Genomic DNA, 50,572 nt, shown 5'->3' on the forward strand with positions numbered 1-50,572 from the left:
TCGACCTGGCACCGCGCGATCACGAGACGCACCCGAGGAGGGTAGGACAGGGTCGGTGATACTGGGCGCGTGGACCCCATTCAGCGTGTCGCGTCCCGCGAGGTGTACCGGAACAACTGGATGACCGTGCGGGAGGACGAAATCCGCCGCCTCGACGGCTCGGCGGGCATCTACGGCGTGATCGACAAGCCGACCTACGCGCTGGTCATCGCCCGGGACGGCGACCGGTTCCGGCTGGTCGAGCAGTTCCGCTACCCGCTCGGGCAGCGGCGCTGGGAGTTCCCGCAGGGCACCGCGCCGGACCTGGCCGACGTGCCGCCGGGCGAGCTCGCCGCGCGGGAACTGCGCGAGGAGACAGGCCTGCGCGCGGGCTCGATGGTCCCGCTCGGCAAGCTCGACGTCGCGGCCGGCATGAGCAGCCAGCGCGGCTGGGTGTTCCTCGCCACGGACATCACCGAAGGCGAGCCGGAGCGCGAGCACGAAGAGCAGGACATGCGCAGCGCGTGGTTCGCGCGCGAGGACATCGACAAGATGATCGTCACCGGCGAAATCACCGACGCGCAGTCGATCGCCGCGTGGATGCAGCTCATGCTGGCCGAGCGGCACCGGCCTTGAGCATCCCCCGGATCACCAGGTGGTGGAACGGCTTGATCAGCGCGAAGTAGGCCGGGCCGACGCGGTTGTGGAAGTGCACGATCGTGCCGAGCCGGAAGCCGCGCGGCACCGCCTCCACCGTCAGGTACCCGGTCAGGTGGCTGTCGTCCACACCGGCCACCAGGTAGCGCTCCGGATCGCCGTCCCGGACGGTGAAGAACGCCACGCGGTCGCCGGGCGCGAAACCGACGTCCTCGGGCCGGAGCCGGCCGGTGCGCGGAACGGCCGCGGTGTCCAGCCGCAGCGCCTTGGCGAGCACGTACCGGACACCGAACAGGGCTTTCACCCAGGCCGGCGACCACCCGAACACGCCGGCGACGAATTCGCGCAGGCTGTTCTCGCTCTCGATCTCCTTGAATTCGACGTAGTCGGCTCCGTCGGCGTACGGCTCGGTCATTTCCGTCTCCCCAGTACGAGTTCCAAAGCGTTCTTGAGCTCGCGGCCGGTCAGCGGCGGCACGACCTGCCCGGCGCCGACGACGACGAGGTACAGCGCCTGCGCGAGAGCGGCGTCGCCGCTGATCTCCGTCAGGTAGGCGACGCGGGTGGCGTCGACGCGCGCCTGGACCGCCCTCGCTCCGGCGTCCTGCAGCGCCCACGCCCGGACGGCGATCTCCAGCTCCGGTCCCGGTCCCGGCGCGAGAACCAGCCTCAGCAACGCGTCCAGCCGGTCACCCTCGGCCGCTTCGGCCTGCTCCACGAACCGCGTGGTGCGTTCGGTCTCGAAGTGCTCCAGCAGCGCCGTGCGGTAGCCGCCCATGCCCTTGAAGTGGTGGTAGAACGAGCCTTTCGACAGCCCGAGCCGCTCGGCCAGCCGCTCGATCGTCACCGCCGGCGCACCCTGCTCCGCCAGCAGCACCAACCCCGCGTCCAGCCAGTCCCGCTTGCCCGCCATGGCCATACCATACCGTATGGTACGGTCCACGGCCACGACGAAACCCCACCGGCGCGGAAGGGCTCAGTCCGGCCAGGAAGGCTTGCGTTTTTCCAGGAAGGCCGCCATGCCTTCGCGGGCGCCGGGCAGCTGGGACGCCGCGGCCATGACCTCCAGCGCGATCGCGTACGCGTCGGCCTCGGGCCGGTCGAGCTGGGCGTAGAGCGTCACCTTGCCCATCGACTTGCTCGCCCGGCTGCCCCGCGTCGCCCGCGCCAGCAGCTCCGCGACGGCGTCGTCGAGCCGGTCGTCGGGCACGACCCGGTTGACCAGGCCCCAGTCGAGCGCCGTCGCCGCGTCGATGACGTCACCGGTCAGCGCCAGCTCCATCAGCCGCTTGCGGCCGATCGAGCGCGCCACCGGCACCGCCGGCGTGTGGCAGAACCAGCCGCCCTTGCCACCCGGCAGGGCGAACCCCGCCGACTCGGCGGCCACCGCCAGGTCGCAGGAGGCCACCAGCTGGCAGCCCGCCGCGGTGGCCAGGCCGTGCACCCGCGCGATGACGACCTGCGGGATCGACTGCATCGTGTGCATGAGCTCCGTGCACAGCGTCAGCAGCTCGCGCACGCCCATCAGGTCGCGGGCGGCGACGTCGCCGAAGTCGTGCCCGGCGGAGAACACCGGGCCGTCGCCGGCCAGCACGACGCCGGTCGCGTCGGACGTCCCGGCCTCGCGGAAGGCCGCGAGCAGCTCGGCGAGGTGGTCCGCGGACAGCGAATTGCGCCGCGCCGCCCGGTTCATGGTGATCGTGACGGTGTCGCCGTCGCGCTTCACGAGGAGGTGCTGGTACATGCTTCGACGGTAGCCCCTCGGAATGTGCGCCGATAGCTGTCCGGGCCGACGCCGACTTCGGCGCGCATCCGCCGCCGCAGGTTGGCCGCCGTGCCCAGCCCGGAGCGCTCGGCGACGCGGTCGACGGGCAGCGACGTCGTCTCCAGCAGCCGCTGCGCGTACCGGACGCGCTGGACGCGCAGCCAGCGGCCCGGTGTCACGCCGGTGGCTGCGGCGAACTCGCGGTGGAACGTCCGCTCGCTCATCCGCGCGTGCCCGACCAGGTCCTCGACGCCGATCCCGGTGGCCAGCCTGCCCAGCGCCCAGTCCATTGTGGACGCCAGGCCGGGCTGCGCCGACGGCGGCGGCAGCGGGTTCTCGACGTACTGCCGCTGCCCGCCCTCGCGCGCCGGCGGCATCACGAGCCGGCGGGCCAGCGCGGCGGCGACGTCGGCGCCGTGGTCGCGCCGGACCAGGTAGAGGCAGAGGTCGAGGCCGCCGACGACGCCCGCGGACGTCAGGACACCGCCGTCGTCGGTGTAGAGCACGTCCCGCTGCAGGTCCGCGCGCGGCGCGGCGAGCGCGAGGGCGTCGAGGTCACGCCAGTGCGTGGTCGCCGGGCGGCCGTCGAGCAGCCCGGCGGCGGCCAGCGTGAACGCGCCGGAGCACAGCCCCGCGACGGTCGCCCCGGCCCGGTGCGCCCGGCGCAGCGCCGCGACGGCGGCCGGCGCGACCGGGGCCAGGGGGTCGTCGCGGCCCGGGGCCAGCACGAGGTCGCAGCCGCCGAGGCCGGCGAGCCCGTGCGTGGCCGCGACGTCGCCGAACGGCGACAGGGGCGTGCGCACCCGGCCGGGGCTGCACAGCCGGACCGTGAACGGGCCGATTCCGCTGTCGGTCCGGTCCTGGCCCCAGACCTCGCCGAGCACCGCGAGGTCGAACGTCCGGGTACCCGGCAGCAGCAGGACGCCGATCGTGCGCATGGCAGAAAAGTACCGCATCGCGCACCCTCTGCCACTCCCCTCCAGCGTCCCCGGGCCGCGAAACTCGACGGATGACGGAAACGGCACTCATCCTGATCGACGTCCAGCGCGGGTTCGACGAGCCGGGGTTCTGGGGTCCGCGCAACAACCCGGGCGCGGAAGCGAACATGAAGGCCCTGCTCGACGCGTGGCAGGAACGACGGCTCCCGGTGGTGCTCGTGCACCACGACTCCCGGGAACCGGGCTCGCCGCTGCGGCCCGGTCAGCCGGGCAACGACTTCAAGCCCGAACTCGACGGCGCGCGACCGGACCTGGTGTTCGGCAAGCAGGTCAACTCGGCCTTCATCGGCGACGTCGACCTCGACGCGTGGCTGCGCAAGCGCGGCATCACGAGCTTCGTCCTGGGCGGCATCCAGACCAATTTCTGCTGCGAAACCACCGCGCGGATGGGCGGGAACCTCGGCTACGACGTGACTTTCGCCCTCGACGCGACCTTCACGTTCGACCTGCCGGGCGTCGACGGCGACGTCGTGACGGCGGACGAGCTCTCCCGCGTCACGGCGGCGAACCTGGCGAACCAGTTCGCCACCGTGAAGTCCACAAAGGACATCCTGGCCGGGCTCAGCTGAGCTCGTGCCGCTCCCGGACCAGGTCCACGATGCCGGCCATGATCCCGGTGAGCTCGTAGTCCTTGGGCGTGAACACCCGGGCGACGCCGCGTTCGAGCAGCAGCGCGGCGTCGTCCGGCGGGATGATGCCGCCGACGATCACCGGCACGTCGCCCGCGCCCGCGGCCCGCAGGCCGTTGACGACCTGCGGAACGACTTCGAGGTGCGAACCGGAGAGCACCGACAGCCCGACGACGTGCACGCCCTCCTGCACGGCGGCCGCGACGATCTGCTCCGGCGTCAGCCGGATGCCCTGGTAGACGACCTCGAAGCCGGCGTCGCGCGCCCGGACGGCGACCTGCTCGGCGCCGTTGGAGTGCCCGTCGAGGCCCGGCTTGCCGACCAGGATCCGCAGCCGCTCGCCCAGTTCCGCCTCGGTTTCCCGGACCCGCGTGCGCACCCGCTCCAGCTCGGCGTCGCCCGTGCCCGCGACCGCGGAGGCGGAAACGCCGGTGGGCGCCCGGTATTCGCCGAACACCTCGCGCAGCGCACCGGCCCACTCGCCGGTGGTGACACCGGCCCGCGCACAGTCCACAGTGGCCTCGAACAGGTTCTCCGCCGTCTGCGCGCGTTCCCGCAGCGTGGCCAGGGAGCGCTCGACGGCGTCGTTGTCGCGCTGTTCGCGCCATTCCTCGATGGCCTGGATGGCGGCCTTCTCGGCGGCCGGGTCGACCGTCTCGATCGCCTTCGCGCCCTCGGCCTGCAGCGGCGACGGCTCGGTCGTCTCGAACTTGTTGACCCCGACCAGCACGCGCTCGCCGTGTTCCATCCCGCGGCGGTACTCGGCCAGTGACGCGACGAGCTGCGACTTCATGTAGCCGCTCTCGACCGCGGCGACCGCGCCGCCGAGGTCCTGCACGCGGGCGATCTCCTCGCGGGCGCCGGCCATGATCTCGTCGACCTTGGCCTGGATGACGTGCGAGCCGTCGAAGATGTCCTCGTACTCCAGCAGGTCCGTCTCGAACGCGAGCACCTGCTGCATCCGCAGCGCCCACTGCTGGTCCCACGGCCGGGGCAGGCCGAGGGCCTCGTTCCACGCGGGCAGCTGGATCGCGCGGGCGCGGGCGCCGCGCGAGAGCGACACCGCGAGCATCTCCAGCACGATCCGCTGGACGTTGTTCTCCGGCTGGGCCTCGGTCAGCCCGAGCGAGTTGACCTGGACGCCGTAGCGCAGGCGGCGGGCCTTGGGGTCCGTCACGCCGTAGCGGTCACGGGTGATTTCGTCCCAGAGCGCGGTGAACGCGCGCATCTTGGACATCTCCTCGACGAACCGGACACCGGCGTTGACGAAGAAGGAGATCCGCGCGACGACCTTCGCCATGTCGGCCTGGTCGACCTGCCCGGAGTCGCGGACGGCGTCGAGCACGGCGATCGCGGTGCACAGCGCGTACGCGACCTCCTGCGTCGGCGTCGCGCCGGCTTCCTGCAGGTGGTAGCTGCAGATGTTGATCGGGTTCCACTGCGGGACGTGGTGCACGGTCCACGCGATGACGTCGGTGATCAGCCGCAGGCTCGGTCCCGGCGGGAAGATGTAGGTCCCGCGGGAGAGGTACTCCTTGATGATGTCGTTCTGCGTGGTGCCGGCGAGCTTGGCGAGGACCTCGTCGACGTCACGCCCTTCGGCCTCGGCCTGCTCGCGCGCCACGGAGACGTACAGCGCGAGCAGCCACATGGCCGGCGCGTTGATGGTCATCGACGTGTTCGCCTCGGCGAGCGGGATGCCGTCGAAGAGCTGCCGCATGTCGCCGATGTGCGACACCGGCACGCCGACCTTGCCGACCTCGCCGCGCGAGAGCTGGTGGTCCGGGTCGTAGCCGGTCTGCGTGGGCAGGTCGAAGGCCACCGAAAGGCCGGTCTGCCCCTTCGCGAGGTTGCGCCGGTAGAGCTCGTTCGACGCGGCCGCGGAGGAGTGCCCCGCGTACGTCCGCATCACCCACGGGCGATCTCGTTCTCGATCCGTTGGGTACGGCACGGTGCACCTCCGGCGGTGGGCGATCCGTCGAGTGTACCCGTCGGTAACATAGCTGGGCAGTGGAATCGGACACGTCCGGGTGACGACCGGCGCTCACCCCCGGGCCTGTTCCGCCTCGATCAGCCCGCAGAGCCGGGCGGCGTCCGGCACGGTGAACAGCTCGATCGGAAGCCACTCCTTCCGTGACCCCACCGGCGCGCGGAAGAAGTTCGCGGACGCGTCCCACCGCTTCAGCGTCAACGTGCCGGTGCCGTCCTGGCCGGGCCGGAGGACCGGCCGCTCCAGGTCGATCAGGTACTCCTCGCGGGTGCGGCCCGAGACGCGGTCGGCGACCAGGACCCGCCGGTCGGTCACCGCGTACACCGCGCGGCGCGTCGACCGGAGCCGCCAGAGCACGGGTCCCCAGGCGAGGACGAGCCCGAAGACCGCGACGACCACAGCCATGACCGGGAACCCGCCGTCCGGCTCCGGCAGCCCGGCGGCAAGGGGCCCCGACACCAGGATCGCGCCCACGGCCAGGCGGAACCACTCGCGGCCGACCGGAGCGACGCGACGGGACCGTCCCGACCACAGCAGGCGCTCACCCGGCAACAGGACGACGATCGGCTCCTCCACGGCGGCCTCCCCGGCGCTCTTTGCCGGGTGACGCTCCGGAAGGCCGCGCGGGTTGCCCGCTCAGGCGGCCGAGCTGCCCGGTTCCGGCGGTGCCTGGCGCGCGGTCGCCTCGTCGATGGCCTTGACCAGCAGGTCGCGGACGCGCTTGGGTTCGCCGACGCCCATCAGCGTCACCGCGCCCGGGCCGAAGCCGATGGTCCCGGTGCGCGACGGCCCCGGCTTGAGGACCGGGGCCGGCAGCCCGGCGAGTTCGCTGGCGCGTTCCTTCTGCCGGAACAGGCCCGAGCGCGCGATGATCCGGCTGTCCGTCACGGCGTAGGTCGTGCGCCCGAGCGCGAGGTACCGGACGACGGACCGCCCGACGGCCCCGTAGCAGCCGACGACCAGGACCACCACCGCCGCGATCATCGCCGGGCCGCTGGGTGCCTTCACCAGCAGGAACCAGAGCGCGGCGGCCGCGAGGACGAGTCCGGCCGGGGCGATCACCCCGTCCGCGGCGACGTAGAGCGGGCGCTGCACCGGCTCTCCCGCCCAGAGCACGCGCTCACCGGGCAGAAGCTCGATTTCCCCTGCTGACATGGCCGAACACTACTCTGCCGGCACCCCGTCCGCCGAGCACCGCGGCGGTGTGACCGAAATCCGCGAGACCGGGCGGCCACCGGTCGATTAGCGTGGGCAGCCGTGACGTGGAGTGCCTACGGGAGTTACCTGGTCATCGTGGTCCTGATCGTGCTGGCGCCGGGCCCCGACACGATGGTGATGCTGAAGAACGCGCTGTCCGGCGGGTTCCGGGGCGGCCTGCTCGCGTCGCTGGGCATCTTCACCGGCAACGCGGTGCAGGGCAGCGCCGCCGCGCTCGGCCTCGGCGTCCTGATCGCCCGTTCGCAGCCGGTGTTCCTGGCCCTGAAGTGGGCCGGCGCGGCCTACCTCGTCTTCCTCGGCTTCCAGGCGCTGCGCGGGGCGTTCCGCGGGAACTACGACGTCGTCGAGCAGGCTCAGCGCCGCCGCGGCGGCGGGTTCCGCCGGTTCCGCGAAGGGTTCCTCTCCAACATCACCAATCCGAAGGTGCTGGTGCTGTACCTGTCGGTGCTGCCCCAGTTCCTCGACCCGGCCCGCACGACGACCTGGGACGCGCTGGCGCTGGCGTACACGGTCGCCGTGCTCGGCGTGGTGTGGCTGCTGGTGCTGCTGGTGTTCGTGCACCGCGTGCGGGCGTGGCTGGAGCGCCGCCGGGTCCGCCGCGCCCTCGACGGCGTGACCGGCACGGCCCTGCTCGGCTTCGGCGCCGCCTTGGCCCTGGAGTCCTGATGACGTGGAGCACGTACGCGGGATTCACCGCGATGATGGCGTTCCTGGCGATGATGCCCGGCCCGGACACGATGATCGTGCTGAAGAACGCCCTGACGGGCGGCCCCCGCGGCGGCGCGTGGGCGTGCGCGGGCATCACGGTGGCGAACTTCCTCCAGGGCACGGCGGCGGCCCTCGGCCTGGGCGCGGTGCTCACCCGGTCGCAGCCGGTGTTCCTCACGCTCAAGTGGGCCGGCGCCGCATACCTGGTGTTCCTGGGCGTCCAGGCGCTGCGCGGAGCTTGGCGCGGTTCCTACGACGCCTTGGACGACGTCCGCCGCGCCCGTGCCACCCGCGGCCGGCGGTTCCGCGAGGGGTTCCTCTCCAACATCACGAACCCGAAGGTGATCGTGCTGTACCTGTCGGTGCTGCCGCAGTTCCTGACGCCGGGGGTGACGGACCAGGGTGACGCGCTGCTGCTGGCGTACACGGTCGCGGCGCTGGGCGTGCTGTGGCAGGTGCTGCTGCTGTTCTTCGTGCACCGCGTACGCGGCTGGCTGGGACGGCGCCGGGTCCGCCGCGTGATGGACGGCGCAACCGGCACCGCGCTGGTCGGCTTCGGCGCCGCCCTCGCGCTCGAAGGCTAGAGCGTCCGGTCCAGCCAGTCGTAGATCCGGCCCGTCGCGAGGCGCTGGGCGCCGACGTGGCAGTGCGCGTCCGCGCCCTCCTCCGCCGTGAACGTCAGCAGCGTCTTCGGTGCCTCCAGGTGCGCGTACAGCCTCCGCGGCTCGGTTTCCCGGTCGCCGCCGAAGAACAGGTCGTCCGCCGCTTCGCACACCAGGACCGGGCACGTGATCTTCTCCGCCACGCCGCCCTCCAGCGTGTACTCCAGGTACTTCGCGATGAACTCGCGGTCGGACGCCGCGCCCAGCACGTACCGGCCGTGGTCGCACGCCCAGCGCAGCGTCGGGCTCGCCTGCCGTCCCGCGGTGAGCAGGGCGTCGAACTCCTCGTCCTGCCCGGCGTTCGCCCGGCGGACGATCTCCTCGCGCGGCCACGGCAGCATCGACGTCACCGCCGCACCCGCGTCGTACACGCCGTCCACCGCGACGACCGCGGCCAGCCGGTCCTCGAACGCCGCCGCGCGCGGGGCCAGCATCCCGCCCAGGCTCACGCCGAGCAGGGCGATCCGCGCCGGGTCGACGCCGTCGAGCGTCAGCGCGAAGTCGACCACCGGCGTGACGACGTGCTCCCAGTCCGGGCGGAACACGAGCCCGGCCCGCCGGACCGCGCTCGGCTGGCCCGGGCCGTCGAACGTCAGCACGTGGTAGCCGCGCTCGGCGCCGGCTGCCGCGCCCATGTAGTGCAGTTCTTCGGCACTGCCGTCGAATCCGTTGTGCATGATCAGCAGCGGCTTCGGTCCCTCGCCGGGCGCGCGGTAGAAGTAGCCGCTGAGAACCGTTGTGCCGTAAGGGATTTCTACCGGCTCCGCGACACCCGCGCGCCGGAAGCACTCGACGCTCCGGTCGTACGCCGCCGCGATCCGCGGGTCCGCCGGGTTGCCGTGCAGGAAGAACTCCGACGAGAAGTAGTACGTCGACGCGCGCAGCAGGAGGTCCCGCGCCGTCACCGGGCCCGCGTCGGCCGCTTCGGCGTACAGCCGATCGGCCAGGGCGCGGTAGGCGTCGTGCCAGCTGTCGTAGTCGCCCGCCGTCACGGTCGAGGCCGCGGCGACGACCTCGCCGAAGTCCGAGCCGCCGTAGGCCGCGTGGCCGAACAGGCGCAGGGTCTCGAACCAGAACTGCGCGTCCTCTTCGAACATCAGCTGCTTCATCGGATCTCCTCCTGGACAAAGGTGGCGAACGGGCGGGCGGGCCGGCCGGCGATCTGCTCGACGGTCCGGGTGACACGGTCTTCGGCGCCGCGGCGGATGTCGTCGTCGAGAGCGGCGAGCACGCGGGCGAACTCGGCGGGGATCCCGGCGGCGGTCAGCCGCGCGGCGAACTCCGCAGCCGGGACGGGACGGTGCCGTACCGTCCTGCCGAGGTGGGCGGAGACGATCGCGGCCGCTTCGACGTAGCTGAGGGCAGCGGGGCCAGTCAGGACGTGCTCGGCGTTGTGCGGCACGGCGTCGGTCAGCGCACGGACGGCGACCGCGGCGATGTCGCCGGCGTCGACGAAGGCGACCCGCGCATCGCCCGTGGCGGTGACGATCTCGCCGTCCCGGACGCCCTGGGCGACCAGGTGTTCGCCGGTGAAGTTCTGCATGAACCACGACGGCTTCAGCACGGCCCACTCCGGCGCCGCGCGCACCAGCCGCTGCAGGTCACCGAGGCCCGGGCTGTCCGCGGTGACGGCCGACGAGCCGAGCAGCACGACCCGCCGGACGCCGGCGGCCAGCGCGTCACCGAGGAACGGTTCCACCAGCCGCGCGGGCTCGGCCTCGCCGATCGGCGGCAGCAGGTACACCGCCGACACCCCACGCAGCGCGTCCGCGTGAGTGGCGCGGTCGGCCCAGTCGAACCGGACCTGGCCGGGTTCGCCCGGCTTGCGGGTAGCCGCCCGCGCGGTGACACCGTTCGCGCGCAGGCCCGCCACGACCCGGCGGCCGGTCGTGCCGGTGCCGCCGAGGACCAAAGTTTCAGTCACTGAACGCCGCCGTCAGCTCGTCGGCGCCGCCGAGGATGTCGGCCGCGGCCTGCGGGCTCCAGTAGTCGCGATAGCTGCGGATCTCGCCGTCCTCGACCGTGATCACGGCGATGTACGACAGCTCGTACGGCCGCTGCGTGGCCACCACGACCCCGGCGACGGTGAACTCCGCGACGACCACGCCCGGCTCGGTCGTCTCGTGCACGGTCTTGGCCGTGACCTCGCGGATGTCGAGCAGGTTCGGGTAGTCCCGCAGGTACTCGCGGATCGCATCGCGTCCTTCGACACGCTTCGGGTAGCCGGGGCCGGCGAACGGGAACTCGAGGACGCCGTCCTCGGCCCAGAGGCCGGCGAACCCGGCCATGTCGTGCCTGAGCAGCAGTTCGAGCGCGTGCTCGACGAAGTCGCGCATCGCAGCCTCCTTCGACGTTTGGACGGGACGGTACCGTCCCGACGTCACCACCATAGACGGGACGGTACCGTCCCGTCCACCCGCTACACTGCGCCCATGGCACGCACCCCGACCGGCGCCGCGGTCCTCCAGCCCGAGGTCACGCAGGCGATCACCGACGCTGTCATGTGGGAACTCGCCGAGCAGGGCTACGGGCGGCTGTCGATGGAAGCGGTGGCGAAACGCGCCGGCGTCGGCAAGAGCGCGCTGTACCGGCGGTGGGTGTCGAAGGACCACATGATCGCCTCCGTGGTGACGGAGTTCAGCGTGACCCGCGCGGCCGATGTGAACACCGGTTCACTGCGCGGCGACCTGCGCGAAACGATGCAGGCCCTGATCGACTGGCTCACGCACCCGCTGTTCTCGCGGATCCTGCCGGACCTGGTCGCGGAGGACGCGCGCCACCCGGGCTACGGCGACGGCCTGCGCGGAGCCATCGGCGGTCCGCGGCGCGAAGTGGGCGAGACGATGCTGCGCCGCGCCATCGCGCGCGGCGAACTCCCGGAGGACCTGGACATGGAGCTGGCGCTCGACGTCCTGGCGGCGCCGATCTACTGGCGCCTGGTGGTCCGGCAGGCCGAAGCGGAACCGGACTACGCGGACCGGCTGGTGGAGTACGCCCTGCGCGCGCTCGGCGCGCAGGGCGCTTGAGTTGACGACGGCTCACGTGAACCGCCGTTAACTCACTTCCGGTCGGGCTCGCCGGCGACGCGCTTGATGTTCGCGCCCAGGCGGTTGAGGTTCTCGACGAAGTGCGGGTAGCCGCGGTCGATGTGGAAGACGTCCCAGACCTCGGTGACGCCGTCCGCGCACAGGCCGGCGAGCACCAGGCCCGCACCCGCGCGGATGTCCGACGCCCAGACCGGCGCGCTCGACAGCTTCTCGACGCCGCGGACCACCGCGTGGTGGCCGTCCGTGCGGGCGTCGCCCGACAGCCTGACCATCTCCTCGATGAAGCGGAAGCGCGCCTCGTAGACGTTCTCCGTAATCATCGACGTGCCTTCCGACACCGCCGACAGCGCCACCGCGAACGGCTGCAGGTCCGTGGCGAAGCCCGGGTACGGCAGCGTCACCCAGTCGACCGCCTTCGGGCGCTCCGGCTGGACCACGCGGAAGCCCTTGTCGCCGAACGTCTCGACGTCCGCGCCGGCCAGCTGCAGCTTGTTCAGCACCAGGTCGAGGTGGTGCGGGTTGACCCCGCGCACGGTGATGTCGCCGCGCGTCATCGACGCGGCGAACGCCCAGGTCGCGCCCACGATCCGGTCGCCGATCACGCTGTGCGTCGTCGGGTGCAGCTGCTCCACGCCGTGCACGGTCAGCGTCGACGTCCCGGCACCTTCGATCTTCGCGCCCATCTCGGTGAGCATCGTGCAGATGTCGACGATCTCCGGCTCGCGCGCGCAGTTGTCGATGACCGTGGTGCCCTCGGCCAGCACGGCCGCCATCAGGATGTTCTCGGTCGCGCCGACGCTCGGGAAGTCCAGCCAGATCTGCGCGCCGACCAGCGTCTCGGCCTTCGCGACGACGCAGCCGTGCTCGATCGTGCTCGTCGCGCCCAGCTTGCGCAGGCCGTTCTGGTGCATGTCCAGCGGGCGCGAGCCGATCGCGTCGCCGCCCGGCAGCGCCACGACGGCCTGCTTCAGCCGGCCGACCAGCGGCCCCAGCACGCAGACGGACGCGCGCAGCTTGCCCATCGCCGCGGAGTCCGCGCGGTGCGACAGCTCGGCCGGCGTCGTGATGGTGGCCGTGTCGCCCTCGATGACGACCTCGCAGCCGACGCTCCGCAGCACGTCGCCCATCAGCGGGACGTCCAGGATCTGCGGGCAGTTCGTGATGGTCGTGGTGCCCTCCGCGAGGAGGGCCGCGGCCATCAGCTTCAGCACGCTGTTCTTGGCGCCGACCACGTCGACCTCGCCGACCAGCCGGGCTCCGCCATGCACGTCGAAGTGCTCGCTCATGGCCGCCAATCATGCCCTCTCGCCCGGATTCGGCCCGGGCGGGGGCCGCTATGGTGGGTTCATGGTCGTTCGCATCAACCGCGTCTACACGAAGGTCGGCGACAGCGGCACAACCGCGCTCGGCGACGGGTCCCGCGTACCCAAGACGTCCCCGCGCCTGGGCGCGTACGCGGACACGGACGAGACGAACTCGGTCCTCGGCCTGGCGATCGCGGTCGGCGCGCTGCCGGCCGAAGTGACGGACGTGCTGCGCACGATCCAGAACGATCTCTTCGACGTCGGCGCGGACCTGTGCCTGCCGATCTCCGACGACCCGCCGTACCCGCCGCTGCGGATCACCGAGAAGTACGTCGAGCGCCTGGAAGGCTGGTGCGACGAGTTCAACGAGCGCCTGCCGAAGCTGACGTCGTTCATCCTGCCGGGCGGCACGCCGGGAGCGGCGTTCCTGCACCAGGCGCGCACGGTGGCGCGCCGGGCGGAGCGGTCGGCCTGGGCCCTGCACGAGGCGGAGCCCGAAGTGACCAACCCGATCGCGGTGAAGTACCTGAACCGGCTCTCGGACCTGCTGTTCATCCTCGCCCGGCTGGCGAACCCCGAGGGTGACGTGCTCTGGCAGCCGGGCGGGCAGCCCTAGATCCCCCAGCTCTCCCGCAGCGCGCCCAGCGCCCGGTGGAAGCCGGGGAAGGTCTTCTTCACGCAGTCCGGGTCGTCCAGGGTCACGTCGTCGACCAGCAGGCCCGTGATGCTGAACGCCATCGCGATCCGGTGGTCGCGGCGGCAGGTCACCAGGGTGCCCGTCGGCTGCCCCGGCCGGATCTCGATCCAGTCGCGGCCCGTCTCGACCTCGATGCCCATCGCGCGCAGGTTCTCCTCGCACGCGTCGAGCCGGTCGCACTCCTTGATGCGCGTGTTGTAGACGTCCTCGATGCGCACCGGGCCGGTGGCGAACGGCGCGATCGCCGCCAGCGTCGGGACCGTGTCCGAGATGTCGCGCATATTGACCGTGATGCCGCGCAGGCCGTCGGACGGCCCCGCGACCGTCACCGAGTCCGGCGTCAGCTCCACGTGCGCGCCCATCTCACGCAGCACGTCGGCGAACTTCACGTCCCCCTGCAGAGCGTCGGAACCGAGGCCCGGGATGGTCACCGTGCGGCCGGTGACCGCCGCCGCGGCCAGGAAGTAGCTCGCCGTCGACGCGTCCGGCTCCACCGGGTACTCGCACGCCCGGTACGGCTGCGCCGGGACCACGAACGTCTGCCCCTCCCGGCGGACGTCGACGCCGAAACGGCGCATCATCTCCAGCGTGATCTCGACGTACGGCACCGACACGAGGTCGGTGACCGTGATCCGCAGCCCCTCCGCGGTCAGCGGCCCGAGCAGCAGCAACGCCGTCAGGAACTGTGACGACAGGCCCGCGTCCAGGGTCAGCTCGCCGCCCTTGACGCCGTTCGCGCGGACCGTCAGCGGGTGGTGCCCCGGCTCGCCGCGGAACTCGAGGTCGACGCCCAGCTCCTGCAGGGCGTCGGTCAGCGGCCCGAGCGGGCGGCGGCGCATCTGGTCGGACGCGTCGAAGCGGAACGTCCCGGTGCCGGCCGCGGCCAGCGCGGGCAGGAACCGGGCCGTCGTGGCGCCGTCGCGGCAGAAGACGTCGGCCTCGGCGACGCCCGGGCCCGACGGGCGGCCCTCGATGGTCCACGCGTCCGGCTGCCGGTCGACCCGGTAGCCGAGCTCGGCCAGGCCCTCGGCGAAGCCCTCGGTGTCGTCGGAGTGCAGCGGGCGGCCGAGCGTGGTCGTGCCGTGCGCGGCGGCGGCCAGGAACAGGCCGCGGGCGGTGACGGACTTGGAGCCGGGGATCTCGACGAGGGTCACACAGCGAGTTTAGTGCGGTGAAATTTCGGCCATCGGGCCCCAGTCGGAGGCGTCCTGGACGTTGATGATCCGCGGGTTGTCGGAGATGTACTCACCCAGCGTCGCCACCGCCGTCTTGAAGTGCTCCGAGCTGACGTGCGCGACCGCGGCGTCCTGCCCTTCGAAGCCCTCGACCAGCACGTACGTGTTCTTGTCGTCGACGCTGCGGGACCACTCGAAGAACTTGTTGCCCGCTTCGGCCCGCGTGCCGCGGGTGAAGTCCCCGACGATGTCGAGCCAGGATTCCGCGTACTCGGGCTTCACCGGCCACTTGACCACGATGAGAATCATGGCCTCCACGGTAAGCCCGCGAGGCGCCGGTAGCTGTCTCGGAATGAGACAGCTACGAGGCGCGCGGGAGGCGTCGCCCGGGCGGGGCGGATTCGAGCCACGACAGGAAGCCCGTCAACGCGCCGGGCCCCATGGCGATCTCGATCGCCTCCTGGGTCTCGGACTCGCACCGCAGCACGGTCGAGCCCTCCGGGACGGCGTAGGCCTCGGTGCCGGACGGGTCGCGACGGTCCGCGATCTGCATGCTTTCCCGCTGGAAGACGCGGTCGGCGCCGGTCCGCAGGCTCCACACCCGGTACCAGACGAACTCGTCGCCCTCGTAGCGGCCCAGCCCCAGGTGCCAGCTGGACCGCGGGTTGTCCGGACGCCACCGCAGCGCGACGCTCACGCCCCCGCCGCGGCGCATCCGGATCCACCGCTGGCCGTACCAGGCGGCCAGCACCGCGAGCACGATCAGGAGCCCTGCTACGACCACGGTGATCTTCACGGCCCGGCTCCTGCCCGTCTCGCGCTCAGGCCGACTGACCCGCTGCGCGGAGCTGGGCCGAGGCCCTCGCCCGCTCGGTCTCGTCGTCCCCGGTCAGGGCCGCCTTGGCCGCCTCGACGTCGATCTCGTCGGAAAGCTCGGCGCTTTCGGCGAGGATGCTCACCCCGGTGCCGGTGACGGAGAGGAATCCGCCGTGCACGGCCGCGCAGACCGTCTCACCGTCCGTGGTCGTCACCTTGACCACGCCGCCCTCGACCAGCTGCCCGAGCACGGGTTCGTGACCGGCCATGATGCCGATCTCGCCCTCGGTGGTCTGGGCCACCACGAAAGTGGCGGTACCCGACCAGAGACGGCGCTCGACGGCCACCAGCTCCACGGACATCTCGGCCACGTAGCACTCCTTAACTCGGGGTGTTGCCACCGAGTGTAATAGGTCTGTCTGCAGCTATGAGAACGGCGGGGGCCCGAGTCCACAATGGACACTGCCCCCGCCGTCCCCGGGAACTCACTTCTTGGTGATTTCCTTGTACTTCTTTTCGAGGTCCTCGAGGCCACCGATGCCCAGGAACGCCTGCTCCGGGTAGTGGTCGAAGTCACCCTTGGCGATGCGGTCGAACGACTCGATGGTCTCCGACAGCGGCACCGTCGAGCCCGGGATCTGCGTGAACGCCTCGGCGACCAGCATGTTCTGCGACAGGAACCGCTCGATGCGGCGCGCGCGCTGAACGGTCAGCTTGTCCTCTTCCGAGAGCTCGTCCATACCGAGGATCGCGATGATGTCCTGCAGCTCCTTGTACTTCTGCAGGATCCGGATGACCTCGGAGGCGACGCGGTAGTGGTCCTCACCGACGATGGCCGGGTCGAGGATCGTCGACGTCGACGCCAGCGGGTCCACCGCCGGGAAGATGCCCTTCTGGAACACCGACCGGGAGAGCTCGGTGGTGGCGTCCAGGTGGGCGAACGTCGCGGCCGGGGCCGGGTCGGTGTAGTCGTCCGCGGGGACGTAGATCGCCTGCATCGAGGTGATCGAACGACCACGCGTCGAGGTGATCCGCTCCTGCAGCTGCCCCATCTCGTCGGCCAGCGTCGGCTGGTAACCCACGGCGGACGGCATGCGGCCCAGCAGGGTCGACACCTCCGAGCCGGCCTGGGTGAACCGGAAGATGTTGTCGATGAACAGCAGCACGTCCTGGTTCTGGACGTCGCGGAAGTACTCCGCCATGGTCAGCGCCGACAGGGCGACGCGCATACGCGTGCCCGGCGGCTCGTCCATCTGGCCGAAGATGAGGGCGGTGTCGTTGATGACGCCGTCCTCGGACATCTCCAGGAAGAGGTCGTTGCCCTCACGGGTGCGCTCGCCGACCCCGGCGAACACCGACGTACCACCGAAGTTCCGGGCGACGCGGGTGATCATCTCCTTGATGAGCACCGTCTTGCCGACACCGGCACCGCCGAACAGGCCGATCTTGCCACCCTGGACGTACGGGGTGAGCAGGTCGACGACCTTGAGGCCGGTCTCCAGCATCTCGGTCTTGCCCTCGAGCTGGTCGAAGGACGGAGCGCTGCGGTGGATGCCCCAGCGCTCGAGGTCCTCGCCGTAGCCGGGCTCGTCGAGGCACTCGCCGAGGGCGTTGTAGACGTGGCCCTTGACCTTGTCGCCGACCGGGACGGTGATCGGGCCGCCGGTGTCGGTGACCTCGGCGCCGCGCACCAGGCCGTCCTGCGGCTGCAGGGAGATGGTGCGGACGAGGTTGTCGCCCAGGTGGCTGGCGACCTCGAGGGTCACCGTCTTGCGCAGCTGCTCGAACTCGATCTCGACCTTGAGGGCGTTGAACTGGTCGGGCACGGAACCGCGCGGGAACTCGACGTCGACGACCGGACCGGTCACCGACACGATGCGCCCCTTGGCGCGCGGGGCTTCAGTACTGGTCATCAATCATCACTTCCTGCTGCGGTGAGCGCGTTCGCGCCACCGACGATTTCGGAGATCTCCTGGGTGATCTGCGCCTGGCGGGCCTGGTTCATCTCCCGCGTCAGGTTGCCGACCAGCTCGTTCGCGTTGTCCGACGCGGCCTTCATCGCCGTCCGGCGGGCGGCCAGCTCGGACGCCGCGGACTCGAGGAGGGCCGCGTAGAGCCGCGTGTTGATGTACTTCGGCAGAAGCGCGTCCAGCAGCTTGTCGGCGCTCGGCTCGAACTCGTAGCTGGGGAGCAGCCCGGCGGGCTTCTCCTCTTCTCCCTCGGAGTACTCGACCTCGAGCGGCGCGACGCGCTTGGCGGTCGGCCGCTGGGTCAGCATCGACACGAACTCGGTGTAGACGATGTGGATCTCGTCGACACCCGTGATGCCGTCGGCGTTGCCGTGCTCGTCGTCGACACCGCGCATGAACGACTCGACCAGAGCGTCGCCGGCCGCGACCGCGTTCGCGTAGCCCGGCTGGTCGGAGAAGCCCGTCCAGCCGTCCACGACCTCGCGGCCCCGGAACCGGTAGTAGTTCAGCCCCTTGTTGCCGGTGACGTAGACCTGCGGCTCCTTGCCCTCCTCGCGGAGGAGGGCAAGCAGCTCTTCGGTCGCGCGCAGCACGTTGGAGTTGTACCCACCGCACTGGCCCTTGTCACTGGTCACGACCAGGACGGCGGCCCGCTTCGGGTTCGGGCGCTCGACCAGCATGGGGTGGTCGAGCGTGGTGGCCGCGCCGGCCAGCGCCGAGAGCACCTTGGTGATCTCGTCCGCGTACGGCCGGGAAGCGGCGACCCGAGCCCGCGCCTTGGTGATGCGCGCGGTGGCGATGAGCTCCATCGCCTTGGTGATCTTGCCGATCGACTTGGTCGCCTTGATGCGCGACCGGAGTTCCCGGAGTTGTGCGGCCATGAGCTACCAGCTCACTTCTTCGGGGCGGGCTTGTTGACCTTGACGGTCTCCTGCCCGACCTTGTCGGCGTCCATCGCGTCGGCGTCCGCCTCGGCCAGGGACTTGCCCTCGGATGTGGTGAACTCCTTCTTGAACTCGTTCACCGCGGCGACCAGCTTGTCGGCCGTCTCGTTCTCGAACTTCCCGGAGTCGCGGATCGCGCCCAGGACGTCGTCGTGCTTGCGGCGGGCCGAGTCGAGGAACTCGTGGTTGAAGCGGCGCACGTCCTCGGTCGGGACCGAGTCGTAGTGGCCGTTCGTGCCCAGCCACACCGTGCAGACCTGCTCCTCGACCGGGATCGGCGAGTACTGCGGCTGCTTGAGCACCTCGTACAGGCGGGCACCGCGCTCGAGCTGCGCCTTCGACGCGTCGTCGAGGTCCGAGGCGAAGGCCGCGAAGGCCTCCAGCTCGCGGTACTGCGACAGGTCGATGCGGAGCGAGCCGGAGACCGACTTCATCGCCTTGACCTGCGCGGCACCACCCACGCGGGAGACCGAGATGCCCACATCGATGGCCGGGCGCTGGCCGGCGTTGAACAGGTCCGACTGGAAGAAGCACTGGCCGTCGGTGATCGAGATGACGTTGGTCGGGATGTAGGCCGACACGTCGTTCGCCTTGGTCTCGATGATCGGGAGACCGGTCAGCGAGCCGGCACCCAGCTCGTCCGACAGCTTCGCGCAACGCTCCAGCAGGCGGGAGTGCAAGTAGAAGACGTCGCCGGGGAACGCCTCGCGGCCCGGCGGGCGGCGCAGCAGCAGCGAGATCGCGCGGTAGGCGTCGGCCTGCTTGGTCAGGTCGTCGAACACGATGAGGACGTGCTTGCCCTCGTACATCCAGTGCTGGCCGATGGCCGAGCCGGTGTACGGCGCGATCCACTTGAAGCCGGCCGAGTCGGACGCGGGGGCCGCGACGATGGTGGTGTACTCCAGCGCGCCGGCGTCCTCGAGGGACTTCTTCACGGCGGCGATCGTGGAGCCCTTCTGGCCGATCGCGACGTAGATGCAGCGGACCTGCTGCTTCGGGTCGCCGGTCTCCCAGTTGGCCTTCTGGTTGATGATCGTGTCCACGGCGACGGCGGTCTTGCCCGTCTTGCGGTCACCGATGATCAGCTGGCGCTGGCCGCGGCCGATCGGCGTCATCGCGTCGATGGCGGTGATGCCGGTCTGCAGCGGCTCCGACACCGGCTGGCGCTCGACCACCGAGGCGGCCTTCAGCTCCAGCGCGCGGCGCTCGGTGGTCTCGATGTCGCCGAGACCGTCGATCGCCTGGCCCAGCGGGTTGACGACGCGGCCGAGGTAGCCGTCACCGACCGGCACCGACAGGACCTGGCCGGTGCGCTTGACCTGCTGGCCCTCTTCGATGCTTTCGAAGTCACCGAGGATCGCGGCACCGATGGAGCGCGCGTCCAGGTTCAGGGCGACGCCCAGGACGCCGCCGGGGAACTCGAGCAGCTCGTTGGCCATGGCCGAGGGCAGGCCCTCGACGTGGGCGATGCCGTCGCCGGCGTCCACCACGGTGCCAACTTCTTCCCGGCTCACGTCCGGGGCGTAACTCGAGACGTAGTTCTCGATCGCGCTACGGATCTCATCCGAGGAGATCGTCAGCTCGGCCATGTCTTTCCCGCTCTCGCTTCGTTCTTGCCAGTATGCAAAGTCTTGTGTGACCGGGGGCTATGCCCGGGCCAGCCGCCTGCGCAGAGCCGCCAGCTGTCCCGCCGCGCTCCCGTCGATGACCTCGTCGCCGACGCGGACGACGAGCCCGCCGCCGAGCCGGGGGTCGACCTCGACGTGCAGCGCGATCGGCCGCCCGTAGATGTCGTCGAGCTTCGCGCTCAGCTGCGCGACCTGCTCGTCGGACAGGGCGTTCGCGCTGGTCACGTAGGCGACCGAGCGCTCACGGCGTTCCGCGGCCAGCTTGACCAGCTTGTCGAGCCCGACGCCGACGCCGCGGCCCTTGGCCCGGCGGACGACCTGCTCGACGAGGGTCTCGGTGACCACGTCCACCTTGTCGGCGAACAGCCCGCGCACGAGCGTGCGCTTGGCGTCGGCCGAACCGGTCAGGTCCGACAGCGCGGCCTCGAGCTCCGGGTGGTTGGCCACGACCCGCGCGACCTGGAAGAGCTGGGATTCGACGGTGTCGACGTTCCCGGTCTTCTCCGCCGAGGTGAGCAGGGCCGAGCGCCCGAGCGACTCGAGCCCGTCGGTCAGCTCGCGGGGGCTGGACCAGCGGCTGCCCGCCACGGCGTCGAGCACCTTGAGGGCCGGTTCGGACAGCTTGCCGTCGAACAGCCGGCGCACCAGCGCGGTGCGCGACTCCGGCGTCGCCGAGGCGTCGCTCACCGCCCGGCGCAGGCCGATCTCCCGGTCCAGCAGGTCGACGACCGAGAGCAGCTCGTCGCCGACCGTGGCGGCATCGGCTCCCGCGTCGGCCAGAACCTCGCCGAGGCGTTCCTCGGCGAGGCCGAGCGCTTCACGGCTCGCAGCATGCAGCGTCATTCCGGTTACTTCCCCGCTCCGTTGGAGGCACCGGCGGTCTCCAGCTCCGCGAGGAACCGGTCGACGGTGCCACGGCGGCGCACCTCGTCCTCGAGCGACTCGCCGACGATCCGGCTGGCCAGCTCGACGGCGTTGCGGCCCATGTCGGCCCGCAGCTCGGCGATGATCTGCGCCTTCTGGGCCTGCAGCTGGGCCTGGCCCTGGGCGACGATGCGCTGGGACTCGGCCTCGGCCTCGGCCCGCAGCTCCGCCTTGATCTGCTCGGCTTCGAGCCGGGCGTCGTCGCGGATCTTCGCGGCTTCGGTACGGGCCTCCCTGAGCTGCGCCTGGTACTTCGCCAGCGCCTCCTCGGCCTCGGCCTGGGCCTTTTCCGCCTTCTCGATGCCGCCTTCGATCATCTGGGCGCGCTCTTCGTACGCCGCTTCGAAGCGCGGAACGACGTACTTCTTGAGGACGAACAGCAGGATGAGGAAGGCGACGAGCCCGAGGATGACCTCGGGAATGTGCGGGATGATCGGGTTGGGCGCCGCTTCGGCGGCCAACACCAGGTCCGTCTTCAGCACAACGTCTCCTTAAGCGATGAGCTAACCGAACTCAGGCGGCGGAGGCGATGAAGTAGATGACGATGCCGATCAGGGCGAGGACCTCGGTCAGAACGAAGGTCGAGAAGCCGATGCCCTGCAGCTTGCCCTGCGCCTCCGGCTGACGCGCGGTGCCGTTGATGACGGCGGCGAAGATCAGACCCACACCGATGCCCGGGCCGATCGCGCCCAGGCCGTAACCGATGGCGGCGAGGCCGGGGTTGATGTTGACGGCCTGCTCCGCGGCCTGGGCCAGAACGATGTTGCTCACGTGCGTTTCCCTTCACTTCGGTCCACGCGCTCGCGTGGATCGGGGGCTTGTGTTCTCAGTGCTCCGACGCCAGCGCGGCGCCGATGTACCCGGCCGACAGCAGGGCGAAGATGAAGGCCTGCAGCACCTGGATGAAGGCCTCGAGGAAGGTCATCAGGATGGCGAAGATGAACGCCACCGGCGAAACCAGCTTCAGCCCGAAGCCGTCGGTCTCGTTCAGCAGGAAGCTGCCGCCGAGCGTGAACACCATGATGATGAGGTGCCCGGCGAACATCGCGGAAAAGACACGGATGGCGAGCGTGGCCGGCGCGATGAAGAACTTCTGCGCGAACTCGATGGTCGAGTAGAGCGGCAGCACGAAGCCGGGGATGCCCGGCGGCGCCAGTTCCTTCTTCAGGTAGTGCCCGAGGCCGTGGCGCTTGATGCCGACGTAGTGGTACACCGGATAAACGACCAGGACGGACAGCGCGAGCGGGAACCCGATCCGCGCCATCGTCGGGAACTGGAAGAACGGGATGATCCCGAACAGGTTGTTCACCAGCACGAAGACGAACAGGCCGAGCACCAGCGGGATGAACGGCTTGAAGTCCTTCGAGCCGATCTGCTCCCGCGCGATGTTGTTGCGGCCGAAGTTGTAGATCGATTCGGCGATGAACTGTCCCTTGCCGGGGACGACCTTCAGCTTCCGGGACGCCAGCATGAAGTAGGCGACGATGATGACCAGGGAGATCACCACGAGCAGCATCGGCTTGGTGAAGCTGCCCCAGTACCCGGAGCCGAAGAGAGGCGGCAGGTTGAAGTCCGCCACACCGGGGGGCGTGAAAGTGCCACCCTCGGTCAGTACCAGCGCGCCCACTGGGCTCCTTCCGGTTCTCCCGGCCGGCGTTCACTCCGCCGGGGGAATCGTCACGATCTGGACTTAACGTACCCGATACGTATCGGGACGCCGGAGGCGGCTACCCCACAGTTCGCAGAACACACCTTCACGTTCTGCACACGGGGTTTTCTCGCGTGAACACTGCCCTGCGGTCTACTCCGGACCAGCTGCACGGGGCGGAACCCGTCGGTCGCCACACTGCTGATCGCGGTTCGTCCAAGGGAGCGCGCGGCCGAGGCCGCCACCCTTGACGCGGACCATACCAGCAGGTCAATCGGTGCCGTACAGCCGTACTCCATCCCCACCGATCAGCCCAGGACTTAGGTCCCGGGTCGACCCGGGACCCAGGTCCGGCGCGGGCCGGGACCGGCGCCGGATCACCGCAGGCGAGGGGTCCCGGTCACCGTCCGCAGTCCGCACGAAAGCGCACTTTGGTGACGCCGGTCACACTCGGGCGGCCGCAGGCGGGTGCACGAAGAGTAACGGAAGTCCGCGGCAAAACGGACAGCGTCAGGAGGGGATGATCGTCGGGATCTTGGTCTTGCGGAACGCGGCGAACTCGGCCGCGGCGGCGAGCAGGATGGCGACGATCATGGTGATGCCGAGCGACATCGGGTGCAGCGCGGTGACGCCCTTCAGCAGGGTCAGCGCGCCGAAGAGCAGGACGACCTTGACGACGTACCCGCCGAGCGCGATGACCATCACGAACATCGGGTCCTGGCCGGCGCTGAACTTCATCATGCCCAGCGTGGACAGCGACGCCAGCATCGCGAGCACGCCGCCGACCAGCGAGCCCAGGAACCCGGGCAGGCCGTTGAGGATGCTGAACAGCGCGATGCAGACGATCACCGCGGGCGGGGTCACCAGCAGCGAAGCCTTGGTCATCGCGCGGGCGGCCCGCAGCACCACCTCGGCGTGCGGGTTCTCCTGCTCGGGCGTTTCGGTTTCGCTCACACTGGCTCCCTGCTCGGTTCGCCACCGAGTGTAGAGAACCCCGCCGGTCAGGTTCCGGGCTGGTTGCGCGAGCGCAGCCGCGGGACGATCGAGACCGCCACCGCGAACAGCAGGCCGACCCCGATGATCCAGAGCGCCGCGGCGTCGTCGAACAGCGTCACCGACACCGCGCCGAAGGCGAGGATCCCGGCCCACAGGTAGATGAGCAGGACCGCGCGCCGCTGGGAGTGGCCGATCTCCAGCAGCCGGTGGTGCAGGTGCATCTTGTCGGCGGCGAACGGGCTTTCGCCGCGGCGGGTCCGCCGGACGACCGCCATGATCAGGTCCAGCATCGGCACGAACAGCACCGCCGCGACGACCACCAGCGGCGAGAGCAGCGCGATCGCGTCCTTGCCGCTGAACTGCGGGTACGGCACGCGGCCGGACGCCGACGTCGTCGCGCCCGCGAGCATCAGGCCGATCATCATCGAGCCGGAGTCGCCCATGAATATCTTGGCGGGCTGGAAGTTGTAGGGCAGGAAGCCCAGACAGGCGCCGGCGAGGGTGGCCGCGATCAGCGCGGGCGGGTAGGTGCCGACGTCACCGCCGGAGCTGTCGAGCAGCCCGAGCGAGAACGCGCAGGTGGCGGCGGCCGCGATGAAGCCGAGGCCGCCGGCCAGCCCGTCGAGGCCGTCGACGAAGTTCATCGCGTTGACCATCACCACGACCATGACGACGGTGAGCAGTGCGCCCTGGTTCTTGTCGAGCACCAGCACCGAGCCGAACGAAGCGCCCGTGCCGCCCCACGGCACCCAGAACGACACCCACTGCACGCCGAAGATGACGAGGATCCCGGCGCACATGACCTGGCCGGCGAGCTTCGTCCAGGCGTCGAGCTCGAACCGGTCGTCGAGCGCGCCGATCAGCGAAATGACGCCGGCCGCCAGCAGCACGCCGACCGAGTCGAAGGAGGCGTCGAAGCCGTGCGACAGCGCGGGCAGCTGGTGGGCCAGGCCCATCGCGGCGGCGACGCCGAGGTAGATGCCGACGCCGCCCATCCGCGGGATCGGGGCGACGTGCACGTCGCGGGCGCGCGGGTTGGCGATCGCGCCGACCCGGATCGCGAGCCGGCGCACGACACCGGTGAGCAGGTAGGTCACGGCCGTCGCGGTCAGCGCGACGAGGATGTACTCGCGGATGGGGAGGAGACCGGATGTGGGCGGCACGGGTGCGTCACGCTCGCGGGGTCGGGGTCACCCGCGACACGCTATCGTGCCGCGGAATTCCGCTCGATCCGGCTTCAGGCCAACGATTCCGCGGGCACACCCAGCACCTCCGCGATGGCTTCCTTGCCCACGGCGCCCTCGCGCAGCACGACCGGTTCGGTGCCGGTGAGGTCCACGATGCTCGACGCGACGGCCGCGCCGCTCGACCCGCCGTCGAGGTACACCGCGACCGAGTCGCCGAGCTGCTCCTGCGCCTCCTGCGCGGTGCTGGCGGGCGGCCGCCCGGAGACGTTCGCGCTCGAGACGGCCATCGGGCCGACGTCGCGCAGCAGTTCCAGCGCCACCGGGTGCAGCGGCATCCGGAGCATCACGGTGCCGCGGGCGTCGCCGAGGTTCCACTGCAGGCTCGGCGCGTGCGGCAGCACGATGGACAGGTCGCCGGGCCAGAAGGCTTCGATGAGCGCGCGCGCCTGCGGCGGCACGCCGAGCACCAGTCCGTCCACAGTGGACCACGAGCCGACGAGCACGCCGACCGGCATGTCCGGGCCGCGGTTCTTGGCGCGCAGCAGTGCCTGCACGGCACCGGCGTCGAAGGCGTCGGCACCGATGCCGTAGACGGTGTCGGTCGGCAGGACGACCAGCCGGCTCGACCGGACGGCCCCGGCCGCGGCGGCCAGCCCGTCGGCCCGGGTCTCCCGCTTGCTGCAGTCGTAGACCACGCTCATGGGCGCCAAGCGTAGTCCGGCCGGTCGCGAGGGCGTTCGCCGCGTCACACCCGCCGCAGCCGGCCGGTCGAGGATGTTTCTCTATCGGCGATAGGGAGACACAACGCGCGACGCGGGCGGACGCATACTTGCAGCGAGGACATCTCCCTATCACCGATAGAGACGCCCTCGCGCGCACTCCCCCGCGGCAACCCGGCAGCGAGGACATCACTCGATCACCGATAGAGAGACACTCCGGCGCGCCACACCGCGCGCCAGACTTTCGTCGTGCGGCAAGCGGGTAAACCTCGCCGCCGGGCAGAACCACGACAGCCGGGCTCAATACGGTCGATCTTCGGGATCCACCACCCCCGTGGGTTCCCAGCGAAGGAGCCGCAGATGCGCCCCAGAACCCCGAAAGCGCTCGCCCTGCTCGCCGCGGTCGCCGTCCTGACCGGGCTCGGCGCGGGCACGGCCGCGGCGGAGCCGCTCACCCGTGGCTGGCCCGCCCCGATCGACGCCGCGCACTGGGAGAACCAGGACCACATGACGTGGTCCGACTACCGCAAGATCCCCGGCACGAACTGGGCCGACCCGAGCCTGCAGCCGACCCAGCGCACCTTCAAGGGCGCCGTCGTCCTCGCCGACTACCCGGACCAGGACTTCGTCGTCACCAAGCCGGCGAAGTCGACCATCTTCGGCAACCCCGGCCCCGCCGCCGCGAACATCCCGCGGGCCGGCGTCGCGCAGTACTACCAGGACTTCCTCAACAAGCCCGAGGCCCTCAACAACGGCCACACGATCAACGAGTACTGGATGGAGGACTCCGGCGGCCGGTTCGGCGTGCAGCTGACCGCGTTCGGGGCCTACCGGATGCCCGGCAAGTCCTACGAGTACGGCATGGAGTTCCAGCCGAGCGCGTGCCCGCCCGGCGCGAACTGCAGCCGTGACCTCCGCAAGGACGCCGGCGACGCCTGGCGCGCCGACGTCGGCGACACCGCGAAGCAGTTCGACTTCGTCTTCTACCTCTCCGCCGGCCAGGACGAGAGCTCGACCTGGCAGGAGTTCGGCGAGATGAAGTTCGGCACGAAGGAGAACGTGCCCGACAGCTTCGGGCCGCCGAACCACGACCTGCCCAACTACGCGGCGACGCGGTACGTGCCGTGGACGTCGTGGGCGTCGGCCGCCAGCATCTGGCCGAACGCGCAGGACGGCAGCTCGGTGCAGGCGGAAAGCTCCGGGCAGTCGACCTACGCCCACGAGTTCAGCCACATCCTCGGCATCGGCGACAACTACAACAACCCGTTCGGGGTGCCGCCGTCCCGCAGCTACAGCGGGCCGTGGGACATGCTGTCGCGCGGGACGTTCAACGGACCGGGCGGCCCGCACACGCGCTGGCAGATCCCGGCGACGCAGGGCAGTTCGATGGGCGCGCAGCACCAGCTGCGCAACAAGCTGAAGCTCGGCATCGTCGACCCGGCGGACGTCCTGCAGCTGGACCGCAACCAGCTGGCGGCGACCGGCCCGGTTTCGGCCCGCCTGACCGCGCGCGAAACCGAAGCGCAGCCCGGCGCGTTCACCGGCCTGAACATCAAGCTGACGGGCGGCGACAAGGCGCCGAAGTGCGACCGGGCGAAGGACCCGTTCTGCGACGGCGGCGGCTACGACAACTACACGGTCGAGGTGGTCGACCGGATGGGCGCGGACTCGTTCGCGCCGGACTCCGGCGTGCTGATCACGAAGACCAAGAACAAGGACAACGCGCCCTTCGACTGGGTGATCGACGCGAACCCGCAGGACATCGGCATCACCGACTACACCAAGCCGGACGGCACGCCGGTGAAGATCACCATCGGCGACTACCGGCAGCTCAACGACGCCCTGTTCAAGGCGGGCACGGAGGCGGCGAGCCCGTACGAGTACACGGACCAGGCCAACCGCCTGCACTTCCTGATCACGGACCTGGCCCGCGACCGCCACGGAGTCCTGTCGTACACGGTGACGGTGGCCTCCCTGGACGGCGCAGGCACCCAGCCCCGCGGCGCGGCGCTGACACCGGCCCTGCCGACGTTCGCCCGCGGCGGCTTGGCCACGTGCGACTTCGGCCTGCACAACACGGGCGCGGCGCGCGGAGCCCAGGCCCCGTACGACACGGACACGTACCGGCTCAGCGTGTCGACGGACGCCCGCGGTTGGGAGGTCCGCCTGCCGAACGAGCTGGCAACGGCCAAGTTCGGCACCCACGTGAAGGTCCCGGCGTACGCGAAGCGAGGCCAGGGCGGCGACTTCGCGGCACGGGTGAAGCTGACGGCAACATCGGTGAGCGACCCGTCGAAGACGGCAACGGCAAGCTGCACGGCATTCGGCTTCTGAGGCGACACCGCTGGAGGCGGCAGCCGCCTCCAGCGGTGTTGTCCCCAGGCCGGCCGTGATGTGGACAGCACGGCCCCGACGAGGGCTTTTCCGGCTTTTCGTCCGAGGGGGCCGATAGACTGGACTCGGGCACGCCCCCCAGGGAGTGGCGGGGGATGTTCGGCGGGGGATGTTCGGCGGGGGATGTTCGGCGGGGGATGTTCGGCGGGCGGAAGCTCAGCCCAGCCGGCGTGCCGTGACGAACCGGGCCCGGCCCGTCAGATCCGTGTGGCCCTCCACCCCGGTCAGCACCCGCCGGGCCCGGACCAGGGCCGGGACTGCCGAGCCGTGTGTGTCGTCGTGCTCGATGGCCAGGCCGCCGCCGGGGCGCAGGAGCCTTGCTCCGGCGGCGATCGCGTGGCGGATCACCGCCAGGCCGCTCTCCTCCGCGAACACCGCTCGGGGAGGGTCGTGCTCCGCGACCTCCGGGGGCACCGGGGTGCCCTCCGGGACGTACGGGGGGTTGCACAGCACCAGGTCCACCAGGCCGTCGAGCTCCGCGAACATCGTCGGGTCGCCGATGTCGCCCGAGTACAGGCGGATCGGGGTGCGGCCCGCGTCCGCGTGGACGTCCGCGTTGTGGCGGGCCCAGGCCAGGGCCTGCGGGTCGATGTCCACCGCGTAGACCACCGCGTCCGGCCGCGCGTGCGCGACCGCCAAGGCCAGCGCTCCGGACCCCGTGCACAGGTCCACCACCACCGGGAACTCGCGGCCCTGCAGGAACTTGACGCCCCACTCGAGCAGGAGCTCGGTTTCCGGGCGCGGGACGAACACGCCCGCGCCGACCGCGACCGTGATGTCGCCGAGGGCCGCCCAGCCGGTCAGGTACTGCAGCGGGATCCGCTTCGCGCGCTGCTGGACGAGCTGGCCGATTGCCTCGATCACCGGCGGGTCGACCAGCGGCACCATCGGCAGCCGGCCGCGTTCGACCCCGAGCACGTGCGCGGCGATCACCTCGGCGTCGAACCGCGGCGAGGCGACGCCCGCCCGTTCGAGGATGCGGGTGGCCTCGATGATGGCCAGGCGCAGCGGCTGCCGGTTCACTCGTCGTCCTTCACCTCGTCAAGCCTGGCACACCAGGCGGAACTCCCCCGTGAGGACACGCGCCGGTCCCTCGCCGTCCAGCGTATCGAGGCACCCTCACCCCCGGCGGACAAGTACCCGGCCAGGGCGCTGCGCCGCCGCCGGGCTCGAAACCGCCGTGGCGCGATTCCGCGCGTATATCCTGGCGGGGGCGGACGCGGTGGCCGTCCACTTCGGCCCCCAGGCCCCTCGACGCCGACCTCCGGGAGCGCCCGTGCCGTCCGAGCCGACCACGCGCCGCCGGGTCGCGTTCGTCTTCCCCATCTACAACGAGGAAGCGAACATCGACCTGCTGCACACCACCGTCGACGAGGTCACCGCGCCCCACGCCGGGCGCTACGACTTCAGCTTCCTCTACGTCGACGACGGCAGCCGGGACGGCTCCCTGGCCAAGCTCACCGAGCTCGGCGCCCGCGACCCGCGGGTCACCGTCATCGAGCTCTCCCGCAACTTCGGGCACCAGATGGCCGTCACCGCGGGACTCGACCTGGTCGACGCCGACGCCGTCGTCATCATGGACAGCGACCTCCAGGACCCGCCGCGGGTGGCGCTCGAGCTGCTCGAAAAGTGGGAGGAGGGTTACGACGTCGTCTACGCGCAGCGCCGGTCGCGGCAGGATTCGCCGTTCAAGCGGTTCACCGCGACCGCGTTCTACTGGTTCCTTCGGCGGATGGCCGCGGTCGACATCCCGAAGAACACCGGCGACTTCCGGCTGATCGACCGCAAAGTGGTCGACGAGCTGCGCAAGTACCGCGAACGCGACCGGTTCCTGCGCGGCCTGGTGAGCTACGTCGGGTTCAAGCAGACCGCGGTGCTGTTCGACCGCGACAAGCGCCACGCGGGCGTCACCGGCTACCCCCTGACGAAGATGCTGCGCTTCGCCGCCGACGGCATCCTCGGGTTCTCGACCACGCCGCTGCGGATGATCACGCGGATGGGGTCGCTGATCTCGGCGCTGAGCTTCCTCGGCGTGCTCTACGTCGTCGGCGTGAAGCTGTTCGCGCCGGAGACGGCGGTGCCCGGCTGGGCGTTCATCACCATCGCGATGTTCTTCCTCGGCGGCATCCAGATCATCATGCTCGGCGTCCTCGGAAGTTACATCGGCAGAACTTATTCGCAGGTGCAGAACCGGCCGCTCTACACAGTCGCGTCGGTACGCACCGGCGTCACCGAGGCCGCCGGGGACCGCCGGAGCGCCGCCCGATGAGGCTCGTCACGGCCACGCAGGTGCGCTTCGGGATCGTCGGGATCGGCAACACCCTGGTCGACGCGCTGGGCTACGCGCTGCTGGTGACGCTCGGCCTGCCGACGTTCGTCGCCAACCTGATCTCGACGACGGCGGGCATGCTGCTGTCGTTCGCGCTGAACCGGAACTTCACCTTCCGCGCGAAGGACGGCGACGTCCGCCGCCAGGCCCTGCTGTTCTTCGGGGTCACCGCGTTCGGGCTGTGGGTGATCCAGTTCGGCGTCATCTCCCTGGTCGGCCACCTGTTCCCGGGGATCAACCTGCTGGTGCCGAAGGGCGCGGCGATCGTGGTCGGGCTGGTCTGGAACTACCTGCTCTACCACTACGTCGTGTTCCGGCACCGGCCGGTGAGCCCGGTGCCCGGTGCAGCACCAGCCGACTCAGCGTGATCTCGTACGCTGGTCCGGGTGCGATCCCGTGAACTGCGCTTCGGCCTGGGCGTTTTCGGCCTTTCCCTGGGCGTGCTGCTGGTCCGGTTCCTCGTGCCCCGGCCGGTCGGGATGGCCGACAACGGCGACGGCTGGCGGCTGCTGTGCGATCTCGGCGGCCGGCACCCGGAACTGAAGTCCGAGTACTACGTCCACTTCAGCTACGGGCCGGGCGTGGCCTGCAAAAGCGACTACATCTCCAGCCAGGCGTGGCTCGACTGGCTCGCGAGCAGGCTCGGCACGCTGCTCGGCTCGTCGGCGCAGCTCAACCTGCTGGTCCTCGGCGCGATCACCGGCGTGCTGATCGCCGTGGGCGTCACGGCGACGGTCCTCGCGCTGGACCTGAGCGTCCGCAACCGCGTCATCGCCACTGTGCTCCTGCTGCTCGTGATGGCCGATTCGGCGTTCTTCGGCTACTTCGCGTCGGTGCTCAGCGAGGGCGCCGGCTTCCTGGGGATGCTGCTGACCGCGGGCGGGCTGCTGCTCATGCACCGCACCGGCGCCTGGCGCTACTGGGGCGCCGCGCTGACCGTGGTGGGCGCCATGATCGGCCTCAACGCGAAGTCGCAGACGCTGCTGCTGATCCCGCTGTTCCTGCTGGCGCTGGCCCTGGTCCGGCCGCTGGGCAAGCGGGGCTGGGCGCGGTGGGCGCTGCCCTTGGGTGTGCTGGTGCTCGTGGGCGCGGGGACGGCGGTGGTGCAGTCGCAGGGCGACCCGGCCAACACCGAGTACCGCGAAGCGAACATGTTCCACGTCGTGTTCGACAGCATCGTCGACGGCAAGCACGACACCGACGCCGACCTCGCCGCGCTGGGCCTGCCGCCGAGCGCGAAGAAGTTCGTCGGCAAGGGCTGGTGGGAAGCACGCCCCTGGACCGACGCCGACTACAACGGCTACTCCGACCGGATCAGCCGCCGGAACGTGCTCCAGTACTACGCCGGGCACCCGGAGCGCACGCTGCAGATCCTCCAGCAGGGCGCGGTCGACACGCTGACGGCCCGCCCCGCGCGGCTCGGCAGCTTCTCGGAGACGTCCGGGCTGCCGCCGATGGCGCAGGAGTACCGCGTGCCGGTGTTCTCCGGGCTGTCCGCGCCGGCCGCGCCGCTGGGGCTGTTCGTGCTGGGCCCGGTGTGGCTGCTGATCGCCTGGGCCGGGATCCGCGCGTTCCGCCGCCGCGCGCGCGAGTACGGGATCGTGGTGTTCTTCCTGCTGCTGTTCGCGGTGGGCCAGTTCGGGCTGTCGGCGCTGGGCGAGGGCGTCGAGGGCGTGAAGCACCAGCTGCTGACGCTGTTCCCGACGTGCCTGGCCTTCGTGTTCGCGGCGCTGAGCCTGCTGCCGCGGCCGGCCCCGCCGGTCGAGGAGGAAGCCGAGGAGGAGCCGGTCACCGAGGTGTTCGACGCCTTCCGCGAGCCGGAGCGGACGGCGTTCCGGTGAGGCCGTCCGACGCGGGTTAACCAGGGTTAACCGGGGGTCTCTCGGCAGGGCGTCCCGTCCCGTCTCCTAGGATGCCGGGCACCGGGTTCGAGGAAAATCTTCACCTGATCGAGCACCGCCCGGGCCGTTTCGCACCGAACTCCGGGGAGTCCCGCAGTGCCGACCAAGCCGACCACCCGCCGGGTGGCGTTCGTCTTCCCGATCTACAACGAGGAAGCGAACATCGACCTGCTGCACAAGACCGTCGACGAGGTCACCGAGCCGCTGGCGGAGCGCTACGACTTCAGCTTCCTCTACGTCGACGACGGCAGCCGGGACGGCTCCCTGGCCAAGCTCACCGAACTGGCGGAGCGCGACAAGCGCGTCACGGTCATCGAACTCTCCCGCAACTTCGGGCACCAGATGGCCGTCACCGCCGGGCTCGACCTGGTCGACGCCGACGCCGTCATCATCATGGACAGCGACCTGCAGGACCCGCCCCGCGTCGCGCTGGAACTGCTCGAGAAATGGGAAGAGGGCTACGACGTCGTCTACGCCCAGCGCCGTTCCCGCCAGGATTCCGCGTTCAAGAAGCTCACCGCCGGGGCGTTCTACTGGTCGCTCCGGAAAATGGCCGCGGTCGACATCCCGAAGAACACCGGCGACTTCCGGCTGATCGACCGCAAGGTCGTGGACGAGCTCCGCAAGTACCGCGAACGCGACCGGTTCCTGCGCGGCCTCGTCAGCTACATCGGCTTCAAGCAGACCGCCGTGTTGTTCGACCGCGACAAGCGCCACGCCGGCGTCACCGGCTACCCGCTGCGCAAGATGCTCCGGTTCGCCGCCGACGGCATCCTCGGCTTCTCGACCACCCCGCTGCGGATGATCACGCGGATGGGGTACCTGATCTCGGCGCTGAGCTTCCTCGGCGTGCTCTACGTCGTCGGCGTCAAACTCTTCGCCCCCGAAACCGCCGTCCCCGGCTGGGCGTTCATCACCATCGCGATGTTCTTCCTCGGCGGCATCCAGATCATCATGCTCGGCGTCCTCGGAAGTTACATCGGCAGAACTTATTCCCAGGTGCAGAACCGGCCGCTGTACGGCGTCGCGTCGGTACGGACCCGTCCCGGCGACCCGGTCGCCGCCCCCGAGAGCGCCGACGCGGGAAGAGGTACCCGGTGAAGCTGATCACGTCGACCCAGCTGCGCTTCGGCCTGGTCGGGGTGGCGAACACCCTCGTCGACGCCCTCGGCTACGCGCTGCTGGTCACGGTGGGCGTCCCGCTGTTCGCGGCGAACTTCGCCTCGACGACCACGGGCATGCTGCTCAGTTTCACCCTGAACCGCAACTTCACCTTCCGCGCGAAGGACGGCGACGTCCGCCGCCAGGCCCTGCTGTTCTTCGGGGTCACCGCGTTCGGGCTCTGGGTGATCCAGGCGCTGGTCATCCTCGGCGTCACGAAGGCGTTCCCCGGGGTGCACGTGCTGATCCCGAAGTTCGCCGGGATCGCGGTCGGCCTGGTCTGGAACTACCTGCTCTACCACAAGGTCGTCTTCCGGCCACGGCCCGTGACGGCCGCCGCGCCGGTCCCGGAGGTTTCCCATGACTAGCACGGCCGTCCCGTCCCGGGTCGCCGACCAGGCCGAGCCGAAGCAGCCGGAAGCCGACAGACCCGGCCGCTGGGCGTGGCTGAACGGCGACTACGCCCGCGTCTTCGCCGTGGTCCTGGCCTGGAACGTGGTGCTGATCGCCGTCGCGTACCTGTTCGGGCCGTCCAGCCCGACCAGCGAGGGCATCCCGAAGACCGGCATCGGCTCGACGGCGAGCCTGCTGGCCCACACCTACCGCTGGGACGCCGGCAACTACGGCGAGATCGCGGTGCACGCCTACACCGGCAGCTACGCCCCGACGCGGGCGTTCTACCCGGTGTTCCCGATCCTGGTCTGGCTGGTGCAGACGGTCAGCTTCGGCACGATCGGCCTGCTCCTCGCCGGGTTCCTGGTCAACCTGGTGGCGACCTGGCTGGCCGCGGTCGCGCTGCTGAAGATCGGCCGCCACTTCTTCGACGGCGAGCGGGCCCCGTGGCTGGTCGTCGCGGCGTTCCTGACCGCGCCCGCCGCGTTCTTCCTGCACGCGTTCTACAGCGAAGCGGTGTTCTGCGCGCTGGGCTTCTGGGCCTACCTGTTCGCGCTGCGCCGCCAGTGGCTGTGGATGGGCCTGACGCTCATCCCGCTGACGGCGTCCCGCATCACGGCGGCGGTGTTCGTCGGCCTGTGCTTCCTGGAGTTCTGGCGCTCGAAGGACTGGAAGCTGCGCGGCCTGCTGTCGTGGAACCTGCTGTGGTTCCCGGCGGCCTTCCTCGGCCTCGGCGGCGTGCTGCTCTACATGAAGCTCCAGACCGGCGACGCGTTCGCCAGCTTCAACGCGCTGAAGGGCGTGAAGAGCTGGTCGTACCACAAGTTCGACCCGAACATCCTCGGGACGCTCTGGGGCGAAGCCAAGCTCACCGCGCACGCGCTGCTCGGGGACGTCCCGATGGACTCGTGGACGCTGATGAGCCACGTGCTGCCGATGATCGGCCTGGCGCTGCTGTTCGCGTCTTCGGTGTACGTCCTGGTCGCGCTGCGCGCGAAGGGCGTCCCGCTGGCGCTGTTCGGCTTCGCGTCGATCGTGATGCTGACGATGAACAGCAACGTCGTGTCGGTGCACCGGTACCTGCTGCCGTGCCTGGTGATGTACGTGGCGCTGGTGCTGTTCGGCGAGCGCCGCCCGCAGCTGCGCGGCGCGGTGCACGTGGTGCTGTACGCGAACGCGCTGGTCTGCGGAACGATCTACATCCGCTTCATCACCGGCTTCTGGGCCGGCTGAGGACCGGCGTGCCCGATATGGACGCCGTGGTCGCCGAGGCGCGGCGGATGATCGAGGACCGGCGGAGCGTGTTCGACCTGCTCGGATTCCTGCGGGGCGAAGAGTCCTTCCCCGGCACGCCGTTCACGTTCCTGCGGGTCCTCCACGAGGCCGGCGGGTTCTCCCTGGTCGACTCGCGGGAGCTGCTGTCGATGTTCGAGCTCGACTGGCGGCCGGGTGCTCCGGCCGCCGAGATCGAACGGCAGTGGGCCGCGATGCTCGACAGCCGGAGCTGACACTCCGTCAGCCGGACTGGGACGCCAGGCGCTCTTCGCGGTCCGCCGTCGCCAGGGCGTCCAGAACGCCGTCCAGCTCGCCGTCCAGGACCTGGTCCAGGTTGTACGCCTTGTAGTTCACCCGGTGGTCCGAAATGCGGTTCTCCGGGAAGTTGTACGTCCGGATCCGCTCGGACCGGTCGACCGTGCGGACCTGCGACTTGCGCGCGTCCGACGCCTTCGCCGCCGCCTCTTCCTCCGCGATCGCCTGCAGCCGGGCCTGCAGCACCTGCAACGCCCGCGCGCGGTTCTGGATCTGGGACTTCTCGTTCTGGCACGACACCACGATGCCCGTCGGCAGGTGCGTGATCCGGACCGCCGAGTCCGTCGTGTTGACGCTCTGGCCGCCCGGGCCCGAGGACCGGAACACGTCGATGCGCAGGTCGTTCGGGTCGATCTCGACCTCGACCTCCTCCGGCTCGGGGTAGATGAGCACCCCGGACGCCGACGTGTGGATGCGGCCCTGGGACTCGGTCGCCGGCACGCGCTGGACGCGGTGGACGCCGCCCTCGAACTTCAGGCGGGACCACACCCCGTCGACGACCGCCGACTTCGTCTTGATCGACAGCGTGACGTCCTTGAAGCCGCCCAGGTCGGAGTCGACCGAGTCGAGGACCTCCGCCTTCCAGCCGTGGCGCTCGGCGTAGCGCAGGTACATCCGCAGCAGGTCGCCGGCGAACAGGGCCGACTCCTCGCCGCCCTCGCCGGACTTGATCTCCATCACGACGTCGGAGCCGTCGTACGGGTCGCGCGGGAGCAACAGCTCGGTGAGCTTCGCCTCCAGCTCCGGGATCCGCGCGCTCAGCTCCTCGGCCTCCGCGGCGAACTCGGCGTCCTCCGCGGCCATCTCCCGGGCGGCCGAGAGGTCGTCGCGGGCGGCGTCCAGCTCGCGGACGGCCCGCACCACCGGTGTCAGCTCGGCGTAGCGGCGGCCGAGCTTGCGGGCGCGCGCCTGGTCGGCGTGCACCGCGGGGTCCGCCAGCTGCTGCTCCAGCTCCACGTGCTCGGCGAGCAGCCCCTTGAGCGAGCTCGAATCCACCTCTGCCACCTCTCAGCCCGGGGAAGAACCACAAAAAACGACGCCCACTCGCGCGGGCGAGTGGGCGTCGTCGGAAAAGCTACTTGGCGTCGGCCTTCTTCTGGCGCTTGCCGTAGCGAGCCTCGAAGCGCGCGACCCGGCCACCGGTGTCCATGATCTTCTGCTTGCCCGTGTAGAACGGGTGGCAGTTCGAGCAGATCTCGACGTGGATGTTGCCGCTGGTCTTGGTGCTGCGCGTGGTGAAGCTGTTGCCGCAGTCGCAGTTCACTTCGGTGACTACGTACTCGGGGTGAATACCGCTCTTCATGGTGTCCTCTCTCGTTGGCTCCGGGTCCCCAGTCGTTCCGCGGGGTGAACCGGTGCCGGACTTCAGCGGGTAATTCTGCCAGACGGGCTGACGAGTACTGGAACGCACCCCGCTGACCAGCTATTCCCACCGGAAAGGGGGCCTCCCCGGCGCACCGGGAAGGCCCCCTTTCAGACGGGACTCAGTCGTCTTCGCCGCCGCCGAGGGCGGTCTTCGAGACCTGCATCAGGAACTCGACGTTGGTCTTCGTCTTCCGCAGCCGCGAGATCAGCAGGTCGATGGCCTGCTGCGAGTCGAGCGCGTGCAGCACCCGGCTCAGCTTCACCGTGACCGCGAGCTCGTCCGGCGAGAGCAGCAGCTCGTCCTTGCGGGTACCGGACGGGTTGACGTCGACCGCCGGGAACACGCGGCGCTCGGCGATCTTCCGGTCCAGCTTCAGCTCGGCGTTGCCGGTGCCCTTGAACTCCTCGAAGATGACCGTGTCCATCGTCGAGCCGGTCTCGACCATCGCCGTGGCGAAGATGGTCAGCGAGCCGCCGTTCTCGATGTTGCGGGCCGCACCCAGGAACCGCTTGGGCGGGTACAGCGCGGTCGAGTCGACACCACCGGACAGGATCCGGCCGGACGCCGGGGCGGCCAGGTTGTACGCCCGGCCCAGCCGCGTGATCGAGTCGAGCAGCACGACGACGTCGTGGCCCATCTCGACCAGGCGCTTGGCCCGCTCGATCGACAGCTCCGCGACCGAGGTGTGGTCGGACGGCGGCCGGTCGAAGGTCGAGGCGATGACCTCGCCCTTCACCGAGCGCTGCATGTCGGTGACCTCTTCCGGACGCTCGTCGACCAGGACGACCATCAGGTGGCACTCGGGGTTGTTCGTGGAGATCGCGTTCGCGATGTCCTGCATGATCGTGGTCTTACCGGCCTTCGGCGGCGACACGATCAGGGCGCGCTGCCCCTTGCCGACCGGCATGATCAGGTCGATCACGCGGGTGGTGAGCTTGTGCGACTCGGTCTCGAGGCGCAGCCGCTCGTTCGGGTACAGCGGGGTCAGCTTGGTGAAGTCCGGACGCCGCTTGGCCTCGTCCGGCTCCAGGCCGTTGATCGAGTCGACGCGCACCAGCGGGTTGAACTTCTGCCGCTGCTGCTCGCCGTCACGCGGCTGGCGCACGACACCGGTGATGGCGTCACCGCGGCGCAGGCCGTACTTGCGGACCAGCGACAGCGAGACGTACACGTCGTTCGGGCCGGCGAGGTAGCCGGAGGTGCGGACGAACGCGTAGTTGTCGAGGACGTCCAGGATGCCCGCGACGGGCAGCAGGACGTCGTCCTCGCGGATCTCGGTGTCCGGCGAACCGCCGTCACGCTGGCCGCCGCCACTGCCCCGGCGACGGCGGTCGCGGAAGCGACGGCCGCGACGGCCGCCTTCCTCGTCGTCGTCCGGCTGCTGGTTGCGGTTGTCCTGGCCGCCGCGGTTGCCGTCCTGCTGGCCGCCGCGCTGGCGGTTGTCGCCGCGGTTGCCGTCCTGGCGGTTGTCACCCCGGCTGTCACCGCGGTTGCCGCCCTGGCGCTGCTGGTCGCGGTTGCCGCCCTGCTGGCGGTCGCCCTGCTGGCGGTCGCCGCCCTGGCCCTGCTGGCGGTCGCCACCCTGGCCCTGCTGGCGGTCGCCGCCCTGCTGGCCGTCCGGGGCACCGGCGGCGCGGTTGGAACCGCGGCGACGCCGGCTGCGGCCGCCCTCCTCGGACTGGCCGTCCTGGCCCTGGGGGCCGTCCTGCCGGTCCTGCTGCGGGCGCTCGGCCGGCGGCTGGGTGTCCGCGGGCGCGGAGGCGGGCGCCTCGGCCTTCGGCTCCGGCTTGGTCTCGGGCGCGGGGGCCGCCGCCTTCGCCTCGGCCTTGGCGGCCTTCGGCGGCTCGCCGACGCCCTCGAGCGGCAGCGTCTCGGCCGCCGCACGCGGCTTGCGGGACTTGCCCTGGCGCTCGCGGATCGCGGCGATCAGGTCGCCCTTGCGCATGCCCGTCGTCTCGCCGACGCCGAGCTCCCCAGCCAGCGAACGCAGTTCGGCGACGGTCTTTCCGGTCAGCCCGCCGACCGCCCGCTTGGGAGCGGGGGTCGTGCCGTTCGATCCGGCCGTGTCGCTACCCACGTCGCTCAAAAGATCGGTGTTGCTCACACATGTCCTTCCTGACCGATCCACGCCTCCAGGCGGATCAGCGGACTGCCGCTCGCTTCTGATCGCGAACCGGCGTAGTTGCCCCCCGATACGCGAGATGAGCTCTTCGGCCGTGCGGAACACAGCTGGAGCGCCTCCACCACAGGGGTTTGCGTCCTCCATTCGGAGGACACGGAATTCGGCACCGCCGAGACCGGAAACCCGCCTGCGTCCCTCCGCGTTACCCCGCGTGCCAGGCGGTGCGGATTCGGCGGATCGACGAAGGATGCGGATCCGGGGATTCCCCGGGACCGGCATCGGGTGCGGAAACGCACGGTGATCGAACGCCCCCGAGGGTAGACCGCGGCGGTGCCGGGTGCAACAACCACCCCCCGCGTGGCGGGCGTGGCGGCAGGCACGTGACCCAGCCTTTACTGAGCCGCAACCTGCACACCCGCGAGATCCACGGGCAGCTCGAAGACGTCGAAACCCTCAACGCCGGCCCCGGGCGGGAGTATTCCCGTGGTGGTCAGCGCGAGCACCGTCGGACCGGCGCCGGAGACGGCGGCGGCCACGCCGTGTGCACGGAGCGTCGCCACCAGCTCCGTGCTCGCCGGGTACGCGGGAGCGCGGTAGTGCTGGTGCAGCCGGTCCTCGGTGGCCGGGAGCAGCAGCTCCGGCTTCGCCGTCAGGGCGTGGACGGCGAGCGCGGCGCGGCCGGCGCTGTGCGCGGCGTCCGCGTGCGGCACCGTCGCCGGCAGCAGGCCGCGGGTGGTCGCGGTGGCCGAGCGCACCGACGGCACGGCCACCACCGGCCGGATCGACGCGTGCGGGGTGAGCCGTTCGGCGTGGAACTCCCCGCCGTCGCACCAGGCCAGGACCAGGCCGCCGAACAGGCTGGCGGCGGCGTTGTCGGCGTGGCCTTCGAAGCCGGCCGCGAGCTGCAGTGCGTCGAACGCGTCGATTTCCCGGCCCGCCAGCGCGTACCCGGCGGCCACGCCGGACACCACCGCGGCCGCGGACGAGCCGAGGCCGCGCGCGTGCGGGATCGCGTTGGCGCAGCGCAGGTGCAGGCCGGGCGGCTCGACGCCGAGGTGCGCGCAGGTCCGCCGGATCGCCCGCACGACCAGGTGGGTTTCGTCGGTGGGGACGTCCTCGACCCCGCCCGCGCCGGCGTCGAGGACCTCGACCTTGAGCCCGGTGTCGGTGACCCGCACCTCGACGACGTCGTACAGGCCCAGCGCCATCCCGAAGGCGTCGAAGCCGGGCCCGAGGTTCGCCGTCGACGCCGGGACGGTGACCTTGAACGCGGTCACCGCAGGTCCAGCGCCGCCGCGACGGCCGAGGGGTCCACGGCGAGGGGTTCGACCTCGACGTTGCCCGCCAGGGCCGTCTGCGGGTCCTTCAGGCCGTGGCCGGTGACCGTGCACACGACGCGGGAGCCCTTCGGGAGCCGTCCGTCGGCGGCCGTCGCGAGCAGGCCCGCCACGCTGGTCGCCGACGCCGGCTCGACGAACACGCCCTCGCGCGCGGCCAGCAGCCGGTACGCCTCGAGGATCTTTTCGTCCGTGACGGCGTCGAACAGCCCGTCGGACTCGTCCTTCGCCTTCACCGCGGCGGTCCACGACGCCGGGCTGCCGATCCGGATCGCCGTCGCGATCGTGTCCGGGTCGCGCACCGGCTCGCCCAGCACGAGCGGCGCCGCACCGGCCGCCTGGAAGCCGAACATCCGCGGCGTGTTCTTCACCACATCGTCGGCCGCGTACTCCGAATACCCCGCCCAGTAGGCGGTGATGTTCCCGGCGTTGCCGACCGGCAGGCAGTGGATGTCCGGCGCCTCGCCGAGGACGTCGCAGATCTCGAAGGCCGCGGTCTTCTGGCCGGCGATGCGGACCGGGTTGACCGAGTTGACCAGCGTGACCGGGTAGTCGGCGGCGGTCTTGCGGGCCAGCTCGAGGCAGTCGTCGAAGTTGCCGTCGACCTGCAGGATCCGCGCGCCGTGCAGCACGGCCTGGGCGAGCTTGCCCATGGCGATCTTGCCCTGGGGCACCAGCACCGCGCAGGTGAGCCCGGCACGGGCGGCGTAGGCGGCGGCCGAGGCGGAGGTGTTGCCGGTCGACGCGCAGATCACCGCCTTGAGGCCGCTGGCCAGCGCGTGCGTGATGGCCACGGTCATCCCGCGATCCTTGAACGAGCCGGTCGGGTTCGCGCCTTCGACCTTGAGGTGCACGTCGCAGCCGGTCAGCTCGGACAGGTGCCGCGCGGGCAGCAACGGCGTGTTGCCCTCCCCGAGCGTGACGACCTGTGCGCCGTCCGGGACCGGGACGCGATCCCGGTACGCCTCGATGAGCCCGGGCCAAGGGTGCCTGATCACTGGTCTTCGCCTTCCACCCGCATCACGCTGACAACTTCGTGGACGACGTCGAGCCGGCCGATCTGGTCCACAGTGGACTGGAGCGCCGCGTCGGGCGCCTGGTGCGTCACCACGACCAGGCTTGCGCGGTCGCCGACGTCGCTCTGGCGCACCGCCGCGATGCTGACGCCGTGGTCGGCGAACGCCTGCGCCACCTGGGCGAGCACGCCCGCGCGGTCGGCCACCGACAGGCTCACGTGGTACCGGGTCGGCGTCTGGCCCATCGGCCGCACCGGCAGGGCCGCGTGCGCGGATTCGCGCGGGCCGCGGCCGCCGGCGACCCGGTTGCGGGCCACCGCGACCAGGTCGCCGAGCACCGCGCTCGCGGTGGGCGCGCCGCCCGCGCCCTGGCCGTAGAACATCAGCTCGCCCGCGGCGTCGGCCTCGACGTAGACGGCGTTGAACGCGCCGCCGACGCCGGCCAGCTGGTGGCGGCGCGGGATCATCACCGGGTGCACGCGGGCGGACACCGACTCGACGCCGTCGTCGTCGGCGACCCGCTCGCAGATGGCCAGCAGCTTCACCGTGCGGCCGAGCATCCGGGCCGCGGCGAGATCCGCGGCCGTGACGTCGGCGATGCCTTCGCGGTGCACGTCCGACGCCGTGACGCGGGTGTGGAAGGCGAGGGAGGCGAGGATCGCGGCCTTCGACGCGGCGTCGTAGCCGTCGACGTCGGCGGTCGGGTCGGCCTCGGCGTACCCGAGCCGGCTGGCCTCGTCGAGCGTCTCGGCGTAACCGGCGCCGGTGGAGTCCATCGCCGACAGGATGTAGTTCGTGGTGCCGTTGACGATGCCCATCACGCGGGTGATCCGGTCACCGGCCAGGGATTCCCGCAGCGGGCGCAGCAGCGGGATGGCGCCCGCCACCGCGGCCTCGAAGTACAGGTCGGCGCCCGCGGCGTCGGCCGCCTCGAACAGGTCCGCGGAGTGCTCGGCCAGCAGCGCCTTGTTCGCCGTGACGACCGACTTCCCGGCCTTCAGCGCGGCCAGCAGCCAGCCGCGCACCGGCTCGATGCCGCCGACCAGCTCGACCACGACGTCGACGCCGTCGCTGGTCACCAGCTGCTCGACGTCGGAGGTCAGCAGCTCCGGCGGCAGTTCGGGGTGCTTGTCCGGGCGGCGGACGGCGATGCCGGCCAGCTCGACCGGCGCGCCCGCCCGGGCGGCCAGCTCCCCCGCCTGCTCGGTGAGCAGCCGGGCGACCTCGCCGCCGACGGTTCCGCAGCCGAGCAGCGCGACCCTGATGGCCTTCTCCTGTGGGGCAGCCACTGTGTTCAGACCTCCAGGCGCAGCATGTCGTCGGTCGTCTCCCGCCGCAGCAGCAGCCGCGAGCTGCCGTTGCGGACGGCGACCACGGCCGGGCGGGGCATCCGGTTGTACGTGCTCGCCATCGAATAGCAGTACGCACCGGTCGCCGCGACCGCCAGCAGGTCGCCGGGAGCCAGCGTGTCGGGCAGCCAGCAGTCTCGTACGACGATGTCGCCGGACTCACAGTGTTTTCCCACGACCCGGGACAGCACGGCCTGGACCGGCTGCCCGTCGTCGCCCGCGGAGCGGGACACGACCCGGACGTCGTACACCGCGTCGTAGAGCGCGGTCCGGATGTTGTCGCTCATCCCGCCGTCGACGCTGACGTACCGCCGCGCGGACTCGTCGCCGAGCGAGACGTCCTTGATGGTGCCGACCTCGTAGAGCGTGACCGTGCCGGGCCCGGCGATCGCGCGGCCCGGCTCGCCGGCGATCCGCGGCACCGGCAGGCCCGCGTACGCGCACTCCTTGCGGACGATCTCGCGGATCTGCGTGATCATCTGCGCGGGCGGTGGCGGGTTGTCCTTCTCGGTGTACGCGATGCCGAAGCCGCCGCCGAGGTCGACCAGGCTCAGCTGGTCGAGCAGCTCGGGGCCGTGCTCCTTGGCCAGGTCGGCGAGCAGCCCGACGACGCGGCGGGCGGCGACCTCGAAGCCGTCGGCGTCGAAGATCTGCGAGCCGATGTGGCTGTGCAGGCCGACCAGCTTGAGCGAGCGCGCGTTGAGCACCCGGCGCACGGCCTCAGCGGCGTCGCCGCTCGCGAGGGAGAAGCCGAACTTCTGGTCCTCGTGCGCGGTCGCGATGAACTCGTGGGTGTGCGCCTCGACGCCGACGGTGACCCGGATCAGCACCGGCTGCACGACGTCGTGGCGCGCGGCGATGTCGGCCAGCCGGGCGATCTCGAAGTAGGAGTCGAGCACGACCGTGCCGACACCCGCGACGACCGCCGCTTCCAGCTCCGCGGGCGACTTGTTGTTGCCGTGGAAGGTGGTCCGCTCGGCCGGGAAGGCCGCGCGCTGGGCCACGGCGAGCTCGCCGCCGCTGCAGACGTCCAGGCTCAGCCCCTGCTCGGCCACCCAGCGGGCGATCTCGATGGAGAGGAACGCCTTGGACGCGTAGTGCACGAGCGACGGGTCGTCGAACGCCTCCGCGTAGTCGGCGCAGCGGGACTTGAAGTCGGCTTCGTCGACGACGAACAGCGGCGTGCCGTGCTGCTCGGCCAGCTCGCGGACGTCGACCCCGGCGATCCGGACGACGCCGTCGGCGGCGCGGAAGGTGTTGCGCGGCCACACTTTCGCCGGCAGCTTGTCGAGTTCTTCGACCCCCGACGGCTGGAGCCCGGAGGTGTCGGCGTGGGGGTAGACGTCGGCGTGCCTGGGGCCCGCGGGGTGCGCCATTTCTTACATCCGTTCCGGAGCGGAGACACCGAGGAGGGCGAGGCCGTTCGCCAGCACCTGGCGGGCGGCTTCGCAGAGCGCGAGCCGGGCGTACGTCAGAGGGGTCGCCTCTTCGTCGCCCATGGGCAGCACGCGGCCCACGGTGTAGAACTTGTGGTAGGCGCCCGCGAGTTCTTCGAGGTAGCGCGCGATCCGGTGCGGCTCCCGCATTTCGGCGGCGCGGCGCACGGTTTCCGGGAATTCGCCGATGGTGCGGATCAGGTCGCCCTCGGCGGGCAGCGTCAGCAGTCCGAAGTCGACGTCCGAAGTGGACTTGATGCCGAGGTCGGCGGCGTTGCGCTGCAGGGACGCCAGCCGCGCGTGCGCGTACTGGACGTAGTAGACGGGGTTGTCGTTGGAGTGCTTGCGCAGCAGGTCCAGGTCGACGTCCAAAGTGGAGTCGACCGAGTAGCGGATCAGCTCGTAGCGGGCCGGGTCGACGCCGACGGCCTCGACGAGGTCCTCCATGGTGATCACGGTGCCGGCGCGCTTGGACATCCGGACCGGCTTGCCGTCGCTGACCAGGTTGACCATCTGGCCGATCAGCACCTCGACCGTGGCCGGGTCGTCGCCGAACGCGGCGGCCGCGGCCTTCAGGCGGGCGATGTAGCCGTGGTGGTCCGCGCCGAGCATGTAGATGCACAGGTCGAAGCCGCGGTTGCGCTTGTCCTTGAAGTAGGCCAGGTCACCGGCGATGTAGGCCGGGTTGCCGTCCTGCTTGATGACGACGCGGTCCTTGTCGTCGCCGTACTCCTTCGACTTCAGCCACCAGGCGCCGTCTTCGAAGTAGAGGTTCCCGGAGTCCTTGAGCTCCTGCACGGCCGCGCCGACCGCGCCGGACTCGTGCAGCGAGTTCTCGTGGAAGTAGACGTCGAAGTCGGTGCCGAACTCGTGCAGGCTCTGCTTGATCTCGCCGAACATCAGGTTGATGCCGATCCGGCGGAACGTCTCGTGCCGCTGCTCCTCCGGCAGCGAGAGCGCGCTCGGCTCGGCCTTGATGACCTCGGCGGCGATGTCGTTGATGTAGCCGCCCGCGTAGCCGTCCTCCGGCGCGGGCTCGCCCTTCGCGGCGGCGATCAGGGACCGGACGAACCGGTCGATCTGGGCGCCGGCGTCGTTGAAGTAGTACTCGCGGGTGACGTCGCCGCCCTGCGCGGCCAGCACGCGGCCCAGCGCGTCGCCGACCGCGGCCCAGCGGGTGCCGCCGAGGTGGATCGGGCCGGTCGGGTTCGCCGAGACGAACTCGAGGTTGATCCGGGTGCCGGCCAGCGCGTCGCCGCGGCCGTACGCGGCGCCGGCGTCGAGCACCTGGCGCACGATGTCGCCCTGCGCGGCGGCGGCGAGCCGGAAGTTGAGGAAGCCGGGGCCGGCGACCTCGGCCGAAGCGACGCCGTCGTCCGCCGAGACCGCCTCCGCGAGCGCCTCGGCGAACTCGCGCGGCTTGAGGCCGGCCTTCTTGGCCACCTGCAGGGCCAGGTTCGTCGCGTAGTCGCCGTGGTCGGGGTTGCGCGGGCGTTCGATGGTCACCTGCTCCGGCAGCACGGCGTCGTCGATGCCGCGTGCGGCGAGCACCTGCACGGCGGAGCTGCGGACCAGGTCGGCGAGAGCGGCGGGAGTCACTTGCCGAATTCTAGGTGTGCCCTGGTCGCGCGCTTGCATCGGTCTCGAAGACGTCACGGCCCGGAGGTACGTGAGGTGTTAACGGTGATCAGACGGGTGGCCCCTAGACTGGCCGGGGCGGGAATCCGTCCGCAGCCACCAGAGGGAGAACGCGGAAGCCATGGCGAACGGGACAACTCGGAAAAAGGGGTCGGCGGTGAAGGCGGCCCGCGGTTCCGTGGTGAGCAAGAAGGGGACGCCCTGGGGCACGATCATCGCCGTCGTCGCCATCGTGGCGCTGGCCGCTTCGGTGATCATCTACTACATGGTGCAGTCCGCGCCCAAGCGGGCACAGGAAGACCGCGAGGCCGCCGCCGCGTCGTTCGCGCCGACCGCGTCGGACCCCGACCCCTCGAAGCGCATCCCGGGCGTGGTGACCGCGACCTACACCGGCAGCGTGCACGTCCTCCCGACCGAGCGCGTCGCCTACGACAAGACCCCGCCGTTCGGTGGCCCGCACGACGGCTACTGGGCGGCGTGCACCGGCGTCGTCTACCCGAACGCGGTGCGGACCGAGAACATGGTGCACGCGCTCGAGCACGGCGCCGTGTGGATCGCCTACAACCCGCAGCAGGTCACCGGCGACGCGCTGAACCAGCTCAGCGTCCGCGTCAAGGGCAAGCCGTTCACGATGATGTCGCCCTACCCGGGCCTCGACAAGCCGGTCTCGCTGCAGTCGTGGGGCCACCAGCTGAAGCTGGACGACGTCAACGACGCGCGGATCGACGAGTTCATCGCGGCCCTGCGCACCAACCCGAACGGGGTCTACCCCGAGGTCGGCGCGTCCTGTGACGCCCTCGGCCCCGGCCAGTTCGACCCGGACAACCCGCCGCCGTTCGACCCGTCGAAGCCGGGTCCCGACGCCAAGCCGATGGACTACAAGGGCACCGCGGGCGCGCAGCAGGAGCAGGGCGGCATGAACCAGCCCTCGGGCGCGCCTTCGACCGGTGCCCCGGCGCCTTCGGCGACGCCGACCAAGTGACGTCCGAAGAGCCCGTCGAGCAGCCGACCTGGTCACGCTGGGTGATCATCGGCGGGACGCTGCTCGCGGTCCTGCTGATCGGCGCGACGGCGGGCATGTTCCTCACCCGCGCCCTCGACGACAGCCCGGCGGCCACCCCGGCCGCCGGGTCCGTCGAGGTCGGTTTCGCGCAGGACATGTCGACCCACCACCTCCAGGCCGTGACGATGGCCGGCTGGGCCCGCGACCACTCGACGGACCCGGAGATCCGCCAGCTGGCGTTCGACATCGAGCGCACGCAGCTGGAGCAGGTCGGCCGCATGAAGGGCTGGCTCATGCTGTGGGACCAGCCCGAGCAGGCGATCGGCGCCCCGATGCAGTGGATGACCGAGCCGATGTCCGGCCACGGTGACATGCCGGGGATGTCGATGGCCCCGGTGTCGGTCAACCCGGCCGGCAGCGCGCTGATGCCGGGCATGGCGACGGACGCGGAGCTGGCCAAGCTGCGTTCGCTGTCGGGCAAGCAGCTGGACGTGTTCTTCCTGCAGCTGATGCTCCGCCACCACCAGGGCGGCACGGCGATGGCCCAGTACGCGGCGTCGCATTCCTCGCTGCCGGCGTTGAAGGCGCTGGTGAACAGCATCATGACGTCGCAGGGCGCGGAGATGGACCAGATGAAGCTGATGCTTTCGAGCCGGGGCGCCCAGCCACTGCCGGCCTAGCTGTTCCCGGCTCGCCTCACCAGGAAAGTTCCTGGCAGCGGCGCGCGCACTGCGGCGCCTCCACCTGCAGCGTCGCGTGCTCGATCGCGTACCGCGACGACAGCAGGTTCTGCGCCTCCGTCAGCACGTCCGACTGCTTCGCGGGCGGAGCCAGGGTCAGGTGCGCCGAAGCCACCTCCATGCCCGACGTCAGCGTCCAGACGTGCAGGTCGTGCACGTCCGCCACGCCCGGCAGCGCGGCCAGCTCCGCGTTGATGGCGCCGACGTCGACACCCTGGGGCGCGTGCTGGAACAGGATGCGCAGCGCCCGGCGGGCGAGGATCCACGTGCGGGGCAGCACGAACAGCCCGATGGCGACACCGATGATCGGGTCGGCGTAGCGCCAGCCCGTCAGGAGCGTCACCGCGCCGCTGACCAGCACGCCGACCGAGCCGATCAGGTCGGCCAGCACTTCGAGGTACGCGCCGCGGACGTTGAGGCTCTCCTTCGCCCCCGAACGCAGCACGGCGAACGACACGATGTTGGCCACCAGGCCCGCGGCCGCGGCCAGCAGCACCGGGAGCCCGGGCACCGCCGGCGGGTCGCTGATCCGGCCGATCGCCTCGACGAGGACGTACCCCGCGACGCCGAACAGCAGGATCGCGTTGCCGAGCGCGGCCAGCACCTCCGCGCGGTAGAGGCCGAAGGTGCGGCTGACCGTCGGGCCGGAGCGGCGCGCCAGGATGATCGCGGCCAGCGCCATGCCGACGCCGAGGACGTCGGTGAACATGTGCGCCGCGTCGGAGATCAGGGCCAGCGAGCCGGTCGTGAAGCCGACGACGAACTCGAGCACCATGAAGCCGGCGCCGACGCCGAGGGCGATGGTCAGGCTCCGCACGTACCGGCCCGACGCACTCGCCGGCTCGATCGCGTGCCCGTGTCCGTGTCCGTGCCCCATTCCGCCTCCGTTCCCGGTTCACCGTCGGGCCAAACATATAGTCGAATGCGCATATATGCAACAGAGGGCAGCCTAAGTTCACCCACCCGCAAGCTACCGCGCGCGGCGCGTGCCGACCAATCCACCAGGCGGGGTTTCCCACCCGGCGGACTCGTCACGCTTCGCCGTCGACCATCCGCTGCAGCAGCTCTCGCAATCGGACACGCTCCTCCGGAGCAAGCGCAGCCAGCGGTTCTGCGGCGAAGCCGAGCGAGCGCCGGAAGTTGCGCGCGAGTACCGCGCCCGCCGGCGTGGCGACGATGTTCTTGATGCGCCGGTCGCGCTCGTCCGGACGCCGCTCCACCAGGCCGCGCGCTTCGAGGCGGTCGATGATGCCGGTCACGTTCGACCGCTCCGACTTCAGCTTCTCCGCGATCCGGTGCATCGGCAGCGGCTCCCGCAGCGCGGCGAGCACCTTGGCCTGCACCGTCGTCAGCCCCTGCGACGCCGCGGCAGCCTCGTACGACTCCGTGAACCGGTCGACGATCCGCGCGAGCAGGGCGACGACGTCGTCGGTGATCGGGTCAGCGCTCATCTACCGATGATAGAGGAATAGTTGACTGCATGAACCATCCATGCCTATAGTGATTTTAGTTCACTGCATTAACCATCATCCACCTGAAGCAGGTACCCATGACGAGCAACGACCGCGTCGCCCTGATCACCGGCACGTCCACCGGGATCGGCCTCGCCACGGCGGTGCTGGCGGCCCGGCGCGGCTTCCGCACGGTCGCCACCCTCCGCGACACCACCCGCGCCGACCGCCTGCGCAAGGCCGCCGACGACGCCGGCGTCGAGCTGGACGTCCGCCCGCTCGACGTCACCGACGCGCAGTCCGTCACCGCGGCGTTCGAAGGCGTCCTCGCCGACTACGGCCGCCTCGACGTCCTGGTCAACAACGCCGGCGCCGGCCACGTCGGCACGATCGAGCAGGAACCGCTCTCGGCGCTGCGCGACACCATGGAGGTCAACTTCTTCGGCGTCGCCGAAGCGACCAAGGCCGCGCTGCCGGCGTTGCGCGCGAGCGGCGGCCGCCTGATCACGGTGACGAGCGTCGGCGGCGTGGTCGGCCAGCCCTTCAACGAGGCGTACTGCGCGGCGAAGTTCGCCGTCGAGGGCCTGATGGAGTCCCTGGCGCCGGTCGCCGCGGCGCAGGGCGTCACGGTGTGCGTCGTCGAACCGGGCGCGGTCGCGACGGAGTTCGTCACCAACGTCGGCGTCGACGAGCGGCTCTTCGCCGAAGCCGGCCCGTACGCCGGCTCCCTGCAGAAGTACATCGCCAACGTCACGCAGTCGTTCCAGAGCGCGCAGACCGCCGACGAGGTCGCCGAGGTGATCCTGGGCGCGATGACGGCGGACGCGCCCGCGTTCCGGATCCAGACGTCGAAGTGGGCCGAGGAGTTCGCGGCGGTCAAGTTCGCCGACCTCGACGGCTCGGCCGTCCAGCGCCTGACCGGCGGCTGGCTCGCCTAGACGAGTAATGCGTAACTCGGTCAGTGGTCGTAGGCCGTTAGTGATCGGGTGACGGGTTGGCTGGTGGCGCGGTTGTGCCAGATGGCGGCGGTCAACGCGAGGAGGCGTTGGGCGATGCGGACGCCGACGCCTTCGATGGTGCGGCCGCCGTGTTGTTCCAGGTTGAGCTGGCCTTTGAGGGTGTCGTTGACCGATTCGATGAGCTGGCGGATCGATTTGAGCAGCGGCTCACCGGGATGAGGCCGGCGGTTGCGGTAGGACGGCCGGATCAACCGGACCCCGCGCTCGTCGAGCAAGCGGTCCAGTTCGGCGGAGACGTAGCCCTTGTCGGCGATGATCAGCAGACCGGGCCGGTCGGCGAGCAGGCGGGGGTTGTGGTCGCAGATCGCCATGAGCACCTGCCGCTCGTCGACCTTCGGATCAGCCAACGCCCAGGCGACCGGCAGCCCGGCCGGCCGGGCTGCAGACCAGGTGCAGCCGCAGTCCCCAGAACCAGCGCGAGTGCGATCGGCAGAAACCGTACTTGGCCCACCCCGCCAGCTCCGAACGCATGACCGTCGGCCGGGACCGGCCGCACTCGACCGGGGTGGAGTCGACGATCCAGGTGGTGTCGGTCCACAGGTCGGTGTCCGCGGCCAGCCAGCGCATCACGAGCTTGACCAGCGGCAACGCGGCACGCAAGCGGCGGTTATAGCCGGACTAGCCAGGCAGGTAGCGGAACGCTCCGGGCATCCGGGCAGACAGGAAC

At 70.8% G+C, this 50,572-nt stretch carries 56 protein-coding genes (1 of these 56 running past the window's edge); 17 read left to right on the forward strand and 39 right to left on the reverse strand.

The window, feature by feature from the left end; translation table 11 throughout:
• Positions 1 to 32, reverse strand: the start of a protein-coding gene (nucS, locus tag ABZW17_RS20590; RefSeq protein ID WP_285985896.1) for an endonuclease NucS. It extends 628 nt beyond the left edge of the window; only the first 32 of its 660 coding nucleotides appear in the window; its start codon is at positions 30 to 32; the stop codon falls past the left edge of the window.
• 37 nt (positions 33 to 69) lie between these two features.
• On the opposite strand from nucS, the gene ABZW17_RS20595 reads away from it, so the two are divergent.
• Positions 70 to 615 carry an NUDIX hydrolase gene (locus ABZW17_RS20595; protein WP_354816151.1) on the forward strand — a complete coding sequence of 182 codons (546 nt, stop codon included), beginning with the start codon at positions 70 to 72 and terminating at the stop codon, positions 613 to 615.
• On the opposite strand, the gene ABZW17_RS20600 is transcribed toward ABZW17_RS20595, so the two are convergent.
• From ABZW17_RS20600 to ABZW17_RS20615, 4 genes are all read right to left on the reverse strand, one after another.
• Entirely contained in the window at positions 587 to 1,051 is a 465-nt protein-coding gene (locus ABZW17_RS20600; protein WP_354816154.1) for a DUF2867 domain-containing protein, read from the reverse strand. The genes ABZW17_RS20595 and ABZW17_RS20600 overlap by 29 nt on opposite strands.
• Positions 1,048 to 1,548 (reverse strand): helix-turn-helix domain-containing protein, encoded by a 501-nt coding sequence (locus ABZW17_RS20605; RefSeq protein WP_354816157.1) that lies wholly within the window; start codon positions 1,546 to 1,548, stop codon positions 1,048 to 1,050. Before ABZW17_RS20605 ends, ABZW17_RS20600 begins: the two co-directional genes overlap by 4 nt.
• A gap of 63 nt (positions 1,549 to 1,611) precedes the next feature.
• Positions 1,612 to 2,379 (reverse strand): enoyl-CoA hydratase-related protein, encoded by a 768-nt coding sequence (locus tag ABZW17_RS20610; protein WP_354816160.1) that lies wholly within the window; start codon positions 2,377 to 2,379, stop codon positions 1,612 to 1,614.
• Positions 2,358 to 3,338, reverse strand: coding sequence for a helix-turn-helix domain-containing protein (locus tag ABZW17_RS20615; RefSeq protein ID WP_354816163.1), 981 nt, complete (start codon positions 3,336 to 3,338; stop codon positions 2,358 to 2,360). The genes ABZW17_RS20610 and ABZW17_RS20615 overlap by 22 nt, the downstream gene beginning before the upstream one ends.
• A 71-nt stretch (positions 3,339 to 3,409) precedes the next feature.
• On the opposite strand from ABZW17_RS20615, the gene ABZW17_RS20620 reads away from it, so the two are divergent.
• A complete protein-coding gene (locus ABZW17_RS20620) occupies positions 3,410 to 3,967 on the forward strand; it encodes a cysteine hydrolase family protein (RefSeq protein ID WP_354816166.1) in 558 nt (185 codons plus the stop codon).
• Here ABZW17_RS20620 and ABZW17_RS20625 read toward each other — a convergent pair.
• The 3 genes from ABZW17_RS20625 to ABZW17_RS20635 form a co-directional block, all read right to left on the reverse strand.
• Positions 3,960 to 5,978 carry a protein meaA gene (locus ABZW17_RS20625; protein WP_354816169.1) on the reverse strand — a complete coding sequence of 673 codons (2,019 nt, stop codon included), beginning with the start codon at positions 5,976 to 5,978 and terminating at the stop codon, positions 3,960 to 3,962. The two genes, ABZW17_RS20620 and ABZW17_RS20625, sit on opposite strands and share 8 nt — an antisense overlap.
• Before the next feature lie 93 nt (positions 5,979 to 6,071).
• Entirely contained in the window at positions 6,072 to 6,593 is a 522-nt protein-coding gene (locus ABZW17_RS20630) for a hypothetical protein (protein ID WP_354816172.1), read from the reverse strand.
• Between the two features lie 60 nt (positions 6,594 to 6,653).
• Positions 6,654 to 7,172 (reverse strand): PH domain-containing protein, encoded by a 519-nt coding sequence (locus tag ABZW17_RS20635; RefSeq protein ID WP_354816175.1) that lies wholly within the window; start codon positions 7,170 to 7,172, stop codon positions 6,654 to 6,656.
• Positions 7,173 to 7,274: 102 nt separating this feature from the next.
• Between ABZW17_RS20635 and ABZW17_RS20640 the strand changes: the two genes are divergently transcribed.
• Both ABZW17_RS20640 and ABZW17_RS20645 read left to right on the forward strand, forming a co-directional pair.
• Positions 7,275 to 7,901 carry a LysE family translocator gene (locus tag ABZW17_RS20640; protein ID WP_354816178.1) on the forward strand — a complete coding sequence of 209 codons (627 nt, stop codon included), beginning with the start codon at positions 7,275 to 7,277 and terminating at the stop codon, positions 7,899 to 7,901.
• Positions 7,901 to 8,527: a LysE family translocator gene (locus ABZW17_RS20645; RefSeq protein WP_354816181.1), complete on the forward strand. Its 627-nt coding sequence runs from the start codon at positions 7,901 to 7,903 to the stop codon at positions 8,525 to 8,527. The genes ABZW17_RS20640 and ABZW17_RS20645 overlap by 1 nt, the downstream gene beginning before the upstream one ends.
• On the opposite strand, the gene ABZW17_RS20650 is transcribed toward ABZW17_RS20645, so the two are convergent.
• Genes ABZW17_RS20650 through ABZW17_RS20660 form a run of 3 tightly spaced genes read right to left on the reverse strand, consistent with a single transcriptional unit; the run spans position 8,524 to position 10,995 of the window.
• Entirely contained in the window at positions 8,524 to 9,714 is a 1,191-nt protein-coding gene (locus ABZW17_RS20650; RefSeq protein WP_354816184.1) for an alpha/beta fold hydrolase, read from the reverse strand. The genes ABZW17_RS20645 and ABZW17_RS20650 overlap by 4 nt on opposite strands.
• On the reverse strand, positions 9,711 to 10,529 hold the full coding sequence (locus ABZW17_RS20655; protein ID WP_354816187.1) for an ergot alkaloid biosynthesis protein: 819 nt from the start codon (positions 10,527 to 10,529) through the stop codon (positions 9,711 to 9,713). Before ABZW17_RS20655 ends, ABZW17_RS20650 begins: the two co-directional genes overlap by 4 nt.
• Positions 10,522 to 10,995 (reverse strand): nuclear transport factor 2 family protein, encoded by a 474-nt coding sequence (locus ABZW17_RS20660; RefSeq protein WP_354816190.1) that lies wholly within the window; start codon positions 10,993 to 10,995, stop codon positions 10,522 to 10,524. The genes ABZW17_RS20655 and ABZW17_RS20660 overlap by 8 nt, the downstream gene beginning before the upstream one ends.
• 42 nt (positions 10,996 to 11,037) lie before the next feature.
• Between ABZW17_RS20660 and ABZW17_RS20665 the strand changes: the two genes are divergently transcribed.
• Positions 11,038 to 11,631, forward strand: coding sequence for a TetR/AcrR family transcriptional regulator (locus ABZW17_RS20665; protein ID WP_354816193.1), 594 nt, complete (start codon positions 11,038 to 11,040; stop codon positions 11,629 to 11,631).
• 32 nt (positions 11,632 to 11,663) lie between these two features.
• Here ABZW17_RS20665 and murA read toward each other — a convergent pair whose 3' ends face one another.
• Entirely contained in the window at positions 11,664 to 12,938 is a 1,275-nt protein-coding gene (gene murA / locus ABZW17_RS20670; protein WP_003102645.1) for a UDP-N-acetylglucosamine 1-carboxyvinyltransferase, read from the reverse strand.
• Positions 12,939 to 12,999: 61 nt separating this feature from the next.
• On the opposite strand from murA, the gene ABZW17_RS20675 reads away from it, so the two are divergent.
• The gene (locus ABZW17_RS20675) at positions 13,000 to 13,572 is read left to right on the forward strand and encodes a cob(I)yrinic acid a,c-diamide adenosyltransferase (RefSeq protein WP_354816197.1); all 573 of its coding nucleotides are present in this window, start codon (positions 13,000 to 13,002) and stop codon (positions 13,570 to 13,572) included.
• On the opposite strand, the gene aroA is transcribed toward ABZW17_RS20675, so the two are convergent.
• From aroA to ABZW17_RS20745, 14 genes are all read right to left on the reverse strand, one after another.
• Complete coding sequence (aroA, locus tag ABZW17_RS20680; protein WP_354816200.1) at positions 13,569 to 14,807, reverse strand: 3-phosphoshikimate 1-carboxyvinyltransferase; 1,239 nt, start codon at positions 14,805 to 14,807, stop codon at positions 13,569 to 13,571. The two genes, ABZW17_RS20675 and aroA, sit on opposite strands and share 4 nt — an antisense overlap.
• A 9-nt stretch (positions 14,808 to 14,816) precedes the next feature.
• Complete coding sequence (locus ABZW17_RS20685) at positions 14,817 to 15,137, reverse strand: putative quinol monooxygenase (RefSeq protein WP_354816203.1); 321 nt, start codon at positions 15,135 to 15,137, stop codon at positions 14,817 to 14,819.
• Positions 15,138 to 15,189: 52 nt separating this feature from the next.
• On the reverse strand, positions 15,190 to 15,624 hold the full coding sequence (locus ABZW17_RS20690) for a DUF2550 domain-containing protein (RefSeq protein WP_013229520.1): 435 nt from the start codon (positions 15,622 to 15,624) through the stop codon (positions 15,190 to 15,192).
• Between the two features lie 25 nt (positions 15,625 to 15,649).
• The gene (locus tag ABZW17_RS20695; protein ID WP_003102658.1) at positions 15,650 to 16,015 is read right to left on the reverse strand and encodes a F0F1 ATP synthase subunit epsilon; all 366 of its coding nucleotides are present in this window, start codon (positions 16,013 to 16,015) and stop codon (positions 15,650 to 15,652) included.
• 114 nt (positions 16,016 to 16,129) lie between these two features.
• Positions 16,130 to 17,557 (reverse strand): F0F1 ATP synthase subunit beta, encoded by a 1,428-nt coding sequence (gene atpD / locus ABZW17_RS20700; protein WP_003102661.1) that lies wholly within the window; start codon positions 17,555 to 17,557, stop codon positions 16,130 to 16,132.
• Positions 17,557 to 18,495, reverse strand: a complete 939-nt coding sequence (locus tag ABZW17_RS20705) for a F0F1 ATP synthase subunit gamma (RefSeq protein WP_310967041.1) — start codon at positions 18,493 to 18,495, stop codon at positions 17,557 to 17,559. Before ABZW17_RS20705 ends, atpD begins: the two co-directional genes overlap by 1 nt.
• An 11-nt stretch (positions 18,496 to 18,506) precedes the next feature.
• Complete coding sequence (atpA, locus tag ABZW17_RS20710; protein WP_354816209.1) at positions 18,507 to 20,147, reverse strand: F0F1 ATP synthase subunit alpha; 1,641 nt, start codon at positions 20,145 to 20,147, stop codon at positions 18,507 to 18,509.
• A gap of 57 nt (positions 20,148 to 20,204) precedes the next feature.
• On the reverse strand, positions 20,205 to 21,029 hold the full coding sequence (locus tag ABZW17_RS20715) for a F0F1 ATP synthase subunit delta (protein WP_354816212.1): 825 nt from the start codon (positions 21,027 to 21,029) through the stop codon (positions 20,205 to 20,207).
• A 5-nt stretch (positions 21,030 to 21,034) separates the two neighbouring features.
• The gene (locus ABZW17_RS20720) at positions 21,035 to 21,592 is read right to left on the reverse strand and encodes a F0F1 ATP synthase subunit B (RefSeq protein ID WP_354816215.1); all 558 of its coding nucleotides are present in this window, start codon (positions 21,590 to 21,592) and stop codon (positions 21,035 to 21,037) included.
• Positions 21,593 to 21,623: 31 nt separating this feature from the next.
• The gene (locus ABZW17_RS20725; protein WP_026468506.1) at positions 21,624 to 21,881 is read right to left on the reverse strand and encodes an ATP F0F1 synthase subunit C; all 258 of its coding nucleotides are present in this window, start codon (positions 21,879 to 21,881) and stop codon (positions 21,624 to 21,626) included.
• 55 nt (positions 21,882 to 21,936) lie between these two features.
• Positions 21,937 to 22,737 (reverse strand): F0F1 ATP synthase subunit A, encoded by an 801-nt coding sequence (atpB, locus tag ABZW17_RS20730; RefSeq protein WP_354816218.1) that lies wholly within the window; start codon positions 22,735 to 22,737, stop codon positions 21,937 to 21,939.
• A 531-nt stretch (positions 22,738 to 23,268) separates the two neighbouring features.
• Complete coding sequence (locus ABZW17_RS20735) at positions 23,269 to 23,712, reverse strand: hypothetical protein (RefSeq protein WP_354816221.1); 444 nt, start codon at positions 23,710 to 23,712, stop codon at positions 23,269 to 23,271.
• 47 nt (positions 23,713 to 23,759) lie between these two features.
• A complete protein-coding gene (locus tag ABZW17_RS20740) occupies positions 23,760 to 24,917 on the reverse strand; it encodes an MraY family glycosyltransferase (RefSeq protein WP_354816224.1) in 1,158 nt (385 codons plus the stop codon).
• Positions 24,918 to 24,991: 74 nt separating this feature from the next.
• A complete protein-coding gene (locus ABZW17_RS20745) occupies positions 24,992 to 25,642 on the reverse strand; it encodes an L-threonylcarbamoyladenylate synthase (RefSeq protein ID WP_354816227.1) in 651 nt (216 codons plus the stop codon).
• 378 nt (positions 25,643 to 26,020) lie between these two features.
• Between ABZW17_RS20745 and ABZW17_RS20750 the strand changes: the two genes are divergently transcribed.
• Complete coding sequence (locus ABZW17_RS20750) at positions 26,021 to 27,994, forward strand: M6 family metalloprotease domain-containing protein (protein WP_354816230.1); 1,974 nt, start codon at positions 26,021 to 26,023, stop codon at positions 27,992 to 27,994.
• A 216-nt stretch (positions 27,995 to 28,210) separates the two neighbouring features.
• Here the strand turns inward: ABZW17_RS20750 and prmC are convergent, their stop codons facing one another.
• Positions 28,211 to 29,077, reverse strand: a complete 867-nt coding sequence (prmC, locus tag ABZW17_RS20755) for a peptide chain release factor N(5)-glutamine methyltransferase (RefSeq protein ID WP_354816233.1) — start codon at positions 29,075 to 29,077, stop codon at positions 28,211 to 28,213.
• A gap of 253 nt (positions 29,078 to 29,330) precedes the next feature.
• Between prmC and ABZW17_RS20760 the strand changes: the two genes are divergently transcribed.
• The 7 genes from ABZW17_RS20760 (at position 29,331) to ABZW17_RS20790 (ending at position 35,346) form a co-directional block, all read left to right on the forward strand.
• Positions 29,331 to 30,323: a glycosyltransferase gene (locus ABZW17_RS20760; protein WP_354816236.1), complete on the forward strand. Its 993-nt coding sequence runs from the start codon at positions 29,331 to 29,333 to the stop codon at positions 30,321 to 30,323.
• The gene (locus tag ABZW17_RS20765) at positions 30,320 to 30,751 is read left to right on the forward strand and encodes a GtrA family protein (protein ID WP_354816239.1); all 432 of its coding nucleotides are present in this window, start codon (positions 30,320 to 30,322) and stop codon (positions 30,749 to 30,751) included. The genes ABZW17_RS20760 and ABZW17_RS20765 overlap by 4 nt, the downstream gene beginning before the upstream one ends.
• Positions 30,752 to 30,769: 18 nt before the next feature.
• The gene (locus ABZW17_RS20770; RefSeq protein WP_354816242.1) at positions 30,770 to 32,224 is read left to right on the forward strand and encodes a hypothetical protein; all 1,455 of its coding nucleotides are present in this window, start codon (positions 30,770 to 30,772) and stop codon (positions 32,222 to 32,224) included.
• 156 nt (positions 32,225 to 32,380) lie between these two features.
• Complete coding sequence (locus ABZW17_RS20775; RefSeq protein WP_354816245.1) at positions 32,381 to 33,385, forward strand: glycosyltransferase; 1,005 nt, start codon at positions 32,381 to 32,383, stop codon at positions 33,383 to 33,385.
• Positions 33,382 to 33,813, forward strand: a complete 432-nt coding sequence (locus ABZW17_RS20780; protein WP_354816248.1) for a GtrA family protein — start codon at positions 33,382 to 33,384, stop codon at positions 33,811 to 33,813. The genes ABZW17_RS20775 and ABZW17_RS20780 overlap by 4 nt, the downstream gene beginning before the upstream one ends.
• The gene (locus tag ABZW17_RS20785; protein WP_354816250.1) at positions 33,806 to 35,071 is read left to right on the forward strand and encodes a mannosyltransferase family protein; all 1,266 of its coding nucleotides are present in this window, start codon (positions 33,806 to 33,808) and stop codon (positions 35,069 to 35,071) included. Before ABZW17_RS20780 ends, ABZW17_RS20785 begins: the two co-directional genes overlap by 8 nt.
• Positions 35,072 to 35,079: 8 nt before the next feature.
• Positions 35,080 to 35,346: a hypothetical protein gene (locus ABZW17_RS20790; RefSeq protein WP_354816253.1), complete on the forward strand. Its 267-nt coding sequence runs from the start codon at positions 35,080 to 35,082 to the stop codon at positions 35,344 to 35,346.
• Between the two features lie 7 nt (positions 35,347 to 35,353).
• Here ABZW17_RS20790 and prfA read toward each other — a convergent pair whose 3' ends face one another.
• From prfA to argS, 8 genes are all read right to left on the reverse strand, one after another.
• A complete protein-coding gene (prfA, locus tag ABZW17_RS20795) occupies positions 35,354 to 36,424 on the reverse strand; it encodes a peptide chain release factor 1 (RefSeq protein ID WP_354816256.1) in 1,071 nt (356 codons plus the stop codon).
• 79 nt (positions 36,425 to 36,503) lie between these two features.
• Complete coding sequence (gene rpmE / locus ABZW17_RS20800) at positions 36,504 to 36,731, reverse strand: 50S ribosomal protein L31 (RefSeq protein WP_176175187.1); 228 nt, start codon at positions 36,729 to 36,731, stop codon at positions 36,504 to 36,506.
• 181 nt (positions 36,732 to 36,912) lie between these two features.
• Positions 36,913 to 38,898 (reverse strand): transcription termination factor Rho, encoded by a 1,986-nt coding sequence (gene rho, locus ABZW17_RS20805; protein WP_354816259.1) that lies wholly within the window; start codon positions 38,896 to 38,898, stop codon positions 36,913 to 36,915.
• A 410-nt stretch (positions 38,899 to 39,308) separates the two neighbouring features.
• Positions 39,309 to 40,193 (reverse strand): homoserine kinase, encoded by an 885-nt coding sequence (thrB, locus tag ABZW17_RS20810; protein ID WP_354816262.1) that lies wholly within the window; start codon positions 40,191 to 40,193, stop codon positions 39,309 to 39,311.
• Positions 40,190 to 41,251, reverse strand: a complete 1,062-nt coding sequence (gene thrC, locus ABZW17_RS20815; RefSeq protein WP_354816265.1) for a threonine synthase — start codon at positions 41,249 to 41,251, stop codon at positions 40,190 to 40,192. The genes thrB and thrC overlap by 4 nt, the downstream gene beginning before the upstream one ends.
• The gene (locus tag ABZW17_RS20820; protein ID WP_354816268.1) at positions 41,248 to 42,558 is read right to left on the reverse strand and encodes a homoserine dehydrogenase; all 1,311 of its coding nucleotides are present in this window, start codon (positions 42,556 to 42,558) and stop codon (positions 41,248 to 41,250) included. The genes thrC and ABZW17_RS20820 overlap by 4 nt, the downstream gene beginning before the upstream one ends.
• 5 nt (positions 42,559 to 42,563) lie before the next feature.
• On the reverse strand, positions 42,564 to 43,994 hold the full coding sequence (gene lysA / locus ABZW17_RS20825) for a diaminopimelate decarboxylase (RefSeq protein ID WP_354816271.1): 1,431 nt from the start codon (positions 43,992 to 43,994) through the stop codon (positions 42,564 to 42,566).
• A 3-nt stretch (positions 43,995 to 43,997) separates the two neighbouring features.
• Positions 43,998 to 45,653: an arginine--tRNA ligase gene (gene argS, locus ABZW17_RS20830; RefSeq protein WP_354816274.1), complete on the reverse strand. Its 1,656-nt coding sequence runs from the start codon at positions 45,651 to 45,653 to the stop codon at positions 43,998 to 44,000.
• A 196-nt stretch (positions 45,654 to 45,849) separates the two neighbouring features.
• On the opposite strand from argS, the gene ABZW17_RS20835 reads away from it, so the two are divergent.
• Together ABZW17_RS20835 and ABZW17_RS20840 are read left to right on the forward strand one after the other, a co-directional pair.
• Positions 45,850 to 46,674 carry a DUF3105 domain-containing protein gene (locus ABZW17_RS20835; protein WP_354816277.1) on the forward strand — a complete coding sequence of 275 codons (825 nt, stop codon included), beginning with the start codon at positions 45,850 to 45,852 and terminating at the stop codon, positions 46,672 to 46,674.
• A complete protein-coding gene (locus ABZW17_RS20840; protein ID WP_354816279.1) occupies positions 46,671 to 47,375 on the forward strand; it encodes a DUF305 domain-containing protein in 705 nt (234 codons plus the stop codon). The genes ABZW17_RS20835 and ABZW17_RS20840 overlap by 4 nt, the downstream gene beginning before the upstream one ends.
• Before the next feature lie 16 nt (positions 47,376 to 47,391).
• On the opposite strand, the gene ABZW17_RS20845 is transcribed toward ABZW17_RS20840, so the two are convergent.
• A complete protein-coding gene (locus tag ABZW17_RS20845; RefSeq protein WP_354816281.1) occupies positions 47,392 to 48,312 on the reverse strand; it encodes a cation diffusion facilitator family transporter in 921 nt (306 codons plus the stop codon).
• A 154-nt stretch (positions 48,313 to 48,466) separates the two neighbouring features.
• Positions 48,467 to 48,886 (reverse strand): MarR family transcriptional regulator, encoded by a 420-nt coding sequence (locus ABZW17_RS20850; RefSeq protein WP_354816283.1) that lies wholly within the window; start codon positions 48,884 to 48,886, stop codon positions 48,467 to 48,469.
• A gap of 98 nt (positions 48,887 to 48,984) precedes the next feature.
• Between ABZW17_RS20850 and ABZW17_RS20855 the strand changes: the two genes are divergently transcribed.
• Complete coding sequence (locus ABZW17_RS20855; protein WP_354816286.1) at positions 48,985 to 49,824, forward strand: SDR family oxidoreductase; 840 nt, start codon at positions 48,985 to 48,987, stop codon at positions 49,822 to 49,824.
• Between the two features lie 20 nt (positions 49,825 to 49,844).
• On the opposite strand, the gene ABZW17_RS20860 is transcribed toward ABZW17_RS20855, so the two are convergent.
• Complete coding sequence (locus tag ABZW17_RS20860; RefSeq protein WP_354816316.1) at positions 49,845 to 50,216, reverse strand: transposase; 372 nt, start codon at positions 50,214 to 50,216, stop codon at positions 49,845 to 49,847.
• 28 nt (positions 50,217 to 50,244) lie between these two features.
• A complete protein-coding gene (locus ABZW17_RS20865; RefSeq protein ID WP_354816289.1) occupies positions 50,245 to 50,505 on the reverse strand; it encodes a hypothetical protein in 261 nt (86 codons plus the stop codon).
• Positions 50,506 to 50,572 lie beyond the last annotated feature (67 nt).

Source organism: Amycolatopsis sp. NPDC004625 (assembly GCF_040609695.1).
In the GTDB taxonomy this organism is placed as follows: Bacteria; Actinomycetota; Actinomycetes; order Mycobacteriales; family Pseudonocardiaceae; genus Amycolatopsis.

Coding starts and splice junctions, on each gene's coding strand:
- atpD (WP_003102661.1), bottom strand. CDS start 17,557: ATGACCAGTACTGAAGCCCCGCGCGCCAAGGGGCGCATCGTGTCGGTG.
- ABZW17_RS20610 (WP_354816160.1), bottom strand. CDS start 2,379: ATGTACCAGCACCTCCTCGTGAAGCGCGACGGCGACACCGTCACGATC.
- ABZW17_RS20860 (WP_354816316.1), bottom strand. CDS start 50,216: ATGGCGATCTGCGACCACAACCCCCGCCTGCTCGCCGACCGGCCCGGT.
- ABZW17_RS20665 (WP_354816193.1), top strand. CDS start 11,038: ATGGCACGCACCCCGACCGGCGCCGCGGTCCTCCAGCCCGAGGTCACG.
- ABZW17_RS20660 (WP_354816190.1), bottom strand. CDS start 10,995: ATGGTGGTGACGTCGGGACGGTACCGTCCCGTCCAAACGTCGAAGGAG.
- ABZW17_RS20765 (WP_354816239.1), top strand. CDS start 30,320: ATGAGGCTCGTCACGGCCACGCAGGTGCGCTTCGGGATCGTCGGGATC.
- ABZW17_RS20635 (WP_354816175.1), bottom strand. CDS start 7,172: ATGTCAGCAGGGGAAATCGAGCTTCTGCCCGGTGAGCGCGTGCTCTGG.
- ABZW17_RS20845 (WP_354816281.1), bottom strand. CDS start 48,312: ATGGGGCACGGACACGGACACGGGCACGCGATCGAGCCGGCGAGTGCG.
- ABZW17_RS20600 (WP_354816154.1), bottom strand. CDS start 1,051: ATGACCGAGCCGTACGCCGACGGAGCCGACTACGTCGAATTCAAGGAG.
- ABZW17_RS20750 (WP_354816230.1), top strand. CDS start 26,021: ATGCGCCCCAGAACCCCGAAAGCGCTCGCCCTGCTCGCCGCGGTCGCC.
- atpA (WP_354816209.1), bottom strand. CDS start 20,147: ATGGCCGAGCTGACGATCTCCTCGGATGAGATCCGTAGCGCGATCGAG.
- lysA (WP_354816271.1), bottom strand. CDS start 43,994: ATGGCGCACCCCGCGGGCCCCAGGCACGCCGACGTCTACCCCCACGCC.
- ABZW17_RS20785 (WP_354816250.1), top strand. CDS start 33,806: ATGACTAGCACGGCCGTCCCGTCCCGGGTCGCCGACCAGGCCGAGCCG.
- ABZW17_RS20615 (WP_354816163.1), bottom strand. CDS start 3,338: ATGCGCACGATCGGCGTCCTGCTGCTGCCGGGTACCCGGACGTTCGAC.
- ABZW17_RS20605 (WP_354816157.1), bottom strand. CDS start 1,548: ATGGCGGGCAAGCGGGACTGGCTGGACGCGGGGTTGGTGCTGCTGGCG.
- murA (WP_003102645.1), bottom strand. CDS start 12,938: ATGAGCGAGCACTTCGACGTGCATGGCGGAGCCCGGCTGGTCGGCGAG.
- ABZW17_RS20715 (WP_354816212.1), bottom strand. CDS start 21,029: ATGACGCTGCATGCTGCGAGCCGTGAAGCGCTCGGCCTCGCCGAGGAA.
- ABZW17_RS20620 (WP_354816166.1), top strand. CDS start 3,410: ATGACGGAAACGGCACTCATCCTGATCGACGTCCAGCGCGGGTTCGAC.
- ABZW17_RS20855 (WP_354816286.1), top strand. CDS start 48,985: ATGACGAGCAACGACCGCGTCGCCCTGATCACCGGCACGTCCACCGGG.
- ABZW17_RS20745 (WP_354816227.1), bottom strand. CDS start 25,642: ATGAGCGTGGTCTACGACTGCAGCAAGCGGGAGACCCGGGCCGACGGG.
- ABZW17_RS20685 (WP_354816203.1), bottom strand. CDS start 15,137: ATGATTCTCATCGTGGTCAAGTGGCCGGTGAAGCCCGAGTACGCGGAA.
- ABZW17_RS20850 (WP_354816283.1), bottom strand. CDS start 48,886: ATGAGCGCTGACCCGATCACCGACGACGTCGTCGCCCTGCTCGCGCGG.
- ABZW17_RS20645 (WP_354816181.1), top strand. CDS start 7,901: ATGACGTGGAGCACGTACGCGGGATTCACCGCGATGATGGCGTTCCTG.
- rpmE (WP_176175187.1), bottom strand. CDS start 36,731: ATGAAGAGCGGTATTCACCCCGAGTACGTAGTCACCGAAGTGAACTGC.
- ABZW17_RS20705 (WP_310967041.1), bottom strand. CDS start 18,495: ATGGCCGCACAACTCCGGGAACTCCGGTCGCGCATCAAGGCGACCAAG.
- ABZW17_RS20675 (WP_354816197.1), top strand. CDS start 13,000: ATGGTCGTTCGCATCAACCGCGTCTACACGAAGGTCGGCGACAGCGGC.
- ABZW17_RS20650 (WP_354816184.1), bottom strand. CDS start 9,714: ATGAAGCAGCTGATGTTCGAAGAGGACGCGCAGTTCTGGTTCGAGACC.